The sequence below is a fragment of the Aureimonas phyllosphaerae genome (assembly GCF_047943035.1).
Taxonomy (GTDB): Bacteria; Pseudomonadota; Alphaproteobacteria; order Rhizobiales; family Rhizobiaceae; genus Aureimonas; species Aureimonas phyllosphaerae.
Window position 1 is genome coordinate 3,464,306 of record NZ_CP181348.1, and the last position, 54,475, is coordinate 3,518,780.

Genomic DNA, 54,475 nt, shown 5'->3' on the forward strand with positions numbered 1-54,475 from the left:
CCTTGTTGCCGTGACGGCCGGCCATCTTGTCGCCCGGCTGGATCTTGCGCTTGACGGCGACGAAGACCTTCACCTGCTTCATGACGCCCGGAGGCAGCTCGTCACCGCGCTGGACCTTCTCGACCTTGTCCATGAAGCGGGCTTCAAGCAGCTTCTTGGAGTCGTCATAGACCTGACGCAGCGCCTCGAGCTCGCCCTGCAGACGCTCGTCCTCGACGGCGAACATCCACCACTGCGAACGCGAGTACTCGTTCATCACCTCGGCCGACAGCTCGGCTCCCTTGCGGAAGCCCTTCGGCCCGGCGATGGCGACCTTGCCGGACAGCATCTCGACGAGACGCCCGTAGACGTTGCGGTCGAGGATGGCCTGCTCGTCGTCGCGGTCCTTGGCGAGGCGCTCGATCTCCTCGCGCTCGATCGCCATGGCACGCTCGTCCTTCTCGACGCCGTGCCGGTTGAAGACGCGCACTTCCACCACCGTGCCGTAGGTGCCCGGAGGCATGCGGTTCGACGTGTCACGAACGTCCGAGGCCTTCTCGCCGAAGATGGCGCGGAGAAGCTTCTCCTCCGGCGTCATCGGCGATTCGCCCTTCGGCGTGATCTTGCCGACCAGGATGTCGCCCGGCTGCACTTCGGCACCGATGTAGACGATGCCCGCCTCGTCGAGGTTGCGCAGCGCTTCTTCCGAGACGTTCGGGATGTCGCGCGTGATCTCCTCGGGTCCGAGCTTGGTATCGCGCGCCATGACCTCGAACTCCTCGATATGGATCGAGGTAAAGACGTCGTCGGCGACGATGCGCTCGGAGAGGAGGATCGAGTCCTCGTAGTTGTAGCCGTTCCACGGCATGAACGCGACGAGCACGTTCCGGCCGAGCGCCAGATCACCAAGATCGGTCGACGGACCGTCGGCGATGATGTCGCCCTTGCGCACCCGGTCGCCCATCTTCACCAGCGGACGCTGGTTGATGCAGGTCGACTGGTTGGAGCGCTGGAACTTCATCAGGCGGTAGATGTCGACGCCCGAGCGACCGGACTCGAGGTCCTCGGTCGCGCGGATGACGATACGTGTGGCGTCCACCTGATCGACGATGCCGGTCCGACGCGCGGCGATGGCCGCGCCCGAGTCACGGGCGACGATCGGCTCCATGCCGGTGCCGACGAACGGAGCCTCGGCGCGCACCAGCGGCACGGCCTGACGCTGCATGTTCGAGCCCATGAGCGCGCGGTTGGCGTCGTCGTTCTCGAGGAACGGAATCAGCGCCGCGGCGACGGACACGAGCTGCTTCGGCGACACGTCCATCAGGTCGACGTTCTCGCGCGGCGTCATGATGACGTCGCCCGAGTGACGGCAGATGACGAGATCCTCGGCGAAGCTGCCGTCCTCGGTGAGCACCGCGTTCGCCTGCGCGACGTGGTGCTTCGCCTCTTCCATGGCGGAAAGATAGACGACGTCCTGCGTCACCTTGCCGTCGACGATGCGGCGGTAGGGGCTCTCAATGAAACCGTACTTGTTGACGCGCGCGAACGTCGCCAGCGAGTTGATCAGACCGATGTTCGGGCCTTCCGGCGTCTCGATCGGGCAGATACGGCCGTAGTGCGTCGGGTGCACGTCGCGCACCTCGAAGCCGGCGCGCTCGCGGGTCAGACCACCGGGGCCGAGCGCCGAGAGACGACGCTTGTGCGTGATCTCGGAGAGCGGATTCGTTTGGTCCATGAACTGCGAGAGCTGCGACGAGCCGAAGAACTCGCGCACGGCGGCAGCCGCCGGCTTCGCGTTGATCAGGTCCTGCGGCATGACCGTGTCGATCTCGACCGAGGACATGCGCTCCTTGATCGCGCGCTCCATGCGAAGGAGGCCGACGCGGTACTGGTTCTCCATGAGCTCGCCGACCGAGCGCACCCGGCGGTTGCCGAGGTTGTCGATGTCGTCGATCTCGCCCTTGCCGTCGCGCAGGTCGACCAGCGTCTTCACGACCGCGAGGATGTCCTCCTTGCGCAGCACGCGCACGGTGTCCTCGGCATTGACGTCGAGACGCATGTTCATCTTCACGCGGCCGACGGCCGAGAGGTCATAGCGCTCCGCGTCGAAGAACAGCGACTGGAACATCGCCTCCGCGGTTTCCATGGTCGGGGGCTCGCCCGGACGCATGACGCGGTAGATGTCGAACAGGGCGTCCTGACGGTTCTCGTTCTTGTCGGCCGCCAGGGTGTTGCGGATGTACGCACCCACCGTCACGTGGTCGATGTCGAGGACCTGGATCTCCTCATGGCCCGCGTCGAGCAGGACCTTGAGCGTCTTCTCGTCGATCTCGTCGCCGGCCTCGAGATAGATCTCGCCCGTCTGGTAGTTGACAATGTCCTCGGCGAGGTAGTTCCCGTACAGATCCTCCTCGGTGGCGCGAAGGGCGACGACGCCCTTTTCCTTGATCTGGCGCGCTTGGCGGGCGGTGATCTTCTTGCCAGCCTCGACCAAGACCTCGCCGCTGTCGGCGTCGATCAGGTCCGTCAGCGCCTTCTGGCCGCGCACGCGCTCGACCGAGAACGGCACGCGCCAGCCGTTCTTGTCCTTCTGGAACTGGATGACGTTGTAGAACGTCGACAGGATCTCCTCGCCGTCCATGCCGAGCGCCATGAGAAGGCTCGAGACGGGGATCTTGCGGCGACGGTCGATGCGGGCGAACACGATGTCCTTGGCGTCGAACTCGATGTCGAGCCAGGAACCGCGATACGGGATCACGCGCGCGGCAAACAGGAGCTTGCCCGACGAGTGCGACTTGCCCTTGTCGTGGTCGAAGAACACGCCGGGCGAGCGGTGCATTTGCGACACGATCACGCGTTCGGTGCCGTTCACGATGAACGTACCGTTGGACGTCATGAGCGGCATGTCGCCCATGTAGACGTCCTGCTCCTTGATGTCCTTGATCGACTTCGAACCCGTGTCCTCGTCGACATCGAACACGATGAGGCGCAGCGTCACCTTGAGCGGCGCGGCGAAGGTCAGGTCGCGCTGTCGGCACTCGTCGACGTCGAACTTCGGCTGCTCGAACTCGTACTTGACGAATTCCAGCATCGAGTTGCCGGCGAAGTCGGAAATCGGGAACACAGAGCGGAAGACGGACTGCAGGCCTTCGTCGGGGCGCCCGCCTTCCGGCTCGTCGACCATCAGGAACTGATCGTAGGAAGCCTTCTGAACCTCGATGAGGTTCGGCATTTCGGCGACTTCGGGAATCGACCCGAAGAATTTGCGCACCCGCCTGCGACCGCTAAACGTCGTCGTCTGAGACATCGTCGCTCCTTGCTCTCGTCATCGCCCCTGACCGAAGGGCTCGAATTTCGTGCCCTCCCGTCGGAGAGCCGATCGCCCGTCCCTCGCAGGACAGGCCGGGCCGTCAGCGCCGCCGTAGCGGCCCGCCCGCGTCATCCGAACCCACCTCGTCGAAGGGTTCGGAGCACGTGGACGTTGGATCGATCGGGGCCGTCATGGCCTTCGGTTCGATCCGAGCACGGAAGGCGGAACGGCAAACATGCCGTCCCGCCCGCCAGTTTCAGACGCAAGACGCCAGATGGCGGTCTTACTTGACGTCGACCTTCGCGCCAGCCTTCTCGAGCTGGTCCTTGATCTTGGCGGCCTCGTCCTTCGACGCGCCTTCCTTGACCGGCTTCGGAGCGCCGTCGACGAGGTCCTTGGCTTCCTTGAGGCCGAGGCCCGTGATCGCACGGACTTCCTTGATGACGTTGATCTTGTTCGCGCCGGCGTCGGCGAGGATCACGTCGAACTCGGTCTTCTCCTCGACCTCGGCGGCGGGGGCGCCAGCGCCGCCAGCGGCAGCAACGGCGACCGGAGCGGCGGCGGAGACGCCCCACTTCTCTTCGAGCATCTTCGAGAGCTCAGCGGCCTCGAGGACGGTCAGGGCCGACAGGTCTTCAACGATCTTGGCGAGATCAGCCATGGTAGTCTTCCTTTACGGTTCGAATGTTCTGAATTAGCTGAGGAACGAGCCTCACGCCGCTTCGTCCTTCTTGGCATACGCCGCGAAAACGCGCGCGAGCTGAGCCGCGGGCGCTGCAACGACGCCTGCGATGCGGGTCGCCGGGGTCTGGATCATACCCAGCAGCTTGCCACGCAGTTCGTCGAGCGACGGAAGGGCGGCCAAAGCCTTGACCCCTTCCGCATCGAGAGCGGTGGTGCCCATCGCACCGCCGAGGATCACGAGCTTGTCGTTACCCTTGGCGAAGTCGTTGGCCACCTTCGGCGCCGCGATCGGATCCGTGGAATAGGCGATCAGGGTCTGACCCTGAAACAATCCCTGGATCTTCTCGGCGTCCGTGCCTTGAAGAGCGATTTGGGCGAGGCGGTTCTTCGCGACTTTGACGGTGCCACCCTGCGCGCGCATCTTCGACCGGAGGTCGTTCATCTGCGCGACGGTGAGACCGGCGTAACGAGCCACCACGATCGCGCCCGAGCCCTTGAAGGTCTCGTTCAGCTCCGTGACGAACTCGCGCTTTTCCGCTCTGTCCACTGCCACTCTCCAGTTGGAGCGCACCCTTGCGGCTGCACTCCGGTTGCCGTTAGCCGTCCGACGGATCGGACGACGCTCGAGGATCCTGTCCCCTTGGCTTCTGGGATCCGCAATGGAACCGGCAGTCGCAGCAAGGCATTCAGAGGTTCGAACCGAAGGTATCGGCAGGGCCGACGAATTCGGATCTTTCCCCGTCTCATGCGGGCTTGGCGATTAAGATGGAACGGTCCGAGAACCGCCCCGTCGCCCGCAATCTCGGACAGGAAGGCAAGGGTTAGGAAGCCCCCGCCCCTTTCCGCGCGACCGAAGCCGCGAGGAAACTTTCAAAGGAAGCTGCCGAGATAGGTCGGCCGCTTCCGAAATTCAAACTACTCGGCCGCGCGAACGGTGGCCGGGTCGATCTTGATGCCCGGCCCCATGGTCGAGGACACCGCGACGCGCTGGACGTAATTGCCCTTGGCGCCCGTGGGCTTCGCCTTCTGCACGGCATCCGCAAAAGCGCGGATGTTCTCGAGCAGCGCATCGGCGCCGAAGCTCGCCTTGCCGATACCGGCATGGACGATGCCGGCCTTCTCGACGCGGAACTCGACGGCGCCGCCCTTCGAAGCCTTGACGGCCGCAGCGACGTCCGGCGTCACCGTGCCGACGCGCGGGTTCGGCATCAGGCCACGGGGGCCGAGCACCTTACCCAGGCGACCGACGAGACCCATCATGTCCGGGGTCGCGATGGCGCGGTCGAAGTCGATCTGGCCGCCCTGGACCTTCTCGACGAGATCCTCGGCGCCCACGATGTCGGCACCGGCAGCCTTGGCCTCTTCGGCCTTGTCGCCACGCGCGAACACCGCGACGCGGACCGTGCGGCCCGTGCCGTTCGGCAGGTTGACGACGCCGCGGACCATCTGGTCCGCGTGACGCGGATCGACACCGAGGTTCATCGCGACCTCGATCGTCTCGTCGAACTTCGCCGACGCACGATCCTTCAGGAGCGACACGGCCTCGGAGAGGTCGTAGAGCTTCTCGCGATCGATGCCCTCACGAGCCTTCGTGATGCGCTTGCCAATCTTCGCCATGGTTTTCAGCCCACCACTTCCAGGCCCATGGAACGGGCGGAGCCCATCACCATCGCCATCGCCGCATCGACGTCGTTCGCGTTCAGGTCCTTCATCTTCTTCTCGGCGATCTCGCGCACCTGCGCGGTCGTCACCGAACCGGCCTTGACCTTGCCCGGCTCCTTCGAGCCGCTGGTCAGGCCCGCCGCCTTCTTGAGGAAGAAGCTCACGGGAGCCGTCTTCATCTGGAAGGTGAACGACTTGTCGACGTAGTAGGTGATCACGACCGGAACGGGCGATCCCTTTTCCATCTCCTGGGTCTGCGCGTTGAACGCCTTGCAGAACTCCATGATGTTGATGCCGCGCTGACCCAGCGCAGGACCGATCGGCGGCGACGGGGTCGCCGAGCCGGCCTTGACCTGCAGCTTGAGCTGGCCCGCTACTTTCTTAGCCATTAGCTTCTGCCTTCATGTTGGACCGGCGAACCGGCCGTTCGGCCGCCGGAGCGACCACGCAGGAGTGCGGTACGGTTTTTGGTGGAGCCGGCTTCAGCCCCACCCGCCTTCCGCACGGGGTTCGGGTGGCATCGCCACCCACAGCGGTCAGACCTTTTCGACCTGACCGAATTCGAGATCGACCGGTGTCGCACGGCCGAAGATGGAGACCTCCACCTTCAGGCGGGCGCGCTCCTGATCGACTTCCTGAACCACGCCGTTGAACGAGGCGAACGGTCCGTCGGACACACGAACCTGCTCGCCCACATCGAACAGGACGGTCGCCTTCGGACGCTCCACGCCCTCCTGAACCTGATTCAGGATGCGATTCGCCTCCGATTCGGAGATCGGGACCGGGCGGTTGTCCGGCCCGAGGAAACCCGTCACCTTCGGCGTGTTCTTGATCAGCGAGAAGACCTGATCGGTCAGCTCAGCCTTCACCAGCACGTAGCCCGGAAAGAACTTGCGCTCCGAATCGACCTTCCGGCCGCGCCGAACCTCAACCACCTTCTCGGTCGGCACGAGGATCTTTTCGAACTTTTCGGTCAGCCCCTTCTGGCGGGCCTGCTCTTCGATCGACTCAGCGACTTTCTTCTCGAAGTTCGAATAGGCGTGGACGATGTACCAGCGAGCGGTCATGAAATTCCTGCTTCTGTCCAGCGATCAGCGGCCGGTGCCCATGATGTAGCCGATCGCATAGGCGATCAGCTGATCCGACACGAAGAGGAACGTGGCGGCGAAGGCGACCATGATGAAGACCATGACCGTCGAGATGAGCGTCTCGCGCCGGGTCGGCCAGGTCACCTTCGCGACCTCGGACCGAACCTGCTGGATGAACGTGAATGGGTTAGTCTTGGTGGCCATGTACCGCTCACGACTGCGGGCGCGCAAAAGCTGGATGGCCAGCCCCACGCGCCACGTGTCTGTTAAGCTCTACATAACCGGAGCCCCCGTGATTCACAAGGGCCGGGGGTGGACAATTTGCGCATGAGATCCATGGCAGGGGCAGTAGGGCTCGAACCTACGACCTGCGGTTTTGGAGACCGCCGCTCTACCAACTGAGCTATACCCCTGTGTGCCGAAGCGGATTTTCGAATAATGCGGCCGCGCCGTTTTGGCAAGCCTTATCCCCGCCCCGCGGCCGCATCCTGTTCGGCAATCTTCGCCTTGCGTGTTTTCGGCTTCAACCAACGCAGCCAGTCCGAAACGCACCGCTGGGGGCGCGTGGTGCGAAGGAGGTCGTCGATGGCGGCATTCGCCCCGTCGAGGCGCTCCGCCACGACCTCCACGCCGACAAGCGCCACGTCCGCAGGCGAAATGCCCGGGAAGCGCTGCGCGATCGCGCCGAACAGGTCATCGCTCGCAACGCCTGCGGTCTCGATGCGCCCCGCGCGGACGAGAAGGCGCTGCACGATCTGCTCGAAGGTCCAATCGTGGTCGGTGAAGAGCTTCCAGCGCTTCGAGCGTCGCGCGGTGAAGCCGGCAAGGACGATTCGGCTACCCGCGCATCGCTCGGCCAGGAAAAGCGCGAGGGCGAAGCCGCTGGTCGCCACCTGATCGAAAGGATAGAACCCGTCCATGCTGGCGGCCGTGTCGAGTTGGCCGACGGCGATGCCCGCGCCGAATTCGGCCGGTGCGCTGAACCGCTCGTGCCGACCGGCGCGCAGGTTGCAGATGCCCCGGAACCGCTCGGAGCGGACCAGCCTCAGGACGTCCTCGACCTCGCGTCGATAGACGATGTTGGCGCCCGCCCGGCTGGAGCGCGCGACCAGAAGGCATTCGCCGTCGAACGGCGCGTCGAGCACCTTGTAGACCTTGTTGAAGAAGACGAAGAGCACGCTCGCGCCGTAGCGTGCGCGCAAGGACGCGATGTCGACGGCGTCGCTGTTGGCGACGAGGACGATCGTCGCGTAAGCTCCGAAGAAGGCCGCCCAGCGCTCGTTCGCGCCGGGTTCGTCCGCGAGCGGGAGGACGCCCGTCAACTCGTCATTCCTTCGGCGCGCGCTGCGTCACGTGCAGCACACGGTCGCGCATGGCGAACCACTCGTCCGCGTAGTCGTCGTTGCGATACTCGTCGAAATACGGACCGCCATCCGTGAAGTGCACGTTCTTCGCGGCCGGGTCGTGGTCGTATTCGTTGACCAGCCAGTTCCAGGCGGTCGGCAGTTCCCCGATCTGACCGTCGTTGTCGAGCCACTTGAACTGATGAAGCTCCAGCCCGGTCGCCGTGTTGACGAACTCCGGCGAAAGAGCGCGACACTTGGCATTGTTGAAGAGCATGACGCTCGACCAGTTCTTCTTCTCGTACTTGGTCTGCACCTGGCCGAGGAACTTGGTCTCGACCTTGGGCTGGTAGTCATGCTTGATGCACATCACCGACGCGTTCTCGTCGCGCAGCGCCCAGAGTTCGGCGATGTCGGCGCGCATCAGCATGTCGCAGTCCATGAAGAGGCTCCATCCCTCGTAGTGCGAGAGATACGGAACCAAGAACCGCGAAAACGAGAATTCGGTGGACTGCAGCGCGTTGCGCTCGCGCGTGAAGGTGCCTTCGAGGTGCGGCAGCACGATCGGGCAGAACATCACCGGCATCGAGGCGTGCTCGATGATGCTCTGCGCGAGGACGTGATAGGCCACGACCTCCTTGGAATCGAACCCGACGAAGACACGCGCGATTTCGGCAGCCATGGACACTTCCTCTTCCGTTCGTCGACGCTTCTAGAACCGCGCCCGGTCGGCGACAAGCAAGAACGCCTCCAATGTCGCGGGCGCCCGCCAAACGAAAACGGGCCCCGAAGGGCCCGCTCGCATTTCATCGTTGGTGTCGAACTTACTCGACGATCGATGCGACGATACCGGCGCCGACGGTGCGGCCGCCCTCGCGGATGGCGAAGCGCAGCTTCTCTTCCATCGCGATCGGAACGATCAGCTTGACGTCCATCGTCACGTTGTCGCCCGGCATCACCATCTCGGTGCCCTCCGGCAGCGTCACCACGCCCGTCACGTCCGTCGTGCGGAAGTAGAACTGCGGGCGGTAGTTCGTGAAGAACGGCGTATGGCGGCCGCCCTCCTCCTTCGTCAGGATGTACGCCTCTGCCATGAAGCGCGTGTGCGGCTTCACCGAACCCGGCTTGCACAGGACCTGCCCGCGCTCGACGCCCTCACGGTCCACGCCGCGGATCAGCGCGCCGATGTTGTCGCCCGCCTGGCCCTGGTCCAGCAGCTTGCGGAACATCTCGACGCCCGTCACCGTCGTCTTCTTGTTGTCGCGGATGCCGACGATCTCGACTTCCTCGCCAACCTTCACGATGCCGCGCTCGACGCGACCCGTCACCACCGTGCCGCGGCCCGAGATCGAGAACACGTCCTCGATCGGCATCAGGAACGGCATGTTGATCGGACGCTCGGGCGTCGGGATGTAGGCGTCGACCTGCTTCATCAGCTCGCGAACCGCGTCCTCACCGATCTCCTTGTTGGAGTCCTCGAGAGCGGCCAGCGCCGAGCCCTTGACGATCGGAACGTCGTCGCCCGGGAAGTCGTAGGACGACAGAAGCTCACGCACCTCGAGCTCGACGAGCTCCAGAAGCTCGGCGTCGTCGACCTGGTCCACCTTGTTCAGGAACACCACCAGCGCCGGAACGCCGACCTGGCGCGCCAGGAGGATGTGCTCGCGCGTCTGCGGCATCGGGCCGTCGGCCGCCGAGCAGACCAGGATCGCGCCGTCCATCTGCGCCGCGCCCGTGATCATGTTCTTCACGTAGTCGGCGTGCCCCGGGCAGTCGACGTGCGCGTAGTGACGGTTCTCCGTCTCGTACTCGACGTGCGCCGTCGAGATCGTGATGCCGCGCGCCTTCTCCTCCGGCGCCGCGTCGATCTGGTCGTACGCGCGGAACTCGCCGAAGTACTTCGTGATCGCCGCCGTCAGCGACGTCTTCCCGTGATCAACGTGACCAATCGTCCCGATGTTCACATGCGGCTTGTTACGCTCGAATTTGCTCTTCGCCATGATCTCTACCTTGGGCCTAGCACGACAGGGCCGCGACATAGCGAGTGGGAAAGCGAAACACAAGCGTCCCCCGGCAGATGGCTCATGAAGGCGTGATCGCGACTCAGTGTTTCGACGGGTGGCGACGGGCACTTTCGAGACGACCGCGCGTTTCGGCAGGGAACGCGAAGGAGATTTGCATGTCGAACATCCCACTCGAAAACGCCGATCCGTCCCGCCCGGACCCCGAGGCGGAGGAGATGGCTGCCAAGCACAACATCAGCGTCGAGGACGCCAAACGCCATCTGCGGGAACAGAAACACGATGGCGCCGCCGCCGATGGCGCAGCAGAAACCGAGAAGCGCGAAAGCTCGCAATAGATGTCGGACGTCACGGGAGAGGTTCGGTCGGGTCAGGTGATCGAACCCCATGATGAGGCCAGCGTCGGAAAGACGCTGGACGAGTTGAACGACGCGGCGGAGGGAAAACCGTCCCTCAATCTGCGAAGCATCGTCAGGGCTTTCGATACCCGAAGCTACGGGCCCTTTCTGCTTCTGCCGGCGCTGCTGGAAATTTCGCCGATCGGGGGCATACCGGGCGTGCCGACCGTCATCGCCATCATCATTGCGCTCTTCGCGATGCAGATTCTGGCGGGACGTCAGACGATGTGGCTGCCGGGCTTCCTCGCCAGGCAGACGTTGTCGTCGCGAAAATTGCGGATTGCCACCGACAAGCTCCGGCCGATCGCGCTCTTCCTGGACCGATGGTTCCACGGTCGTCTGGCATGGCTGACAGAGGGTGTTTTCCTTAAGGGAGCCGCACTGGCCTGTCTGGCACTGACGCTCACGGTTCCACCGCTGGAACTCGTGCCCTTCGCCAGCACGGCACCGATGGCCGCCATTGCAGCCTTCGGGTTGGCGATGATGGTTCGCGACGGCGCCCTGATGATTCTCGCCTACGCGCTGACGATTCTGACCGCGGTCATCGGACTGACGATCTGGCTCGGATGATCGACGACAATGATCGATGGGTTGGAGCGGGTAGAGGGAATCGAACCCTCGTATTCAGCTTGGAAGGCTGCTGCTCTACCATTGAGCTATACCCGCGCCGGATGGGTGAATGGTGGAGGGAGTTGGATTTGAACCAACGTAGGCTAAGCCAACGGATTTACAGTCCGTCCCCTTTAACCACTCGGGCATCCCTCCAGGTCACCCTGCGCCCCTCGCGGGCCGCCGAAAGCAGCGGGCGGTGCCCGTTCGCTTCGAGCGGCGTTATGGCGACAGGCCGGGCCCGTGTCAACATGCCGACGACAGCGATATGAAGGGAGTTCGAATGCTCGCCTTTGCTCGCCTGCCGAACTCCGATAAAGCGCCATCATGACCAATCATCCCAAGAGCCACACTCCGAAGGACTCGCACTACGCCCGGTTGCGGCGGGCGCATCGCGATCAGGCCGCCGGCGGACCGGCCGCTCCGTCCGCCCGGCCGCCCAAGCCACAGCATGCGGGCCGGCCTGCCCCGGCCGACCGCGTTCGGCTCTACGGCATCCACACGGTGCAGGCGGCGCTCGCGAACCCGCGCCGTCGCTTCATGCAGATTTACGTGACGCGCAACGCGCTGAACCGTCTCGAGCTCGACGAGAATGCGGCGCCCTGCCCGATCGAAATCGTCGAGCCCCGCTTCCTCGATCAGGAACTCGGGTCGGACGCCGTTCATCAAGGCGTGCTCCTCGAAACGGCGCCGCTGAACCCGGCGCGGCTCGGCGAACTCGGCGAGACCGATCTGGTGCTCGTGCTCGACCAGGTGACCGATCCGCACAATGTCGGTGCGATTCTCCGTTCAGCTGTCGCCTTCGGAGCGGGTGCCGTGGTGACGACCTCGCGCCATTCTCCTCAGGAGTCCGGCGTTCTCGCCAAGTCCGCTTCGGGGGCGCTGGAGCTCATCGCCTATGTGCAGGTGACCAACCTTGCCGACGCCCTCGGCGAATTGAAGGATCGCGGCTACCGGACGATCGGGCTCGATTCGGCTGGCGCCGACGAACTCGAACCCGCATTGGACGGCGGCAAGCTCGCGCTTGTGCTGGGCTCCGAGGGCAAGGGGCTGCGCCAGAAAACCCGCGAGACCGTGGACGTCCTCGCTCGCCTTGAAGTGCCCGGTGCAATCCGTTCCCTCAACGTGTCGAACGCGGCCGCCGTATCGCTCTACGCGGCGCGACGGCATCTGAAGGGCTGATCCTTCAACCCGCCTTCGCCTCCGCCTCGGCCCGGCGGAGAAGCGCGGCCGCATAGACCTCGGCCAGAGATCGCATCGGGGCGACCTCCGTCCGTTCGGTCCGGACGGTGCCGCGGCCGCGCATGCGCTTCAGGAGCAGGAGTTCGAAGCGCAACTCGCGCGCCAGCCGAGCGACGGTCTCCACCTGACGATCGATCCGCGCCTCGTCCAAGACATGCTCCTCTTTGCCGTCCATCGTCCCGACATCATCACGGAACGCCGCGACCGCGACCGATCGCCGAGAAAACGCTGGCCTTGCCAGCATTTGCTGTCGTAGGCCAGAAGGTGTCGCAGATTTGCCTTGATTGGCACGGTCCGCGACCCGATCCAGGGAGGGATGATGGGAGTTCTTTTGGCTTTCAGCCGAGGCGTCGACAGGCTCAGCGCGGGCTTCGCGGTGATCGCGGACTATCTCGTCCTGATCGCGGTGCTGATCAGCGCCGGCAACGCCCTCATCCGCTACACGCTGAACATGAGTTCCAATGGTCTTCTCGAGATCCAGTGGTACATGTTCGCCGGCATGGTACTCCTCGGCGCGTCCTATACGCTGAGGCTCAACGAGCACGTTCGCGTCGACCTCGTCTATTCGGCGCTGAGCACCAAGGGCCGGCTCTTCGTCGACATCTTCGGGTTCATTGTCCTCTTCCTGCCCGTCATCGGCTACCTCTTCGCCCTGACGTTCCCGTTCTTCTGGCGCTCCTTCACGAGCGGCGAAGTCTCGATGAATGCCGGGGGGCTGATCCTGTGGCCCGCCAAGGCGACGCTGCCGCTCGGGTTCGCGCTGCTCTTCCTTCAGGGCCTGTCCGAACTCATCAAGCGGTTCGCCGCTCTGGCCGGGCTCATCACGATCGAAACGAAGTACGAGAAGCCGCTGCAGTAAGCGGCCGCGCGGGGGAAACACGCGAATGTTTGAATACGGGCCGATGCCGCCGCTGATGTTCGGCGGCATGATCGTCTTCCTGCTCATGGGCTTTCCGGTCGCCTTCTCGCTGGCGGCAGTCGGCCTCCTCTTCGGCGCGCTCGGTGTCTACTTCGAGCATTTCAGCCCGGCGCTCCTCAACGCGCTGCCGCTGCGCTTCTATGGCGTGATTTCCAACGATCTCCTGCTGGCGATCCCGTTCTTCACCTTCATGGGTGCGATCCTAGAGCGCTGCGGCCTTGCCGAGGATCTCCTCGAAGGGTCCGGCCAGCTTTTCGGCCCGACGCCGGGCGGCCTCGCCTACGCGGTCATCCTCGTCGGCGCCGTGCTGGGTGCCATCACGGGCACGGTCGCAGCCTCCGTGATCGCCATGGGCGTCGTGTCCCTGCCAGTGATGATGCGCTACGGGTACGACATGCGGCTCGCAACCGGCGTCATCGCGGCCTCCGGCACGATCACGCAGGTCATCCCCCCCTCGCTCGTCCTCATTATTCTGGCCGATCAGCTCGGTCGATCGGTCGGCGACATGTATGCCGGCGCCATCGGCCCGTCGCTGCTGCAGATCCTCCTCTTCCTCGGCTTCATCTTCGTCATGTCGAAGCTGCAGCCGCACAAGATGCCGCCGCTGCCGCCGGAAGCGCGCACCAAGAGCGGCCGCGAACTCTGGTGGCAGGTCGCCAAGGGCATGGTGCCCTCGCTCGCCCTGATCTTCCTCGTGCTCGGGACCATGTTCATGGGCCTCGCGACGCCGACGGAAGCCGGCGCGATGGGCTCGGTCGGCGCGATCCTGCTGGCCGCCCTCCACCGTCGCCTCAGCTGGACGCTGACGCGTCAGGCGATGGCGACGACGATGCGCCTCACCGCCATGGTGGTGTTCATCCTCATCGGCTCGACCGTCTTCAGCCTCGTATTCCAGGGCATGGATGGCGGCCACTGGATCCAGTACCTCCTCTCCCACATCCCGGGCGGCGTCGTCGGCTTCCTGCTCTTCGTCAACATCTTCATCTTTTTCGTCGCGTTCTTCCTCGACTTCTTCGAGATCGCCTTCATCATCGTGCCGCTGCTGGCGCCCGCCGCGCATGCGCTGGGCATCGATCTCGTATGGTTCGGCGTGCTTCTGTGCGTGAACATGCAGACGGCCTTCATGCACCCGCCGTTCGGTTTCGCGCTGTTCTACCTACGCGGCATCGCACCGGCGAACGTGAAGAGCTCCGACATCTACCTCGGCGCGATTCCCTGGCTCGGCCTGCAGCTGATCCTTGTCGCGATCCTGATCGTGTGGCCGCAGTCGGTGACCTACTTCCTCAAGGAGGAGCGGGTGATCGATCCCTCGACCATCCAGCTCAACGTGCCGATGCCGGGCTCCGTGGCGCCGACGCCCGGCGGCGTGGCACCGCCCTCCTTCGGTGCTCCTCCAGCGCCATCGTTCGGCTCTCCGCCGCCGCCGAGCTTCGGCGCACCGGCCGCTCCGTCCTTCGGCACGCAACCTGCCAACCCCGCCTCGGCACCCGCTGCGCCCAGCTTCGGGTCACCGGCACCGCCGAGCTTTGGATCTCCGGCACCGCAGCAGTAGGTGCAGCTCAAAAGAAAGGCCGGCGGATCGCTCCGCCGGCCTTGTTCGTTCAGGACGCCGTCACGCCTACTTTCCGGCGGCCTGCTGCGTGTAGACGTAGGTGTCGTAGGAGTATTCCGCGACGCGGAACCACTCGTAGCTCTCTGCGCGGAACTTCGCCCAGGGGTCGTAGATCGCCTTCCACTTCGGATTGCTTTCCGACAGCGAAGCGTACAGCTTCATCGCGGAATCGTAGGACGCATCAAGGATGTCGCGCGGCAGCGGCCGCAGCTGGACGCCCTTGCCGACCAGCGAGCGGATGGCCTGCATGTTCTTGGCGTCGTAGAGCGCCATCATGTTCACGTTCACGGCCTTCGCCGCGGTGTCGAGCGCCGCCTTGTAGGCGGCCGGAAGCTCTTCGTACTTCGCCTTGTTGAAGAGGAAGTGGAGCGTCAGGCCGCCTTCCCAGAAGGCCGGGTAATAGTAGTACGGCGCGACCTGATAGAAGCCGAGCTTCTCGTCGTCGTAGGGACCGATCCACTCGGTGGCGTCGATCGTGCCGCGCTCCAGCGCCGGATAGATGTCGCCGCCGGCCAGTTGCTGGGGCACGACGCCGAGCGGCTCCAGCACGCGCCCGGCAAGACCGGCGATGCGCATCTTGAGGCCTTGGAGATCGGCGACCGAATTGATCTCCTTGCGGAACCAGCCGCCCATCTGGACGCCGGTGTTTCCGCCCGGCAGACCCTTCACGTTGTAGCCGGCCAAAAACTCGTCATAGGCTTCGTTGCCGCCGCCGTGGTAGAGCCACGCGTTCTGCTGGCGCGCATTCAGGCCGAAGGGAATGGTCGCGCCGATCGCAAACGTCGGGTCCTTGCCGACGTAGTAGTAAGCCGCGGTGTGCGCCGCCTCGACCGTGCCATCCTGTACGGCGTCGAGTGCCTGAAGACCCGGGACGAGTTCGCCCGCGGGAAACACGTCGATCTGGAACTTGCCGCCGGTGATCTCGGAGATCGCGGACGACAGCGTCTTGGCGCCGCCGAAGATCGTGTCGAGCGTGTTCGGAAAGCTCGACGTCAGGCGCCAGCGGATGCTCGGCATCTCCTGCGCGATGGCGGGCGCGGCGAGCACCGTGCTGGCGGCGGCACCACCGGTTACGGCTCCCGACTTTAGAATGAATTTTCTGCGATCCACGCGTTGTCCTCCCAATCGCTGCGAAGCGAAACGCCGACATAGGAGACCACGCCGCGACCCTGCGCAATAAGGCGGGAGGGCAAACAAAAAGGCCGGCTTCGAGAAAGCCGGCCTTTCGTCATCACATCAATTTGACCGTCACTTCCCGGCGGCCTGCTGGCTGTAGTTGTACGTGTCGTTGGTGTACTCGGCCACGCGGAACCACTCGTAGATCTGGGTGCGGAACTGGCTCCACGGATCGTACATCGCCTTCCACTTCGGGTTCGACGCCGAGAGCTTGGCATACAAATCCTGCGAGGACGCGAGCGCCGCGTCGAGCACGTCGCGCGGCAGCGGACGAAGCTGGACGCCCTTGCCCACCAGCGAGCGGATCGCGCGCATGTTCTTCACGTCGTAGTCGGCGAGCATGCGCGTGTTGCAGACGGCCGCCGCGTTCTCCAGCGCCGCCTTGTAGCTGTCGGGCAGCTCGTCGTACTTCGCCTGGTTGAACATGTAGTGGACCGTCGGGCCAGCCTCCCAGAAGGCCGGATAGTAGTAGTACGGCGCGACCTGGTAGAAGCCGAGCTTCTCGTCGTCGTAGGGACCGACGAACTCGGTCGCGTCCAGCGTGCCCCGCTCGAGCGCCGGATAGACGTCGCCGCCCGCAAGCTGCTGCGCCACGACGCCGAGCGGCGCGAGCACCTGCCCCGCAATGCCTGCGATGCGCATCTTGAGCCCCTGCAGGTCGTTCAGCGAGTTGATCTCCTTGCGGAACCAGCCGCCCATCTGGGTACCGGTGTTGCCGCCGGGATAGGCGCGCACGCCGTAGGAGGTCAGGAACTCGTTGATCGCCTCGTTGCCACCGCCGTTATAGAGCCAGGCGTTCTGCTGGCGCGCGTTCAGGCCGAAGGGGATCGAGCTGCCGATCGCGAAGGTCGGGTCCTTGCCGACATAATAGTAGAGGACCGTGTGCGCCGCCTCGACCGTGCCGTCCTGCGTCGCGTCGAGCGCCTGCAGGCCCGGCACCAGTTCGCCGGCGGGGAAGACGTCGATCGTGAACTTGCCGTCCGTCAGCTTGGAGACGATCTCCGAGAAGAGGCGCGAGGAACCGAACAGTGTATCGAGGGTGTTCGGAAAGCTCGACGTCATGCGCCAGCGCAGCGTCGGCGCCTCCTGCGCGATCGCGGGTGCCGCAAGCCCGATTCCGGCCACGGCACCGCCGGCGACGACCCCGGCCTGACGAATGAATTGACGACGATCCATCGGGTTCCTCCCACACTGCGGACCCGAACCGTATGCCCGTAAAACGCGTGCCGTGAAAGGACTTGCGGGCGTATTTGTCACGCCTTCGCGAACGGTCCGCGTCCTCGAGAAATTTGCGGATGCCATCGTGGTACCGCTGTGCTAGATCGACCGCAGGGCCGGCTTAGCTCAGCGGTAGAGCAGCGGTTTTGTAAACCGAAGGTCGGGGGTTCAATCCCCTCAGCCGGCACCAGATTTTCGTCCAGACCGGCCTTCAGCGAAGAAGGGTATCGACGCTCACACCGAAGTAGCTCGCAAGCGATCGCAGTGACTTCGGCGGCGGCTGGCGGCGGCCGCCTTCGACGGCAGTGATGAGCGCGACGGGAAGTCCCGTGCCGCGTGCCACATCCTCGATCGTCTTGCCGTCCGTCACCCTGAGGCGGGCGATGTTCTCGGCCAAGGGCATGTGGCTTTGGTCCCCATTGGTTCGTGCAGGCGTTCTAGACGCGCTGGCTAGGCTTTGCCAGTCCGGCGCCCGGCGTCTTGCGAAGCCTCGACGGGAACTAGCGCGAGGGTCCGCGCAGGCTTTCGGTGATTTCCTTCAGGAGGCCGTCGTAGCGGTCGCGCAGCGCTTCCGGATAGCGGACGGACACGGAATGCGTCAGCCGGCCGCGGAAGATGTACCGCTCGTAGAAGATGCGGCCATCCTCTAGGAAGCCCGAAACCACCGCCCAGTTCGAGCCCGTGCGCTGGTAGGTCACGTCATCGAGGGACCTCCGCCAGCGAACGAGATCGCGGGGCGTGGACCATTCAGGGTCCTCGATCGCATAGACGACGAGTTCGGCCCCAGCGTCGGAGCGCCAGATCTGCCCCTCGGGCGTCGAGGGTTCGATGTTGGGAAACGCGCGGGCGGGGAAGGTCGCGGACGTGCCGAAGTTCGGGTTCGTATAGGTGTAGGCAGCCGCGATGCCTGGAATCAGCAAAGCCGAACCCAAAGCAAGCGCTGCGACATATCTGCGGACAACGCGCGCGTAACGTTCGAGCCGATCGATCATGGCAAGTTTTTCCCAGCGTCCCGCGTCTCCAACGAGCATGTGCGCAAGGTGGTTCACCGCCGGTTGGATCGCCGGCTGGATAGCGTTGTCGCAGTCTGCGCGGTTTCTCAGAGAACCAGTTGTCGCTCGACCGCGCGGAGCGTGGCATCGATCCGGAAAGACCTTCGCCATCTCGTCTCCCGTGATGATCACGCCTTCGATACGGCGTCCTGATCCTCGTCCTCGGGCGGATCCTTCGCCTCGTTCTCGACGCTGACGGACAGCCGCTGGTAGACGCCGAGTCCGACCATCAGAAGGATGCCGGATACCAGCAGGAGCGTCGGATAGAGCATCAGCGGCATCGACTGCTTGCCGGCCTGGAACACGGTGACGACCCCTTCCAGAAGAACGGCGATCACGATGGTCGAGATGAACTTGGTCAGGCTGCGCCGTGCCTCGCCAGCGCTGCGCATCTCGCGGCCGCGGATGGCCTCTTCCTCGAGAAGGTACTTGCCGACATCGAAGACCGCGATGGCGATGACTGTGTAGCCGACGGCTTCCAACAGCGAGGAGCCGACGTCGAGATCGGCCGCGTTGTAGCTCGTCCAGACGCCGGCGACGGCATAGACGATGAGGCCGCAGGCCAGGATCATCAAAATGAGGCTGGCCAGACCGAAGGCAGCCCTCGTGAACAAATCGAACGCACGCATGCAACATGATCCCGCACGACACTCCGCCGGGAAACTGCCCCGAACGATCGGTCCGGCAAGGGCTGGCGGCCCGCGAGATCGGGTCGCCAGCGAGGAGCGCTATTCCTTCACGGCGCCCGTCATCGACGAGACGTAGTAGTCGACGAAGAAGGAGTAGAGGATCACGACGGGCAGCGAGCCGATCAGTGCGCCGGCCATCAGCGAGCCCCACTCGTAGACGTCGCCGCGCACGAGTTCGGTCAGGACCCCCACTGGCACGGTCTTGTTCTCCGACGACTGGATGAACGTCAGCGCGTAGATGAACTCGTTCCAGGCAAGCGTGAAGGCGAAGATGCCAGCGGAGATCAATCCCGGCACCGCCAGCGGCAGCACCACCTTGGTCAGGATCTGCCAGCGTGTCGCCCCGTCCACCAGCGCGCTTTCCTCGAGCTCGAAGGGGATCGAGCGGAAGTAGCCCATCAGCAGCCACGTGCAGAAGGGAATGAGGAAGGTCGGATAGGTGAGGATCAGCGCCAGCCGCGAGTCGAACATGCCGAGCTGGAACACGATGAAGGCGAGCGGAATGAAGAGAATCGACGGCGGGATGAGGTAGGCGAGGAACACCATGAGTCCCGTCACCCGCGCTCCCGTGAAGCGCACGCGCTCGATCGCATAGGCCGCGAAGACCGAGGCGGCCAGCGCGATGATCGTCGAGCAGACGGCGACGATCACCGTGTTCCAGAGCCAGCCGGGATAGGAGGTTTCGAACAGGAGGTACTTGATGTGGTCGAGCGTCGGCCCGACCACCCAGAACGGGCTGTACACCGAGTAGTTCGTGAGCTGGTCGTTGGGCTTCACCGCCGTGATGGCCATCCAGTAGAACGGGAAGAGCAGCACGAAGATGAAGACAGCGAGCGGCAGGTAGATCACCAGGATCTTGCGCGCCAGTGTGTCGTGATGGGACATGCCGACCACGTCATCGGTGAGGTGGCCTGCGGTTTCGGTCGTGTTGGCGGTCATCGCAGGTCTCCTCAATCGTTTCCGCCCTGCTGCCACTTGCGACGCTGCAGGCCGAAGAAGCTGAACAGGATCGCCGCCAGCAGGAACGGCACCATGGCGACGGCGATCGCCGCCCCCTCGCCCAACGCGCCGCCGGGGATGCCGCGCTGGAACGACAGGGTCGCCATCAGATGCGTGGCGTTCACCGGCCCGCCCTTGGTCAGGACGTAGATCAGCTGGAAGTCGGTGAAGGTGAACAGCACCGAGAAGGTCATGACGACGGCGATGATCGGGGTCAGCAGCGGCAGCGTGATGCGCCGGAACCGCTGCCAGGACGTCGCGCCGTCGAGCGCTGCCGCCTCGTGCAGCGAGACGGGAATGGTCTGGAGGCCGGCCAGCAGAGAGATCGCGACGAACGGGATGCCGCGCCAGACATTGGCGGCGATGACCGACAGGCGCGCATTCGTGGCGTCACCGAGGAAGTTGATCGGCGCGTCGATCACGCCCCACTGCATCAGCACCCAGGAGATGATCGAGAACTGCGAGTCGAAGATCCACCAGAACGCCAGCGCCGAGAGCACCGTCGGCACCACCCAGGGCAGAAGGATGATGGCGCGGAAGAACGTCTTGAAGGGCAGGCTCTCGTTCAGGATGATCGCGAGCCACAGGCCGAGCGCGAACTTCAGGATCGAGGCGACCGCGGTGTAGACGATCGTGTTGAACACCGAGAGCCAGAAGACCTTGTCCTCCATCAGGTACTGGTAGTTTTCCAGTCCGATGAAGATGCCGGGTCGCCCGATCCGCGTGTCGGTGAAACCCAGCCAGACGCCGAGGCCGAGCGGATAGGTGAGGAAGCACAGAAGGAAGACGGCCGCCGGCAGCATGAACAGGAGGCCGAGCCCGTTCCGGCTCTGCGACAGCCGCTCGAAGAAGGACGGTTTGGGTGGCTGGTCGCCCGCCGTGATGCTGGACATGGCAAGTCCCGATCGCGCGTGAGGGATGGAACCGCGCCCGCCCCCGAGGGCAGGCGCGGCATCGGCGATGACGGGGCTAGACCCGGTAGTAGCGGTTGGCGCGACGCTCGGCGTTCTTGATCGCGTCCTCCGGCGAGGACTGTCCGGTCACGGCCTCGGCATACATGTCGACGAGAACGTAGTCCGCCATCACGCCGGCGGACGCCGCGCCGAGCGGTCCCGCGTAGCCGTTCGGCCGCAAGCTGGCCGATGCCTTCGCATAGGCTGCGTGGATCGGCTTTGCCGTCCAGACCGGATTGCTCTCATAGGCCTTGAGCGGCTGGCAGCAGTAGGCGCTGGCGCCCTGAATCCAGGCGCTCATGTTGTCCGGCTGGTACAGGAACTGGAGATAGGCCTTGGCCGCCTCGGGGAACTTCGTGTGCTTGAAGATCGAGATCGTGGACGCCTGGTGGAGTTCCACGGACTGGCCGACCGGGCCGATCGGCAGGTTCACCGAGCGCATGTCGTCGGCGATCTCCTTCAGCGCCGGGTCCTTCAGCGCGGCGTAGTAAACCGACACGCCATTGGCGGTCAGCGACACCTGGCCGGCGAGGAATGCGCGGTTGTTGTTGACGTCCTGCCAGCTCTCGGTGCCCGGGATGAAGGTCTTGTAGAGTTCCATCGCATACTTGACGGACTCCAGCGTCTCCGGGCTGTTGATGGTGACGGTGCCGTTCTCGTCCACCATGCGGCCACCGTGGCTCCACAGGAGCCAGTGGGCATAGTTGTTGCCGTCGCCGACGGCCTTGCCGTGCGGGAAGCCGGCCGGAGTGCCCTTCGCCTTCATCGCCTTGCACAGCTCGAGGAAGCCGGCCGTGTCCTTCGGAAACTCCTGGAAGCCGGCAGCCTTCATGTGGCTGTCGCGATAGACGACCGCGTTGCCGATCGCGCAGAGCGGCAGGGCGATGAAGCTGTCGCCGCGGCGCGCATAGCTTTCGAGGCCGGGATACCAGCCGCCGCCCGCCGCGCCGATCGAGGTGCCGAGGTCGGTCACGTCGACGAGCTTGTCCGGGTACTGCTGCGGATCGTCGAACCAGCTCATCACCATGTCCGGCCCGGAGCCGACATTGGCCGCAACGGCCGCCTTCGGACGCACGTCCTCCCAGCTTTCCTTATCGACGCGCACCTGCACGCCCGTCGCGTCGGTGAACTTCTTGGTGTTGGCGAGGAACGCCTCTTCCTCGGCCGGCACGAAGGGCACCCAGCGCAGGAGGCGCAGGCTCGCGCCGGCTTCCGGCGTGAAGGTCGGCGCGGCCGTCTGTGCGAAGGCCTGCCCCATGCCGAGCCGACCGCCAAGGGCTGCACCGGCCACGATACCGGCCGTGCCGGCGAGGATCTGTCTACGGTTGATCACGATGTTCCTCCTCAAGGATCGGGGCGTTCTTTTGAGGTTTTCGCGCCGGTCGTGCCCCTTGCCGCCGGCGCCGATACGCTCGGACGCTAGAGACGCTGGCCCGTGGCCGCGTCGAACAGGTGCACAGCTTCCGGATCGATCGAGACGTTCAGCGTCTCGCCCGGCTTCAGCGTCACACGCTCGCGGAACACGCAGGTGACCGCCGTCTTGCCCAGTTCGCCCATCACCTGGCTCTCGAAGCCGGTCGGCTCGATCACGACGACCCTGATCGGAATGGAGCCGCCGAGGCTGATGGCTTCCGGACGCGCGCCATAGACGAGATCGCGCCCCCTCGCCGCCGCGTGCCGGCTGCTCACCGGCAGCACCACGCCGTCCGAGGTGATGAAGCGCGTCGGATCGTTCGCGTCGAGGCGGCCATGCAGCATGTTCATGGCCGGCGAGCCGATGAAGCCGGCGACGAAGAGGTTGTTCGGCCGGTCGTAGAGTTCGAGGGGCGCGCCGACCTGCTCGACGATGCCGTCGTGCATAACGACGATCTTGTCGGCCATGGTCATGGCCTCGATCTGGTCGTGCGTGACGTAGACCGTGGTCGTCGTCAGGCGCTGGTGGAGGTTCTTGATCTCGGTGCGCATCGAGACGCGCAGCTTGGCGTCGAGGTTCGACAGCGGCTCGTCGAACAGGAACACCTGAGGATCGCGCACGATGGCGCGCCCCATCGCGACGCGCTGGCGCTGGCCGCCGGAAAGCTGGCGGGGGTAGCGGTCGAGAAGATGCGACAGGCCGAGAATGTCGGCCGCCGGCTTGACGCGACGCTCGATCTCCTCGCGCGAAGCCTTCTTCAAGGCTAGCGAGAAGGCCATGTTGTCGGCCACCGTCATGTGCGGGTAGAGCGCGTAGTTCTGGAACACCATCGCGATGTCCCGGTCCTTCGGCGGCACGTCGTTGACGACGCGGCTGCCGATGCGGATCTGGCCGCTCGTCACATGCTCCAGTCCTGCCAGCATGCGCAGCAGCGTGGACTTGCCACAGCCCGACGGGCCAACGAGGATGACGAACTCGCCATCCTCGATCTGAATGTCGACCCCTTTGATCACGGGGTGCGAGCCGAACGACTTGCGAACGTCGACGATATCGACTGACGCCATCACTATCCTCCCGAAGGCCAGGACGCGCGAGCCCGGCTTATGCTGCCAGTTGCCTCGCCTCCGCGGCCGTGTCTGTCTCCTGGGGGCGGCGCCCCCGCGTTTGGTCGGCGACCCTTTGGGGCCGCGCTGACTGGTTAGCCTCGCCCGACGAAGGGCATCTTGGTGGCCATGATGGTCATGGTCAGAACGTTGGCCTCCAGCGGCAACGCGGCCATGTGAACGACCGCCGCCCCCACATGGGCCGGGTCCATCGTCGGCTCGGAAGCCGTGCGACCGTCGGCCTGCAAGACGCCGGCCGACATTGCGGCGGTCATGTCGCTGGCCGCGTTGCCGATGTCGATCTGGCCGCAGGCGATGTCGAACGGGCGGCCGTCCAGCGCGGTCGACTTGGTGAGACCGGCGATCGCGTGCTTCGTCGCGGTGTAGGGTGCCGAGTTCGGCCGCGGCGTCGTCGCCGAGATCGAGCCGTTGTTGATGATCCGCCCGCCATGCGGTTGCTGCGACTTCATCAGGCGGAACGCCTGCTGGGTGCAGAGAAAGGCGCCCGTAAGGTTGGCCGAGACGACCGTGCTCCACTGCTCGAACGAGAGGTCTTCGAGCGGGATCGGCGGCGCGACCGAGCCCGCGTTGTTGACGAGAAGGTCGAGACGCCCAAACCGTTCGGCAATCCCCTCGAACAGCCCGGCGACGGACGCGGGATCGCCGATATCGGCCACCATCGCCACCGCGCCATGGTCGATCTCGCCCGCCGCCGCTTCCAGAACATTCTGGCGGCGACCGCAGATCACGACCGTCCATCCGGCCGCCGCCAGCGCCTTCGAGATGGCCTTGCCGACACCGGTGCCGCCACCCGTCACCAGCGCTATGCGGCTTGCCGTCCCGGAGTTTGCCGTCTCGTCCGCCATGCCGTCCAATCCTTCCGTTGCCGTCGTCGTCATTCGTCAGGCCGGGGCCCGAACGGAGCCGCCGAGTTCATCCTCGATATGCGCGCGCACGATTTCCTCGAAGGAATCCTCGACGGTGAAGCCGAGATCCCGCGCACGCTTCGCCTCGATATCCGGCGCCCAGCCGTCGACGATGCGGATAATCGTCTCATCCGGCACCCGCTTCACCAGCGACAGAGCCGCGTCTCCAGCGACGATGCGTAGTGCGTCCAGTTCGTCGCCGACCGTCGCGGAGAGACCGGGCATGTTGAGGTTGCGCCGGGGCCCGATTACGCTCGTGTCCATCGTCGCGGCATGAAGGAAGAAGCCGACCGCCGCGCGGGGGCTCGCGAAGTAGTGGCGCACCGTGTCAGCAACCGGCAGCACGGCTTCCTTGCCCGACATCGGCTCGCGCAGGATGTTGGAGAAGAAGCCGGAGGCGGCCTTGTTGGGGGCGCCGGGGCGCACGCAGATCGTGGGCAGGCGGAGCCCCACACCGTCGAAGAAGCCGCGACGGGTGTAGTCGGCGAGGAGCAGCTCGCCGATCGCCTTCTGCGTACCGTAGCTTGTCAGCGGCGTCAGTGCGAAATCCTCCGGCACTCGCGCGTCGAAGGGTGCGCCGAACACCGCGATCGACGAGGCGAACACCACGCGCGGCTTGTAGCCGGAGCGCCCGTGCTCGTGCCGGATCGCGTCGAACAGGTCGCGCGTCCCGTCGAGGTTGATGCGATAGCCCTTCTCGAAGTCGGCTTCCGCCTCCCCCGAAACGATCGCGGCAAGATGGAAGACGACGTCCGGCCGCTCGGCGATCAGAGGCTCGGTGGCTCCCGACGCGGAAACGTCGATCGCCTTGCAGACGATGTCGGCGATCTTGCCGCCGGGCGCCTTCGGCTCGACGACGTCCACCATCACCAATTGCTCGACAGGCTGGCCGCCGAGCCCGCCGTCGGCCGCGATCCGCTCAGCGAGCTTGCGCCCGATCATTCCGGCCGCGCCGACGATCAGAACCTTCATGCGTATTCCTCCCCCTTTACGCCGGAGGCCGCCTCCCCGCGGCCAGCCGGCGCCTATTCCGTCATGCGGCGTAAGTCTCGTCGCCGCGCGAGAGCGACATGCCCATCACACGCAGCGTCGTTTCGTAGATCCTTCGGATGTGCACTTCGAAGGCGCTCATCGTCGCGTCGCGATCCCGCCCCTCCAACGCCCGCACGATGTTCGTGTGGTCGGTATGGCTGCGCGCAATCGCACCTCGCTCCGAGACCGCGCGATGCCGCTGCTGCATCATGTATCCGAACAGGTCGCCGACGAACTCCGCCAGCACCGGGTTGGCGCAGCGGCGATAGATCGCCAGATGGAACTCGCGGTCCAGCACGAGGAACCGCACAGGGTCCTCGAGAGCGGTCTCCTGCATTTTCAGGGACTGGTTGAGGAGGCGGAGCGTTTCCTCGTCCATCCGCCCGGCAGCGTCGCCGACCACCACGAGTTCGTTCAGGAGCCGAGCCTGATGAACGTCGTCGAGACCGTAGCTGTTGATCAGCCGCGGTTCACGCGATCGGTGGAACTCGGGTCCGACGTCATCCGAGCGAACACGCGTGCGGGCGCCATGCAGAACGGCCAGCAGACCCTTGGCCGCCAGGATTTGCACACCGCCGCGAACCGACTCGCGGCTCACCTGCAACGCGGCCGCGAGATCGCGCTCGCTCGGCAGATCGTCGCCCACCTTGAAGATGCCGGACGCGATCAGCATCGCGATCTTTTCCGCCACAACGTCCCGCACGTTCCGGCGCACGATGGCCTCGCGCAGCTCGGGCGTGTTCTCCAGGACGAATTCCGACAGCGACATGCGATCCACCTCTGGCCACTGGCACGACCAGCGGACCAGTTGAGCCTTTCAGGCGTCGTTTTGTCTGTCAATTGGTCGCATGTGCTGCGCTGCGGTGGCGCTCGGCCTCAATAGAGAGGAAGCGGCGAAACCCTTGCGATCGCTCAGGTAAGCCGTCATTGGAGGGGCAAAGAATTCGGCATCGGCCCGAGCCGGTGCCCAGACGATCGGGAAAGGGCGACCATGAGCGCCGCAACGGACATCACGACAGGCGCCCGCCAAGGCGATTCGCCAGCACCCAAGGGCTTCGCCGCGCGGCGGACCTTCGCCATCATCTCGCACCCGGACGCCGGCAAGACCACGCTGACCGAAAAGCTCTTGCTCGCCGGTGGCGCCATCAACATGGCCGGCGCCGTCAAGGCGCGCGGTGAGAACCGGCGCGCCCGGTCGGACTGGATGGAAATCGAGCAGTCGCGCGGCATCTCGGTCACGTCCTCGGTGATGACGTTCGAGCGCGAGGGTATCACCTTCAATCTGCTCGATACGCCCGGCCACAGCGACTTTTCCGAAGACACCTACCGAACGCTCACTGCGGTCGACAGCGCCATCATGGTCGTCGACGTCGCCAAGGGCATCGAGAGCCAGACGCGCAAGCTCTTCGAGATCTGCCGGCTGCGCGACATCCCGATCATCACCTTCGCTAACAAGGTGGACCGCGAGGGCCGCAACGCGTTCGAGGTCATGGACGAGGTCGAGGAGGCGCTGCAGCTCAGCGTCTCGCCGCAGGTATGGCCGGTCGGCATGGGTTCCGACTTCCACGGCTGCTACGACCTCTTCACCAATGAATACCTTTATTCGTCGCTGCGGGCTGGCGGACCGTGCGACAGCGTCAAGCAGATGACCGGCATCAACGATCCGGCACTCGACGCGATGGTGCCGGAACACGTCCTGACCCGCTTTCGCGAAGAGGCGGAACTCGCGCGCGAGGGCTACGCGCCCTTCGACGCCGACGCCTATCGCCAGGGACACCTGACGCCCGTCGTCTTCGGCAGCGCGCTGCGGGACTTCTCGGTCGACCAGCTCCTGCGCATCGTCGCGCGCTTCGCACCGCCGCCGCGCTCGCAGCCCTCGGACAAGGGTCCGGTCGATCCACGCACGAACGCGGTTTCGGCCTTCGTCTTCAAGGTTCAGGCCAACATGGACCCGAACCACCGCGACCGCGTCGCCTTCGTCCGCTTCTGCTCCGGCCACTTCAAGCGCGGCATGAAGCTGAACCACGTGCGTTCGGGAAAGCCCCTCGCGGTCAACAACCCGATCTACTTCTTCGCACAGGAACGCGACCTCGCCGAGGAAGCCTTCGCAGGCGACGTGATCGGCATTCCGAACCACGGGACGTTGCGCGTCGGCGACACGCTGACCGAAGGCGAGACCTTCCGCTTCACCGGCCTGCCCTCCTTCGCGCCGGAGGTGATGCGCCGCGTCCGGCTCGAAGATACGATGCGCATGAAGCAGTTGCGCCGGGCTCTTGAGGATCTGGCTGAAGAAGGTCTTGTGCAGGTCTTCAAGCCGGTCATCGGCTCGAACTGGATCGTCGGCGTCGTCGGCCCTCTCCAGCTCGACGTCCTCGCCTCGCGCATCAAGCAGGAATACAAGACCGACATCGGCTTCGAGCCCGTGCCGTTTTCCACGGCGCGCTGGATCTCGTCGCCCGACGAGAAGAAGCTGAAGACCTTCATCGACGAGAACAAGATGTCGGTGGCCGAGGACCGGGACGGTCGTCCCGTCTTCCTGCCGAAGGGTGACTGGGAGCTGCGCTACGCTCGGGAGCGCAATCCCGACCTGCGCTTCGACGAGACGCGCGAACTCGTCGCCACCTGACGGATCGGCGACGATCCGTTCACGACACGCGACCGCCAACGGTGGTTGCAGCGCACAATCGAAAGCGGCACATAGGGATCAACTTTTCAGGAGGTCCCGATGACTGACGTCGCCGTCCTTGTCGGCTCGCTGCGCCGCGAATCCATCAACCGCAAGCTGGCGCTGGCCCTCGGCAAGCTCGCCGCGCCGCGCCTGAACTTTCGCATCGTCGAACTCGGCGACGTGCCGATGTACAACGACGATCTGTTCCCGAACGTCCCGGAGGCCGTTCTGCGCATGAAGCGGGAGATCGAGACGGCGGACGCGGTTCTGTTCGTCACGCCCGAGTACAACCGGTCCTTCCCCGCCGTCCTCAAGAACGCCATCGACTGGGGCACGCGCCCTTACGGCCAGAACGCCTTCAGCGCCAAGCCCGGCGGTCTCGTCGGGACTTCGCCCGGTGGTACGGGAGCGGCGGCCGGGCAGAACCACCTGAAGAGCGTCCTTAACGTGGTGGACGTCGTCTTGATGGGTCAGCCGGAGGTCTACCTCGTCTGGAAGGCCGAGGACTTCGCCGAGGACGGCACGATCCGCAACGACCACACCCGCGAGTTCCTTCAGCGCTACGTCGATCGCTTCGTGAAGTGGATCGAGCGCACCTCGGAGCCGAAGACCTCGGCCCAGGCCGACGCCAACGGGACGAACTGACCCGTTGAGGCTTCCGCCTCACACGAGGTCGGAGGCCTCGATTCTTCGGATGCCGCGCTTGTCGAACTCGGCAAACGCGCGCTCCAGCGAACCACCGAGGTCGATCGCACGGCAGGCGTCCACGATGACGAAGACCGGCCAGCCCGCTTCCGCCGCATCGAAGGCAGTCCAGGCAACGCAGAAATCGGTGGCTAGTCCGCACACGAACACCCGTTCGGCGCCACGCTCCCGCAAATAGCCGGCAAGACCCGTCACCGTGGTGCGGTCCGCTTCGCGGAGCCCCGAGTAGCTGTCGATTCCCAGCTGATGCCCCTTGCGCACGATGGCCTGGGCGTTCGGCACGTCGAGTTCGGGATGAAATTCGGCCCCGCGCGTCCCCTGCACGCAATGATCGGGCCAGAGGACTTGCGTTCCGTAAGCGACCTCGATCGTCGTGAACGCATCGCGTCCGTGCGTACTGGCGAACGAGATATGCCCGGCGGGATGCCAGTCCTGCGTCAGCGCGACGATCGCAAAGCGCGGGGCCAGCGCGTTGACCAGCGGGACCACCGCGTCGCCGTCCGTCACGGCGAGCGCTCCGCCGGGACAGAAGTCGTTCTGCACGTCGACGACCACCAGCGCGTCTCGCCGTCCCACTGCCTCCGGCATACGATCTTCTCCGTCCAGCGCGATCCCTGGAACAGGCTTACGGGTGCGCGTCGCGTCTGCCAAGGAACACCAGTGTCGTCGCCTCGTTGTCCGCAGCGTTCAAGGAGGCGAACCGATGGACTTTCACCTCGTGATCCCGATCCTGATGGCCTCCAGCGTTGCGGCGTCGGCGGCATCTCTGGATGCCATGCGCTGGGAAAGCCGCGTGCTGCTGATCGTGTCCAGCGAGGCCGGCGCGGCGGAGGCCGAACGGCAGGAGGCGTTCCTGCGCGGGCGCGACCGGGACCTCTCCGAACGGCAGATGACCGTGATCGCGGTTCGCGGCGATGAGGTTCGCACGCTGGCGGGCAGGTCGCCGACGGGTTTGTCCGCAGCTGTACTCCGCCGAGACGCCGGCGTCGGCGACGTCCCCTTCGTCGCCGTCCTGATCGGCCTTGACGGCGGCGTCAAATGGACGTCCCGCACGCCCGCATCGCTCAACGAGATCAATGCCGTCGTCGATGCCATGCCGATGCGGCGTGCCGGGCTCGATCGCTGATGGAGCGCGTCAGCGCGTCTCCTTTTCGTGCAGCTTTTGCAGTTTCTCGAACTGCTTCTCGATCTCCTTGCCGACAGGCTCGGGCTTGAGGTCGACACCCTCCGCGAGCTTGTGGGCGATGTGCTCCAGCACCGTGATGCGGGCGTAGCGCTTGTCGTTGGCGGGGACGACGAGCCAGGGCGCGTTGGCGGTCGATGTGCGCTCCAGCATCTCGTTGGCCGCATTCTCGTATTCCGACCAGCGTTCCCGATTGCGAAAGTCCTCGTAGGACAGTTTCCAGCGCTTCAGCGGATCTTCCATCCGGTCCTTGAACCGCTGAAGCTGTTCATCCGGCGTGATGTAGAGAAAGACCTTGGTGATGCGGGTTCCCGCATCCGTCAACAGCTTCTCGAACCCGTTGATCTCGTCAAAGGCCCGCCCCCATTCGGCCGGCTTGGCGAAGCCCTCGACACGCTCGACGAGAACGCGACCATACCACGAGCGGTCGAAGACGCAGATTTCCCCCTTGCCCGGCAGGCGCTGCCAGAAGCGGGCGAGGTAATGGTGGCGCAAATCCTCTGGCGAGGGTGCCGCGATCGGCCAGACCTTGAAGCCCCGGGGGTCCATGACGGCTGCCATCCGGCGGATCGTCCCGCCCTTGCCCGCGGCATCCCAGCCTTCGAAGACGCAGACGGCCGCATCGCCAGTATGAAGATAAGCCTGGTGGATTTCCATGAAGCGGACCTGCACCGCCTTCAGGCGATCCTCGTACTCGTCCTTCTCGATCGTCTTCGACATGTCCAGGCGCCCGAGCGGACGGTGCGAGTCAGCTGCGTCGGTCGTGTGATGGGTCATTCGTCGCTCCCCTGTCGCCCGGCCTCGCGGCACCGGGCGCACGATCGTTGGCGACACATTGAACCAGCTTCCGGCGGCGAGGATCGGAGTCCCCCATCGCGCGTTTCCCACGCGATCCGGCTTCCGCCGCCATGAGTGATGCGTAATATGCTCCAGTCCGTCGACCTCGACACCCGCATTTCGGCCGCTGAGACGATCTCGCCGCTACATCCCGTGGGTGCGACCGCGGTTCGGCTGATCGATCGCAAGGCCCGCGCGCCTCAGTCCCCTCTCGTCTTCGTGGCCCAGACCGCGCGTCGCGCCAGCGACATCGCATCGATCCTCCGAGCGCTCGAGCCCGGCGCCAAGATCGCCTACTTCCCGCCCTGGGACTGCCTGCCCTATGACGGCCTGTCCCCGGCCCGCGCCGTGATGGGACAGCGCATGGGCGTCCTGCGCTGGCTGACCAACCGCGGGAACCTGCCGGAAATCGTCGTCACCACCGCGGAAGCCTTGATGAGGCGCGTGCCGCCCCGCTCCATCTGGAAGACGCTGCACCGAGAGTTTCGGGCCGGCGACGTGTTCGACGTCAAGGCGATGCGTCCGTTCCTCCAGAGCCTCGGTTACCTGTTCGACGACCGCGTCGACGAACCAGGCGAAGCGGCGATCCGCGGCCGGGTCGTGGACTTCTTCCCCGCTGGCGGAGAGCTTCCCTGCCGCATCGAACACGAGGAAGGCCGGATCGTTTCCATCCGGTCCTATGATCCGGTCACCCAGCGGACTATCGACGAGATCGAGTGCCTGATCGTCGATCCCGCCAGCGAGATCATCGGGGACGAGACCGCGCCCGAGCCGGTGACCGACGCTCGGCTGGCGAAGGGTCGCCGGAAGCTCGAGACGGTCTTCGACTATCTCGGCGCAACCGAGCTTCTTCTCGAAGAAGGGTCGGATCGCCGCGCGGAGGCCTTTCTCGAGGCTGCGGAGGCGGCCTCCGCGGAAGCTCGTGATTCGGCCGGTTCGGGGTCACGCTCCACGTTACCAACGTCGGAGAAGATTCTTCTCACGCCGGCCGAATGGCGCGAGCAGGTGTCCGGCAGTCTGGCGGCCGTGATCGACGACCCGGCCGAAGACGATGTCGAAGCGGTCGCGCGCCTTCCGAACTTCGCTGCGGAAAGCGCGCCCTGGGCGGCCCTGCGCGCGTTCGTCGGCAAGGGCAAGTCGCCATTGCGCGTCGTGATCGCCGCCGGCTCGCGGCCCCTTCTCAACGACTGGCATCGACGCGCCCGGCGGAACCTCGGCGGCGAATGGGAGCGTGCGACCGGATGGTCGACCGTCGAAGCCTCTCCGCCGGGGAGCAACTGGTCGATGCTGCTTCCGCTCAGCGAAGGCTTCGTGCTGCGCGACCGCGGCGTGGTCGTCGTCACCCCTCAGGATCTCGGTGGACGCAACGCCGCGAACGCGCATAGCCAGGGTCACGCCGCGCTGCTTGGCCATCTCGACGATTACGAGATCGGCGACGCCGTGGTGCATATCGACCACGGTGTCGGCATCCTGCGCGGACTGGAGACGATCGAGCGCGACGGCCGCACCATGGACGCACTGCGGCTTTCCTATGCTGACGACGCCTCGCTCCTGGTTCCGATGGAGGAAATCGGTGCGCTCTGGCGCTACGGCGCCGATCCCGGAGACCTGAAGCTCGACCGCCTGAAGGGCGAGGGTTGGACCAACCGGCGCAACGACCTCCTGCGGCGCGTGCAGGACACCGCGCGGGGAATGGTCGATCTGATGAGCGCCCGCCGCAGGTCGAAGGCGCGTGCCCTAAAACCCGAGCGGCGAGCTTTCGAGCGCTTCTGCGCCGGCTTCCCGCATGCCCTTTCGCCGGATCAGTCGTCCGCAGTGGACGCGGTTCTGGCGGATCTCGCATCCGGCCGTCCGATGGACCGGCTGGTGTGCGGCGACGTCGGGTTCGGCAAGACCGAAGTCGGCCTTCGCGCAGCCGCCGTAGCCGTCTCCGCGGGCCGGCAGGTGGCGATCGTGGCGCCGACGACGGTTCTCGCACAGCAGCATACGCGTTCGGCCGCCCGGCGTTTCCGCGCCCTCGGGATCGAGGTTGCTCATCTCTCCCGCCTGTCCGCCCCCGATGAGGTTCGGCGCGTCAAGGAGGGCCTGAAGAGCGGCGAGATCCGCATCGTCGTCGGCACCCATGCGCTCTGTGCAGCCGACGTCGCCTTCAGGGATCTCGCGCTCGTCGTGATCGACGAGGAGCAGCGCTTCGGCGCACGCCACAAGGCGCGCCTGAGGGAACTTGCGCCGGGCGGTCACGTCCTGACCATGACGGCGACGCCCATTCCGCGGACCCTGCAGGCCAGCTTCGTCGGACTGAACGAGATCAGTGTCATCGCGACACCGCCGATCCTGCGACGGCCCATCCGCACGATCCTGAAAGACTTCGACGACGATCTGGTGCGCGGCGCCCTGCTGCGGGAAAAGCGGCGGCAGGGACAGAGCTTCGTCGTCTGTCCGCGCGTCGAGGACATCGCGCCGATGGCGGAGCGCCTGAAGTCGCTCGTGCCGGAACTCGAGGTCGCGGTCGTCCACGGCAAGCTGCCGGTGGAGACGATCGACGAGGTGATGCTGCGCTTCGGCGAAGGCGGCGGCGACGTTCTTCTGGCCACCAACATCATCGAAAGCGGCCTCGATGTGCCTGCCGCCAATACCATGATCGTCTGGCGCCCGGACCGCTTCGGTCTTGCCCAGCTGCATCAGCTGCGCGGCCGGGTGGGCCGCGGATCGCGTCGCGGTACGGCCTTCCTCCTGACCGACCCGAAATCCGATCTCGGCGAGACAACCCTGTCGCGCCTGCGTACGCTGGAATCTCTCTCGGGCCTCGGCGCCGGCTTCACGATCTCGACCCGCGACCTTGACCTTCGGGGTGCGGGCGAACTTCTCGGCGAAGAACAGGCGGGACATCTCCAGCTCGTCGGCCTCAGCCTCTATCGCCACCTCATCGAACGCGCGCTTGCGGTGGCTGAGGGCAAGCCTGTCGACGACGACTGGACACCCGATATCGTGCTCGGCGCGAGCGGATCCGTTCCGGCCGACTACGTGCCGGATCCCGCGGCGCGCATCAATCTCTACAGCCGCATCGACCGGCTGCGCGAGCGGGCCTCGCTGGAGCTTCTCGTGGAAGAGATCGACGACCGCTTCGGCCCGATCCCGCCGGAAACCAAGATCCTCCTGAAGACCGCCGAACTCCGCCTCCGGTGCCGCGAGCTGGGCGTCAGCAAGCTGGCGTCTGGCCCGAAAGGGACAGCGGCGACCTTCCGGACCAAGGACGATGCCGCACGCCACACGGCGGTGAAGCTTCCGGCGGGATGGAAGTGGGGCGACATGAAGCTTGTCTCCCCGAAGGGAGGAGACACCGTTGCCGAGCGTTTCGTTGCGGCCAGGATTCTGCTGGAGACGATCGACGCCCCCGCTTCATGAAGGCAAAAAAAGGGGCGGCACAGAGGCCGCCCAGTTTGGCTGGAGTATCAGGTCCATGAAAAACCCGATGCCCTTTAATTGGTTACGGAGGCCGATGGTTGCGACGAAGCTTACGGAAATTTAAGCCTCTCGCTGCCGTTCGGATTTCACCTCGCGTCGCAACCAAGCTTCTCCCGCCACGTTACAACGGCGCCGCACGCTCGCATCCTGCGTGACCGCCGCGGCACCTTGTTTGTAGAAGTAAGGAGAACGAGATGTTCCGCGATAAGCCTTCGGCCTACGATCGGATCAGCGACGCGATCGGCGACATCGGCGAGCGGCTTTCGGACGTCGAGGCGCGGATCGTCGAGAGGCTTCACCCCCGCCCGTCCAAGGCCGAGAAGCTGCGCCGCGCCGTCGAGCGCGAGGTCAACCGTCTCTACGCTTCCGCCGAGCCGTCCTATGCCCGCTACCTCCCGAGCTTCCTGACGGGTTGGTCCCTTCCCTCCACCGAAGACGCACGCTCCGGGATCCACAGCGCCCGCCGTTCGCTATCCGACGGCGCCCATGATCTTGCCGATCATGCTTCGGGTCTCAGCCGCTACCTGCCGTCCAGATCCTCGCTGTCGCCGTCCTGGGGTCATCAGGCGAGCTTCCGTACGGGCCGCGGATACCAGCGCAGCAAGGACTATCTGCGCGAGAATCCGAACGTTTCGACCGCGCTGATCGCGGGCGGCGCGATCCTTGCCGTGGCCGGCGCGATCTACGTGACGAAGAAGATCGCGGACCACGCCGAAGAGCCCGACTTCGATACCGTTCGCAAGGACGGCGACATCGAGATCCGCGATTACGACGCACTGGTGGTCGCTGAGACGATCAAGACCGGTTACCATGAGAAAGCCCGTCGTCGCGGCTTCGAGAGCCTCTACGACTACATCGCCTCGAACAACCGTTCGGGCAAGAAGATCGCGATGACCGTGCCGGTGCTCCAGCAGCTCTCCGAGGGCGAGGGCCGCACCAAGGGCTGGGCCATCCGTTTCATCATGCCGAAGAAGTACACCAAGTCGAGCCTTCCGACGCCGAACAACAACGACGTGGCGATCCATGAGGTGCCGGCTAAGCGTGTCGTCGCGATCCGGTTCAGCGGCAACTTCACCGCCACCACGGCGTCGAAGAAGCTGATGACCCTCTACAACTACATCTCGGACGAGAACCTGAAGCAGAAGGGCGACCCGATCTACGCCTTCTACGACGCGCCGTGGACGCCGGGCTTCCTGAAGCGCAACGAGATCATGATCGAAGTCGAGCGCTGAGACTTATCAGCTTTGCCTGAGACACGGGCGTCCGCTTCGGCGGGCGCCCTATTCGTTTAGGCGTATCAGAGGCGGATCACGTAGGTCTTGCGGGTCGTCTCCAGCACGCGCCACGTTCCCTTGAAGCCCGGCCGGATGACCACCGCGTCGTCGGGCCGAAGGTCGCGCGCGTCCCCTCCCTCTTCGGTCAGGACCGAATGGCCCTCCAGGATCTGGCAGAACTCCCACTCGTCGTAGGACACGCGCCACTCGCCCGGCGTCGACTCCCAGATTCCCGCATAGAGTCCGCCTTCCTGTTCCTCGAGATTCCAGGTCCGATGGACGGGGTCCCCCGCGACGATCTTTTCCGATGAGGGTCGCGAGATCTCGGGTTCATGGCCGTCGATTGCAACGCGGATGGCATGGCTCACCGGCAACTCCTGTGGCTGATAGCAGCTAGTCTACGCTTCGCAGCCAGGTCGCGTCCATGCGGTATTCCGTTACCAAATTTACGGTATCCTATAACCACAAATCTATCACATTGTTTTTGTTAGATATTTTGATTTTCAGACCGGCCGTTCGGCGACTCTCAGCGCTTGCATCGCTTTCAACCCATGTGTATGGAGACCGTCAAGGAGCGCGGCCCGGTCTGCGCTTTTTCCGCCGCGGGCAGGTTTCGTTCCGCCCCGCGCCATGAACGACCCAAGGATACCCCGATGAAGACCTTCTCGCAGAAGTCCGAGACGGTGGAGAAGAAGTGGATCGTCATCGACGCCGAAGGGCTCGTTGTCGGTCGCCTCGCCTCCCTCGTTGCGCTTCGCCTCCGCGGCAAGCACAAGCCCTCCTTCACCCCGCATGTCGATGATGGCGACAACGTCATCATCGTGAACGCCGACAAGGTCGTGTTCACGGGCAAGAAGTACCAGGACAAGACCTACTACTGGCACACCGGCTATGCCGGCGGCATCAAGGAGCGCAAGGCGCGCGAGATCCTCGAGGGTCGCTTCCCCGAGCGCGTGCTCGAGAAGGCCGTCGAGCGCATGCTGCCGCGCGGTCCGCTCGGCCGTCGCCAGCTCAAGAACCTGCGCGTCTATGCCGGTGCCGAGCACCCGCACACCGCCCAGTCGCCCGAGGCGTTCGACGTCAAGGCGCTGAACTCCAAGAACGCGAGGGCTGCATAATGGCCGACCTGAATTCGCTGCAGGATCTGGGCTCCGCGAACGTCGCCGAGACCTCGTCCGCCCCGGTGCGCGTCCAGAAGCTCGACGCTCACGGCCGCGCCTACGCGACCGGCAAGCGCAAGGACGCGGTCGCCCGCGTCTGGGTCAAGCCGGGCTCCGGCAAGATCACGGTCAACGACAAGAACTACGTCGACTACTTCGCCCGTCCGGTTCTCCAGATGGTGCTGCAGCAGCCGATCGTCGCCGCTTCTCGCGACGGCCAGTTCGACATCGTCGTGACGGTCGCCGGTGGCGGTCTGTCCGGTCAGGCCGGTGCGGTTCGCCACGGCATCTCGCGCGCCCTCACCTACTATGAGCCGGGCCTGCGCTCGGTCCTCAAGAAGGGCGGCTTCCTGACCCGCGACTCGCGCACCGTCGAGCGCAAGAAGTACGGCCGAGCCAAGGCCCGTCGTTCGTTCCAGTTCTCGAAGCGCTAATCGCTTCCACTGCTGGATCGCCGATCGAAGGGCCCTGGGAAACCGGGGCCCTTTTTCGTTCTTCAAGCCGTCGCGCTTCTCCCCTATCTGTGGCGCCGACGACGGAGACTGTTTCATGGCCGGACAAACGATCGACCACGCCTTCACTGCGACGCAAGCCATCGGCGCGGCGAGCGATCCGACCTATGCCGGTGCCTTGTCCTTCATGCGCCGGCGGCTTACGAAGGATGTCGCGGGGTCGGACGTAACGGTATGGGGCATCCCGTTCGACGCCTCGGTGTCCAACCGTCCCGGCACGCGCTTTGGCCCGCAGGCGCTTCGACGCGCCTCCGCGATCTTCGACAACGATCCGCAATATCCGTTTCACGCCGACCTCTTCGAGGCGCTCGGTGTCGTCGACTACGGCGATTGCCTCCTGGATTACCGACTGCCCGAGCGCGCCCATCTCGCCATGCGGACGGAGGCCGAGGCGCTTCTGGCCAAGACGGGCTTCCTCCTGACGCTGGGCGGCGACCATTCGATCACGTTCCCCCTGCTGCAGGCGCATGCCGCCAAGCATGGACCGCTCAGCCTCGTCCACTTCGACGCGCACCAGGACACGTGGCCGCTCGCGACCGACACGCACGGTCGCCCCCGCGTCGACCACGGTTCCTTCGTCTCGGCCGCCCTGCGCGAGAGCCTGATCGACCCCGAAAGCTCGATCCAGATCGGCATCCGCACCCACGCGCCGGAAACCGGGGGCATCGAGATCCTGCACGGCTACGAGGTCGAGGACCTCTCCTCGTCCGCCATCGCCGAGCGTATCGCCGCGCGTGTCGGCGGCCGCCGCTGCTACCTCACCTTCGACATCGACTGCCTCGACGTCGCCTTTGCGCCGGGCACCGGCACGCCGGTCGCGGGTGGCCCGAGCAGCGCCAAGATGCTGGCCGTCCTGCGTCAGCTCGGAAAGCTCGACATCGTCGGCGCCGATCTCGTTGAGGTCTCGCCGCCCTACGACCACGCCGACATAACGGCCGTGGCCGGCGCGACGATCGCGATGTACGTCCTCGGCCTTCTCGCCGAAAAGAAGACGCGCTGATCCCGGCGCCCGCAGTTTCACCTCCCAGGACGGAGCGCAGCATGAAGCCCCGCATTTTCATCGACGGCGAGCACGGCACGACGGGCCTTCAGATCCGCTCGCGCATGGAGGGGCGCAACGACGTCGAACTCCTGTCGATTCCGGAAGCGGAGCGGCGCAACGAGGCGATGCGCGAAGATCTCCTGAACTCGGCCGATATCGCGATCCTCTGCCTTCCCGACGACGCGGCGCGGCAGGCCGTCGCGCTCCTTAGCGGCAACAATCGGGCCCGCGTCATCGACACGTCGACCGCGCACCGCACGGCCGAGGGTTGGGCCTATGGCTTCGCCGAGCTTTCGCGCGACCAGCCGGAGGCGATCCGCACGGCGCGTCTGGTCGCCAATCCCGGCTGCTATCCGACCGGCGCGATCGCACTCGTGCGTCCCTTGCGCGATGCGGGCCTCCTGCCCGACGGCGAGACCCTCACCGTGAACGCGGTGTCGGGCTACACGGGTGGCGGCAAGCAGATGATCGCGCAGATGGAGGATCCCTCGCGCGAGGATGCGATCACCGCGCCGCACTTCCTCTACGGGCTCGACCTTAACCACAAGCATCTGCCGGAAATGCGGGTCTACGGACGGCTTCCGCGCGATCCGCTGTTCTCACCCTCCGTCGGCAAGTTTCCGCAGGGGATGATCGTTCAGGTGCCGCTGCTGCTCGACGGCACGGTCACGGCCGAGCGGCTGCACGAGGCTTTGGCGGCGCACTATGCCGGCAGCGAGGTCGTGACCGTATCCTCGCTGGCGGAAAGCGCTGCGTTGAAGCGCATCGACGCGACGGAACTCGCGGGCACCGATCGCATGGTGCTTCATGTGTTCGGCTCGAAAGACGGCGAGCGCGCCAACCTCGTCGCGGTTCTCGACAACCTTGGCAAGGGCGCTTCGGGCGCCGCGGTCCAGAACATGGACCTGATGCTGTCGGCATGACGACGATCAGGCCGCAGCCGGCACCGGGTAGCGGCCGAAGAGACCGCGGACGTGGAAGACCGCGCCCGCGAGCACCACGAGAGCACCGGCCTGATGCATCAAGGCCGCATCGATCGGCACGTGCATCAGAAGGGTCGTGATGCCGATCATCGCCTGGGCCAAAACCGCCACCGCCAGCCATGTCGCGCCCCGCGCGTGGTGCGACCCCGGCGCGATCCGGCGCGCCGCGATCGCATGGAGGATCGCGACCGTCAGCAGCGCGTAGGCTCCGAGGCGATGGACGAACTGGACCGTCATCGGGTTCTCGAAGAAATTGCGCCAAGTTGGTGTCATCGTGAGAAGATTGGACGGAATCACCTGCCCATCCATCAGCGGCCACGTGTTGTAGCTGAGGCCGGCGTTGAGCCCTGCGACGAGGCCGCCGAGATAGATCTGGAACAGCACCATTGCGACCAGGAGGAAGCCGACGAGATAGGAGTGGTCCGTCGGCGCCCGCTCCGTGGGCCGGTTGACGAGGCCGCGCGCGATCCAGAGCGTCGCCGTCAGGATAATGCAGGCCATGGTCAGGTGGACGGCCAGCCGGTACTGGCTGACGTCGGTGCGCTCGACGAGGCCCGAGGCCACCATCCACCAGCCGATGCCGCCCTGGAGGCCGCCGAGTGCCAGAAGACCGACGAGGCGCGGCTTCAACCAGGGCTCGATCCGCCCGGTGACCCAGAAGAACAGGAGCGGCAGCGCGAAGGCGACGCCGACGGACCGCGCCAAGAACCGGTGAGACCATTCCCACCAGTAGATCACCTTGAACTCCGACAGCGCCATGCCGCGGTTGATCTGCTGGTACTGCGGGATCTGACGGTAGAGGTCGAACTCCTCCTGCCATTCCGTGTCCGACAGCGGCGGCACCACACCGTGGATCGGCTTCCATTCGGTGATGGAAAGCCCCGATTCCGTCAGCCGCGTCGCCCCGCCGACCACGACCAGCGCCATGACCATGGCGGCGATGACATAGAGCCAGATGCGGATCAGGCGCCGATTGTCGGCGATGCGGGGCGGAACGAAGGTTGCGTCGGTCAGGGTCGTCATGGAACTCGCTGACGGCCTCCGGCGCCACGGCGCGGAACCGTCCCTTCTGGAATGACGGCTCGGCGACGCGCACCGATCCGAGCGTCGGCGCCGAGCTTCTTGCGACGTGATGTGTTACGAAGCGAGCGCAATGGCAAGGATCATATTGTCCTACCCGCTTGCCGCTGCCGCCGGAACTTGCGAGGACACCGGCGAACCATCCCGAGCGAGACCCGCATGCCCGTCCGTCTGAAGAAGCTCATCGGCGTCGTCATTCTACTGGCGCTCGTCGTGATCTACGCCGTCGTCGCCACCGCGTTTGCCTCGCTGCGCCTCGCCGATGCACCGGGCTGGGTGCATCTCCTGTACTTCCTGATCACCGGCCTGTTCTGGATCGTCCCCGCGATGTTCGTCATCAGTTGGATGCAGCGGGAGCCGAAGGCTTAAGCTCATCGTCGCTCAGAGGGCGAACTGCCGCCCGTTGGCAAGGATCATGTCGGACAATCCGGCTTCGCGCAGGCGCCTGATCCCGGCCGTGACGATCGCTTCGTCCTCACCGTCGACCGTGACCACCAAGGCCGCATCCGGCGTCAGCAGGGACTTCACAGTCTCCGGCGCGACGCCGCCGCAGACGACGAGCAGCACCTCGAAGTTTCGCTCGATGAAGTCGAGAACGTTGCGTCGTTCCATCGCGAGGAATGCCGCCTCCCCGATCACCGCCTGACCGCGACCGAAGACCTCGGCCTGCGTGGGGACGTCCCGGCGGGCGATCTCGGCGAACGTCGCCTCCCCGGCTATCATGTCGGAAACGCCGAGCGAGCCGTCCTCTACACCCATCGCCCGGGCCGCGAGCTGTCGTTCGCTGAGGTCGAGAAGCGCTGCCTGCGATCCGCGGAGCGAGAGCCGGCGCACGATCTCGACGGCAACCGGCCGCTCGTCTTCCGCGACCGGAACGATCACCACGCGGCTGACTTCGCTGGCGAGAATCCCGGCGATCAATTCGTCGGCCGGCGTGATGTCGATCCCCAGCGCTTGCGGGTGCGGGATCGCAGCGCTCCCGGCGGAGGCCGTAGCACCCCGCCGTGTGCGGGCCGGCGCGTTCTGCGGGAAAGCCGCCGGAGCGAAGACGCCGCGAGGGGACGCGAAGATGGCAAGAAGCGAGGCGGCGATGAAGCCGAATGCTGCCGACCCGGCGACGATGGGCCAGATGTTCGGTCGAAGCTCCCGGACTGTCACGTCCATCGAAACAGCCGGCTTTTGCTGAGGTACCGCAGGCTGGTTCACCACGGGCGGGACGACAGGCTCCGGTGTCGGCGCGGCGGAAGTGGCGGCGACCGCGGCGGCGCGCGCCGACAATAAGGCGTCGAGCGTCTGCCGGGCGGCCGCGACCTCGGCTTCGACCTCGGCACGCGCGGCAGTCGCCTGTTGGTCTGCTTTCGAGGCTGCCGCGTCTTGCGCAATCGCCTGCTCGGTGTTCGCCAGATCTCGGCGAAGCCCGCCGATTCTCCGCTGGATCGCCGTCGCCAGTCGATCACGCGCCTCGTCGAGTTCGGAATTCAGATCGTCGAGGCGAAGGCGCAACGTCGCCATGCGCGGATGCCCGTCGAGAAGCGTGCGCGAGAGCTCCGTGATCTGGGTGGCGACCGTGTCGCGCCGCACGCGGGCGTTGCGCCAGGACCGCCACTCCTCGCTTTCACGAAGGCTGGCAGGCGCGTCGCTCGGGGTCGCCGAGGGCAACGAGCGTGCGAAGCGCACCAGCCCTTCCAGTTCCCGGCGAAGACTTGGCGCGTTGCGGTTGGCTGCATCCTGCGACGAACGGCTCGACGTCTTCGCCTGATCAGACGGCCGCGGAGGCGGCAGTGCAGCCTGACGGTCTTCGGCACTGGCCAGTGTCTCGCGCGCCGACGCGATGGACGCGTCCAAGGCTTCGATCGCAGAATTCCGCTGCGACGTCTCCGGCGGCGGGGCCGCCTCTCCAGCAGGCGTCGAGACATCGGCAACGACGGGGTCGAGGTCGGCGATCAACTGCTCCGCCAGCGCCTCGGCGTGCGCTCGTGCGACCTCCGCTTCCCGGTCCCGCGCCCAGACCTCGACCGACCCGTCCGGCCGACGTTCAGCACCCGTTTCAGCACGCCCGCCCTCGGTCTGATCCAGCAGTTCGAGCCACGCGGACAGGACCGTCGATCGAGATGGCTCCGGTCGACGCGGCGCTTCGGAGATGACGCGCTGCAGCGTGGCATCGTCCCAATGCGCCGACACTTCCGGGGGGGCGGACAGGCGCACCGTGGCCTGCTGGACCGGCGGCACGAGCGATCCGGCCGCGAACGCCGCAAAGCCCAGCGCAGCGGTCGAAGCCAGGATACGGTTGCGGTTCGACCAAAGGGCGTGGCCGATGCCTCCCTCCTCATCGTTCCGCTCGTCCGCACTGGCCATTCGGCTTCCCCTTCGGTCCAGAACGACTCCTCTTGGTCGGCCTTCCGCTACGTCCACAGGATAAGGTCACCGCCTCTCCAAGCAATGCAGCATCGTTTTTACGGTTAATTAACCACGTTGCTCATAGGTTTGAGCCTGAAACGAGGCGTCGGCCTCCCTGCCCGCCACGCTCCCGGAGACCACCATGCGAGTCGCACGCGCAGCCCTCGTGGCGCTATCGGCCAGCCTTCTGGGCGGCTGCGTGACGACCCCTCCACCGCCGGAAGCCTTTCATGCCGCTTTGAATCAGGAATATCGCCTGGACGCGGGCGATCGCCTGCGCGTCACCGTTTTCGAGCAGGACAGCCTCAGCGCGATCTATGCCGTCGACAAGGCCGGCTACCTGTCGCTTCCGCTGATCGGCTCCGTGCCGGCGCGCGGCAAGACACCCGACGAGGTGCGCAGCGCCATCACGGCGGCACTGCGCAATGGCTTCCTGCGCGATCCCGACGTCTCGGTGCAGGTCGAGCAGTATCGTCCGTTCTTCGTCATGGGCGAGGTCGCGACGGGTGGGCAGTATTCCTACGTTCCAGGCATGACGGTTCAGAACGCGGTGGCGATCGCCGGCGGCTTCTCGCCGCGGGCCGAAAAGCGCACCGTCGACATCACGCGTCAGGTCAACGGCCAGGTGATCACGGGTCGCGTCGTCCTGTCCGACCCCGTGCTGCCAGGCGATACGGTGACGATCCGAGAGCGTCTGTTCTAGTCAGCCGGCCAAGAATTCGCCAACTCCTTCGAATGATGTCTATTGTTGTGAGCCTTCATTAGCCTATCGATGAGAGTGTGCCAGTCGAGCACGATCCAGGATCGCGCCATACGACGGGGACTCTCGATCATGGCTTTGAAGCGGAGCGAACAGGCTCTTTTCGCGCGCGAAGCGATTCGAACGTTTCAACCCGATCACCCGCCGCGCCTCGTCGAGGCAAGCGTTCTTAATCCGCATGCTCGACGCATCGCCGAGCAGTTCAACAAGAACGTCCTGTCGCCGCGACTCCTCTCCGGCCTGTTCGGCCTTGGCGAGTTCGCGGTGCTGCTGATCATCGCGATCACAATATTTTCCGCCTACGGCCGTCTTGCAGACGCCCCCCTCGCACTGCCTCTCTCCGGGCTGGCGATCGCGACGCTCGCGCTTCTCCACGGCTACGAACCCTCGCAGCTTCGATCGCAGCGACGCCAGCCGGTGCGCGTCGCGCTCGCGATGGTGGCCGGGATCGCCGCGACGGTTCCCTGCGCAGCCTGGACCGGCAGCCTCGACGCGCCGCTCGGCGCCTGCCTCCTGACCTACGCCGCAGTTTCGATCGGCGCGCTGACGCTCGGACGGCGCATTCTGGCCCGCCGCATCCGGCACTGGAGCCGCACGGGTCGGCTGGAGCGCCGCGTGGTACTCGTCGGCGGCGGCGGCGCGGCCGAGCAGTTCATCCGGCAGCTCGACGCCGTCCCTGACAGCGATATCCGCATCTGCGGCATCTTCGACGACCGCGACGGCGACCGTTCGCCACCGCTCGTCGCGGGCTATCCGAAGCTCGGCACGATCGCCGAGCTCACCGAGTTCGCGCGCATCGCCAAGATCGACATGCTGGTCGTCACCCTGCCGCTGTCGGCCGAGAAGCGCATCCTGACGATCCTCAAGTCGCTCTGGGTCCTGCCGCTCGACATCCGGATCTCGGCGCTGTCGCAGAACCTGCGCTTCCGCTCGCGCTCCTATTCCTACATGGGCGACGTGCCGATGCTGGACGTGATGGATCGTCCGATCGCCGACTGGAACCAGGTCGCCAAGCGCGGCTTCGATCTCGTCTTCGGCATTGCCGCTCTGATCGCGGTCGCGCCGATCATGGTCGTCACAGCCATCGCCATCAAGCTCGACACGCCCGGCCCCGTCTTCTTCCGGCAGAAGCGGCACGGCTTCAACAACGAGGAAATCCTCGTCTGGAAGTTCCGCTCGCTGCGGCACGACATGGCCGATCCGACCGCGCGCAAGCTGGTGACCAAGGGAGACCTGCGTGTCACCCGCGTCGGCCGCTTCATCCGCCGCTCGTCGATCGACGAACTGCCGCAGCTCTTCAACGTCCTGATCGGCAATCTGTCGCTGGTCGGCCCGCGCCCGCATGCCGTGCATGCCCAATCCAGCACGCAGGTCACCTTCACCGAGATCGTCGACGGCTACTTTGGTCGCCACAAGGTGAAGCCCGGCATTACCGGCTACGCGCAGCTGAAGGGATGGCGGGGCGAGATCGACGACGACGTGAAGCTGCAGAAGCGCTTCGAACACGATCTCTTCTACATCGAGAACTGGTCGCTGCTCCTCGACCTCTACATCTTGTTCGCCACGCCCTACAGCCTTCTCAACCCCAAGGGCGCGTACTGACGGCGGCCAAAAAAGCGCAGGCTCCTGCCAAATCACGCGTTCTTCCGCCTCCTCGTCCGTGCGATACGAAGCGATCGTCGACGAGGAGGATTTCAGCGATGAGCGTACAGGGATTTGGCGTCCACACGGCCATGTGGTCGATGGAGTGGGACCACGCGGCGGCGGAGTTCGCGATCCCGGAAGCGGTGAAGTACGGGATCGACTTCCTCGAGATCACCATTCCCGACCCGCGCGTCATCGATGCCGCGCACACGCGCGCGCTTCTCGAGCGGCACGAGGTCGACTGCGTCTGCTCGCTGGGCATGCCGCTCGACCGCCTGCCGACCAACAATCCCGAGGGCGCCTGGGAGTACCTGAAGATCGCGCTCGACCAGTCGAAGGCGATCGGCGCCAAGGCGCTGAGCGGCGTCGTCTATGGCGGCATCGGCCAGCGCACGGGCTTCCCGCCGACGCCGGACGAAATCGACGCGACCGCGCGCATCGTCGAGAAGGCGGCGAACTACGCCGATGATCTTGGCATGCTCTACGGCCTCGAGGCCGTGAACCGCTACGAGAACCACATCCTCAACACCGCGCGGCAGGCGGTGGACATGGTGGAGCGGGTGGGCGCGCCCAACCTCTTCGTCCACCTCGACACGTATCACATGAACATCGAGGAGAAGGGCATCGCGAACGGCATCCTGACCGCACGCGAGCACCTGAAGTACATCCACCTGTCGGCGAGCGACCGCGGCACGCCGGGTGCCGACACCGTGGCCTGGGACGAGGTCTTCGGCGCCCTCGCGGCTATCGGCTTCAAGGGCGGCATGGCGATGGAAAGCTTCATCACCGTTCCGCCGGCGCTCGCCGCCGCGCTGTCGGTGTGGCGGCCCGTGGCGCCCGCACGCGAGATCGTGCTGGGCGAAGGCCTGCCGTTCCTGCGCAACAAGGCGCGCCAGTACGGCCTGATCTCGTAAAACCGAAGCAAGGCGGAGGCCCGAAGCTTCCGCCTTGCAGGATCAGATCGCCGCGACGACGATGATCTCGACGCGGTATTCCGGTGCGGCCAGAGCCGACTCGCCCGTCGCGCGCGCCGGCGGATTGGCGGGATCGACCCACGCGTCCCACACGGCGTTCATGGCCGCGAAGTCTTTCATGTCGGCGAGCCAGATGGTCGCTTGCAGGATCTTCGACTTGTCCGAACCGGCCTCGGCCAGCAGGCGGTCGATCTCGGCGAGCACGGTCTCGGTCTGCTTGGAGACGTCCTCGCCGGGATTGCCGACCTGACCGGCAAGGTAGACGGTGTTGCCGTGGACCACGGCGGCGCTCATGCGACGGCCGGGCTCGATGCGACGAATGCTCATGAAACTCTCCGAATCGTTCGGTTCTGCGAGAGCTTCATACGGCGTGGCAGTCGGCTTGGACAGCGGCCGGGGTCAGCGACCCGCGTGGACCCGCGCCATCGCCTGACGGTCGCGGGGCGACCATCCGGCGGGCTGGGCGTCGCGCTTGTAGAGCTGGTTCAGATCGTCGACGAGCCCCTGCTCGATCGCCTCGTTACGCGTGATCAGACCGGCCTCGTAGGCCTCGATGATATCGGTCGTGCTCATGTGTCCCACCCTTCCTTTGTCCAGTTCGCGGAATCCGCGGATCAGGGTTCGGTTCCGAGTCTCTTAAGATTTTGAGGCGGCAAAGCGGCGCACCCCGTCGTCGCATGGGAACTTCCTTGCGCCTCGCCCCTTGAGAACGCCCGCTTCGGCGACAGAATCCAAAGGGCGCGCAGCCGATCCCCGGCGCGAAGCGCGAGGGGAATGTAACGGTCATGCGTCTGAAGTCTTTTGCGCTCGCCCTGACGGCGGCGGTGTTGCTGTCGCAGACGGCGCTTGCCGCGCCGGTCGTCGTGTCCTCGAAGATCGACACCGAAGGCGGCGTCCTCGGCAACATGATCCTTCTGGTGCTTCAGAACGCCGGCATCGAGACGACGGGCCGCATCCAGCTCGGCGGAACACCGGTCGTGCGCAACGCGATCACGGCCGGCGAGATCGACATCTATCCGGAATACACCGGCAACGCGGCCTTCTTCTTCAACAAGGCCGACGACGCGCTCTGGAAGGACGCGGCGAAGGCATACGAGGAAGCCAAGACGCTCGACTACGACGCCAACAAGATCGTCTGGCTGACGCCCTCGCCCGCCAACAACACCTGGGGCATGGCGGCACGCAAGGACGTGGCGGACGAGAACAAGCTCGTCACCCTGTCGGACTTCGGCAAATGGGTTGCGGGCGGCGGCGCGGCCAAGCTTGCGGCCTCGGCCGAGTTCGTCAATTCGGCGTCGGCGCTGCCCTCGTTCCAGACCGCCTACGGCTTCCAGCTGAAGCCGGACCAGCTGCTGACCCTCTCCGGCGGTGACACGGCGGCGACGATCGCCGCGGCCGCGCAAGGGACCAACGGCGTCAATGTTGCGATGGTCTACGGCACCGACGGCGGCATCGCGCCGTCCGGCCTCGTCGTTCTGGAGGATGACAAGAGCGTCCAGCCGGTCTACCAGCCGGCGCCGATCGTGCGCGAGGACGTGCTGAAGGCCAATCCGCAGATCGCCGACCTCCTGAAGCTTGTGTTCGAGGGTCTCGACCTCGTGACGCTGCAGGAACTGAACGGACGCGTCCAGGTCGGTGGCGAACCGGCGAAGGCAGTGGCCGAAGCCTATCTCCGCTCGAAGAACCTGATGAAGTAACGCCGCAAAGGCGTTGCGTCGTAAAAGAAAGGGCCCGACAGCGACGCTGCCGAGCCCTTTTCGTCATTGGCGGATCGCCGCCTTTTCGGCCTGCGCTTCGCAGACCTCGACGTGCTTGAGCAGCGCCTCGGTCGAGAGCACGGCCGCAATGCTGCGGATGTTGCGTCCCTGCATCTGCGGCAGCTGCTGCACCCGCTGGAGGCGGACCAGGAGTTCGGCTCGGTTCATCGCTATCTCCTTTTTCGCGATGGCGGAGTTCGGCCGGCGGCGTGGTGCCGCCGGTCGATCAGTGCGTGGCGGCTGTCGCCAGCTGCGGCAGCTCGATGTCGACTTCGAGGGTCGAGATCTGCTCGCCCCGGTCCATCTTCACCTTCACCTTGTCGCGGTTGACCGGCATGTGCTTGGCGATCACCGCAAGGATCTCCTCGCGCAGTACGGCGACGAGGTCGTTCTGGCCGATCTCGGCGCGCTCGTGCGCCAGAAGGACCTGCAACCGCTCACGCGCGGCGGGCGCCGTCGTGGACGATCGCTTCTGGAAGAAACCGAACAGGCTCATGCGGCCCTCCGGTTGAAGAACTTGCCGAAGAGACCCTTCTTGTCGGAGGGCACGTTCATCGGGATGGTCTGACCCATCAGACGCTTGGCGGCGTCCATGTAGGCGCGGGCCGGGGCGCTCGCCGCGTCCGACAGCGTGACCGGGGTGCCGAGGTTCGAGGCGCGCAGGACTTCCGGGCTCTCCGGCACGATGCCGAGAAGCGGGATCGACAGGATCTCGAGGACGTCGTCGACCTTCAGCATGTCGCCGCGCTCGGCGCGGGCCGTGTCGTAGCGGGTGAGAAGCAGATGCTTGTCGATGCGGCCGCCGCTCTCGGCGCGCAGCGTCTTGGAGTCGAGCAGGCCGATGATGCGATCGGAGTCGCGCACCGACGAGACTTCCGGGTTGGTGACCACCACCGCGACGTTCGCATGGCGCATGGCCAGCGTCGCGCCGCGCTCGATGCCGGCCGGGCTGTCGCAGATCACCCAGTCGAACATCGACCGGAGCTGATCCATCACCCGATCGACGCCGTCCTGCGTGAGGTTGTCCTTGTCGCGGGTCTGCGAGGCGGGCAGCAGGCAGAGCGTGTCGACGCGCTTGTCGCGGATCAGCGCCTGATTGAGGTTCGCGTCGCCCTGGACCACGTTGATCAGGTCGTAGACCACGCGGCGCTCGGCGCCCATGACGAGGTCGAGATTGCGCAGGCCGACGTCAAAATCGACGACCACCACCTTCTGGCCGTTCTGTGCCAGCGCGGCGCCGAGCGCGGCTGTCGAGGTCGTCTTTCCGACGCCTCCCTTGCCCGATGTCACCACCATCACTTCAGCCATTGGGGCCCGTCCTCTTCATGGTTGTCTTTCCGGTCGTCCCGCCGTCGCCGTCATGGCGATCAGTTCGCGAGGGCGACCGTCCTCAGCACGGTATCGTCGAGCCAGACGTGAACCGCCTGGCCGCGCATCTTGGGGTCGATGTCCTCGGCGGTCTTGTAGAGACCGTCGATCGCGATGAGTTCCGCTTCCAGCTTGCGGCAGAAGATGCGCGCATTGGCGTTTCCAGCCGAACCCGCCAGCGCCCGGCCGCGCAGAGCGCCGTAGACGTGGATCGAGCCGCCGGCGATCACTTCGGCGCCCGAGGAGACGGAGCCGAGCACGGTGACGTCGCCTTCGGGGAAGATGATCGACTGGCCGGAGCGGACCGGCTCGTCGATCAGGAGCGAGGGCGTCGTCGCGACATGCGTCGCGCGCACCGGTTCGGGCGTCTTCGGCGCTTCGGCGCCTGCAGCCGCCGACTTCGCCTCCTTGGCTGCGGGGCCACCTTCCGGCGTCTCCGGTGCCTCGATGTCGGCGGCGTTCCGGCCGCCCTTCATCTCCGGCGGCATGCCGGGCGAAAGAATGGAGGGCAACGCGCCCTCGATGCCCATCACCCGCACGTTGCGCTTGGTGAGCTCGGCCAGAAGGTCGGTGAGCTGCTCGCGCGTGATCGGCAGACCCGCCACGTCCAGCACGATCGGCCTGCCGAGGAAGAAGCCGGTCGAGCGGCGTGCGAGGTCGTCCAGCTGGGTCAGCCATTCGCCGAAGGGAAGCTCGGGCGACAGCACCAGGGCCAGGAAGGACCGGCCGCGAAGGCGGACCGCTTTGCGTGTGGGTAAGGCTTCGGTCATCTTCATTAACGTTTCGTTGCCAGCCGATCTAAGCGCCTCAGGCTTAACCGAGGGTTAACTCCTGCAGCACGCGCCAGCCTTGCGTCGGCGCGCAAACGAAAACGGCCGCCCCGAGGGCGGCCGTCGCGGCAGGCTACAAGGGAGGCGCGATCAGAGCGCGCCACCCTCCACCATGAAGTTGTTGGCCGTGCACATCGCCGCATCGTCTGAGGCGAGGAACAGCACCATGCGGGCAACATAGACCGGCTCCACGGGCACCGGCAGGCACTGGCGCTCGAGCTGGGCATTGAGGCTTTCCTCGGTGACCCAGAGCTGCTTCTGCCGCTCGGTCATGATCCAGCCCGGCACAACCGTGTTGACGCGAATCCCGTGCGGGCCCAGGTCGCGCGCGAAGGAGCGCGTCATGCCGTGAACGCCCGACTTGGCCGTCGTATAGACCGGCATGCCGCCGCTCGCCTGCATCCAGGAGTTCGAGCCGAAATTGATGATCGAGCCGCCCTTGGCCGCGATCATGTCCGGCGCGACGGTCTGCGTCGCGAAGAAGGCGTGGCGCAGGTTGGCCGCGATCCGCTCGTCATAATAGTCCGGCGTCACCGTCTCCCAGCCGTGCCGGTCGTCGCGCGCGGCGTTGTTGACGAGGATGTTGGCGGCGCCGACCCGCTCCTTCAGCCGCCCGAAGGCCGCCTTCAGCGCCTCAATGTCGCGCAGGTCGCACGACTCGAAAGCGACGTCGGATCCGAGTTCGGCCGCTAGCGCCGAACCCCGCTCCGCATCGATGTCGACGAAGCCGACCCGCGTGCCCTGTTCGGCGAAGGCGCGCACCATGTCGGCACCGATGCCGGACGCGCCGCCGGTGATGAAGGCCGTGCGCCCCTTGAGGCTCGGATAGATGGCGAAGGTCATGGTCTCTCTCCCGGCGAAACGCTCGTGTCGCAGGGGCTTTGCGCCGGGCGCGGGATCGGGGTCAAGCCGCTCGCCGGAAATACGCAGACAAGTTTGCGTTCAGGCGAACACGCCGCGATCGCGGTTGAGGCGCCAGACCGAGAAGTTCAAACCGAACGCGACGCAGACCCAGGCGAGATATGGCAGGAGAAGCCATGCGGCCGTTCGGCTGTAGGGCGCGAAGGCGAACGCGGTGGCCGCGACCGCCAGGGCAAGAAGCCCGATATCGGCGAGGGCCAACAGCGGCTTGCGCAATCCGAAGAAGAGCCACGACCACAGGAAGTTCAGGATCATCTGGATGCCGAACAGCGTGAAGGCGCCCGCCGGCCATCCGGCAGCCCGCCAGACCAGCCAGCCGGAGACGGCGATCAGCAGATAGAGGATCGACCAGACGATCGGGAACGCGAGGTTCGGCGGCGTCCAACCGGGTTTGCGCAGGCCGACGTACCAGGGACCCGGCTTGAACAGGATGCCGCTCGTGGCGACCAGTCCGGACAGCGCCACGAAACCGAGGAGAACGAGACCGTCTTCGAGCGTCATGCGGATCATGCCCTTTGCCATTCGGCGGAAGGTAGCGCCGTTCCCCAGGTCTTTCCATTCGCCGCAACCGCGGCTAACCAGTCAGCGACGTCGACCACCGCACCGGACGCCCCTTGGCCAAGCTCGCATTCATTGTCACCGAGGACTGGTTCTTCGCATCGCACTTCCTGCCGATGGCCCGGGCGGCGGTCGCGATGGGGCTCGATGTCGTGGTGATCGCACGAGTCCGTGCCCATGCCGCTGCGATCGAGGCGACGGGCGCGCGGGTGCGATCGCTCGAGGCCGAGCGACGCAGCCTCAACCCGCTGGCGGCGGGCGCGACGGTGCTGCGTCTCGCCCGCATCCTGCGCGAGGAGAAGCCGGACATCGCGCACTGCATCTCGCTGAAGCCCATTCTCGTCGGCGGTGCCGCCTGTCGTCTGGCCGGCATTCGCCGCCGCGTGTTCGCGCTGACCGGTCTCGGCTTTCTCGGCGCCAAGACCGACCGCACCGGCCGCAGCGCGCGCTGGGCGCTCCGCCGGATCATCCGCGGCGGCCTTGCCTCGGACCGCACCCGGTTCGTGTTCGAGAACGAGGACGACCCTCGCCTCCTCGGGCTCGACGCGGCGGCCGACGACGTGACGATCCTCGGAGGCGCGGGGATCGATCCCGAAGCCTATCTCGCAACCGCGCTGCCACCGGGCGACGCGCTCCGCCTCGCCGTGGTGTCGCGCATGCTGTGGTCGAAGGGCGTCGACATTGCGGTGGAGGCCGTCGAGCGCGCCCGCAGAGCGGGGGCGGATGTCACGCTCTCGCTCTACGGCGCACCGGATCCCTCGAACCCGAAGGCCATCCCGCTGGCAACGCTGCAGGAGTGGTCGAACCGTCCGGGCATCATCTGGCATGGGCCGACGACGTCGCCTGCCGCGGTCTGGCGCGAGCATCACGTCGCCTGCCTGCCGTCGCGCGGTGGCGAGGGCCTGCCGCGCACGCTTCTGGAATCCGCCGCCTGTGGGCGGGCGGCGCTGACCACCGACGTTCCCGGCTGCCGCAGCTTCGTGCGCGACGGCATCGACGGCTTCGTCGTGCCGGTCGATGACGCGGGCGCGCTGGCGACCGCCATCGGCAAGCTCGCGGCGGATCGCACCCTTGCCGAGAGGATGGGCGCGTCGGCCGCGGTGCGCGTACGCAACGGGTTCACCGAGGCGGACGTGCGTGCGCAGATGCAGGCCCTCTACCGAGATCTCCTCCGTTGAAGATACGCCGTTTCCATCACGCTGCGCCCACCGAATGCGCCAAACGTGATGCCTCACCCCAGCAAGGCGCTTGATTTGCCCGCGCGAACGGGTAGCCCTGCAATTCACGTCTTTCCCCACCGCGACGGGCCGCTCGCCAATCCAGCGATGCGACGCCGGGAGCGCGAACCGCAGGATCCCCCATGAACCAGGCCATCTCCTTCATCGACCTCGCCACCCAGCGTGACCGTATTCGCGACCGGATCGAGGCCCGCTTCTCGCGCATCATGGACCAGGGCTCCTTCATCATGGGCCCGGACGTCATGGAGTTGGAGGCGCAGCTTTCCGACTTCGGCGGCATGGCGCACACCATCTCCTGCGCCTCCGGCACCGACGCGCTCCTGATGCCGCTGATGGCCTGGAACATCGGTCCCGGCGATGCGGTCTTCGTGCCAAGCTTCACCTTCGCGGCGACCGCCGAAGTGGTCGGCCTCGCCGGCGCTGCACCCGTCTTCGTCGAGGTGCTGCCGGACACGTTCAACATGGACCCGGCGCACCTGCGCCGCACGATCGAAGAGACCCTAGCCAAGGGCGACCTCACGCCGCGCGCCATCATCGCCGTCGATCTCTTCGGCCAGATCGCCGACTACCCGGCCATTCGCGCCGTGGCCGACGAGTTCGGCCTCAAGCTCATCTCGGACGCCGCCCAGGGCTTCGGCTCGACGCTGGACGGACGGATGGCGGGCGCCTGGGCCGACGTTGTCGCAACGAGCTTCTACCCGGCCAAGCCGCTCGGCTGCTACGGCGACGGCGGCGCGATCCAGACGGACGATGTGGGTCTCGCCGACGTCCTGCGATCCATCCGCGTCCACGGCAGCGGCAGCGACAAGTACGACAACGTGCGCCTCGGCCTGACCGGCCGGCTCGACACGTTCCAGGCCGCGGTGCTGATCGAGAAACTCGCGCTCTTCCCGGAAGAGATCGAAGCGCGCATGCGCATCGCCGCGCGCTACTCGGAGATGCTGGACGGCATCGTCGCGCCGCAGACCATTGCCCCGAACATCGTCTCGACCTGGGCGCAGTATACGGTCCGTGTGCCGGGCGGACGCCGCGACGCCTTCATGTCGTCGTTGAAGGAAGCCGGCGTTCCCAGCGTAATCTATTACGGAAAGCCGCTCCATCGGCAGACCGCCTACAGGCATTGGCCGGTCGGCGGAAACGGCCTGCCGGTGACGGATCAGCTCTGCACCGAGGTCGTCAGCCTGCCGATGCACGCCTATCTCGATGAGGCGACGCAGGACCGCATCGTCGAGGCGGCACGCGCGGCTCTCGTCTGAGGCACTTCGCGAACGCAGTCTGGAATTGGACTAATTATCATCTTTCGTCAGTGACTTGCGCAGCTTTTCTCACGTGATACGACCGTTGCGGTTCGAGATTGCGGGAGTCGAGGATGAGTGTCGTCACACCGGTCGAAGTGCTGGCCGTTCTCGGTCCGGTCAGCGCCGTGGTGGTCCATGAAATGGTTCGCAGCCGTGTGTCGGCGGCCGAACTCCGCGAGGCGCTCCGTCGCCTGCGGCATGGCGAAATGGACGAGTTCGAGGCCTATGCGGAGCTCGATGGCCGCACGCGCCGCGTCGTCGATCTCCTGGGCAGCGTCGAAGCCGGGGAGCCTCGTGCATGAGCAGCGATCCCGCGGGCCGTTCCGTCGAAACGGCGCAAAGTCTGGCGCGGCTGTTCGAACTCGCGATGCGCGACGGCCGGACGCCGCCGC

59 protein-coding genes and 4 tRNA genes (2 of these 63 cut by a window edge) are annotated in these 54,475 nt (G+C 65.7%); 24 read left to right on the forward strand and 39 right to left on the reverse strand.

Annotation, left to right across the window (positions count from 1 at the left end; genetic code table 11):
- The 11 genes from rpoB to tuf all read right to left on the reverse strand — a co-directional run.
- A protein-coding gene (rpoB, locus tag ACLNGM_RS16585) for a DNA-directed RNA polymerase subunit beta (protein ID WP_090966817.1) crosses the window boundary here: on the reverse strand, nt 1-3,286 show its 5' portion. 869 nt of this gene lie to the left of the window's left edge; 3,286 of the gene's 4,155 nt are visible here — the first part of the coding sequence; the start codon lies at nt 3,284-3,286; its stop codon lies beyond the left edge, outside the window.
- Between the two features lie 286 nt (nt 3,287-3,572).
- Nucleotides 3,573-3,950, reverse strand: a complete 378-nt coding sequence (gene rplL / locus ACLNGM_RS16590; protein WP_090966815.1) for a 50S ribosomal protein L7/L12 — start codon at nt 3,948-3,950, stop codon at nt 3,573-3,575.
- 51 nt (nt 3,951-4,001) lie between these two features.
- Nucleotides 4,002-4,520 (reverse strand): 50S ribosomal protein L10, encoded by a 519-nt coding sequence (rplJ, locus tag ACLNGM_RS16595; RefSeq protein WP_090966814.1) that lies wholly within the window; start codon nt 4,518-4,520, stop codon nt 4,002-4,004.
- A 368-nt stretch (nt 4,521-4,888) separates the two neighbouring features.
- Entirely contained in the window at nt 4,889-5,590 is a 702-nt protein-coding gene (gene rplA / locus ACLNGM_RS16600; protein WP_416355764.1) for a 50S ribosomal protein L1, read from the reverse strand.
- Nucleotides 5,591-5,595: 5 nt separating this feature from the next.
- The gene (gene rplK, locus ACLNGM_RS16605; protein WP_055889343.1) at nt 5,596-6,024 is read right to left on the reverse strand and encodes a 50S ribosomal protein L11; all 429 of its coding nucleotides are present in this window, start codon (nt 6,022-6,024) and stop codon (nt 5,596-5,598) included.
- Nucleotides 6,025-6,171: 147 nt separating this feature from the next.
- Nucleotides 6,172-6,702: a transcription termination/antitermination protein NusG gene (gene nusG, locus ACLNGM_RS16610; protein WP_055889342.1), complete on the reverse strand. Its 531-nt coding sequence runs from the start codon at nt 6,700-6,702 to the stop codon at nt 6,172-6,174.
- Nucleotides 6,703-6,726: 24 nt separating this feature from the next.
- Complete coding sequence (gene secE, locus ACLNGM_RS16615; RefSeq protein WP_055889340.1) at nt 6,727-6,927, reverse strand: preprotein translocase subunit SecE; 201 nt, start codon at nt 6,925-6,927, stop codon at nt 6,727-6,729.
- A gap of 133 nt (nt 6,928-7,060) precedes the next feature.
- Nucleotides 7,061-7,136: transfer RNA gene (locus tag ACLNGM_RS16620), tRNA-Trp, on the reverse strand.
- Between the two features lie 51 nt (nt 7,137-7,187).
- Nucleotides 7,188-8,045, reverse strand: coding sequence for a 3-deoxy-manno-octulosonate cytidylyltransferase (locus tag ACLNGM_RS16625; RefSeq protein ID WP_416355765.1), 858 nt, complete (start codon nt 8,043-8,045; stop codon nt 7,188-7,190).
- A 4-nt stretch (nt 8,046-8,049) separates the two neighbouring features.
- Nucleotides 8,050-8,748 carry a glycosyltransferase gene (locus tag ACLNGM_RS16630; RefSeq protein WP_416355766.1) on the reverse strand — a complete coding sequence of 233 codons (699 nt, stop codon included), beginning with the start codon at nt 8,746-8,748 and terminating at the stop codon, nt 8,050-8,052.
- A gap of 142 nt (nt 8,749-8,890) precedes the next feature.
- Complete coding sequence (gene tuf / locus ACLNGM_RS16635) at nt 8,891-10,066, reverse strand: elongation factor Tu (RefSeq protein WP_090957917.1); 1,176 nt, start codon at nt 10,064-10,066, stop codon at nt 8,891-8,893.
- Nucleotides 10,067-10,245: 179 nt separating this feature from the next.
- On the opposite strand from tuf, the gene ACLNGM_RS16640 reads away from it, so the two are divergent.
- On the forward strand, nt 10,246-10,425 hold the full coding sequence (locus ACLNGM_RS16640; protein WP_090957919.1) for a hypothetical protein: 180 nt from the start codon (nt 10,246-10,248) through the stop codon (nt 10,423-10,425).
- Nucleotides 10,426-11,055, forward strand: a complete 630-nt coding sequence (locus ACLNGM_RS16645; protein WP_416355767.1) for an exopolysaccharide biosynthesis protein — start codon at nt 10,426-10,428, stop codon at nt 11,053-11,055.
- A gap of 22 nt (nt 11,056-11,077) precedes the next feature.
- On the opposite strand, the gene ACLNGM_RS16650 is transcribed toward ACLNGM_RS16645, so the two are convergent.
- Both ACLNGM_RS16650 and ACLNGM_RS16655 read right to left on the reverse strand, forming a co-directional pair.
- Nucleotides 11,078-11,151, reverse strand: a tRNA-Gly gene (locus tag ACLNGM_RS16650).
- 14 nt (nt 11,152-11,165) lie between these two features.
- Nucleotides 11,166-11,250: transfer RNA gene (locus ACLNGM_RS16655), tRNA-Tyr, on the reverse strand.
- Between the two features lie 171 nt (nt 11,251-11,421).
- Here ACLNGM_RS16655 and rlmB point away from each other — a divergent pair.
- Entirely contained in the window at nt 11,422-12,276 is an 855-nt protein-coding gene (gene rlmB / locus ACLNGM_RS16660; RefSeq protein WP_416355768.1) for a 23S rRNA (guanosine(2251)-2'-O)-methyltransferase RlmB, read from the forward strand.
- A gap of 4 nt (nt 12,277-12,280) precedes the next feature.
- Here rlmB and ACLNGM_RS16665 read toward each other — a convergent pair whose 3' ends face one another.
- The gene (locus ACLNGM_RS16665) at nt 12,281-12,487 is read right to left on the reverse strand and encodes a hypothetical protein (protein WP_416355769.1); all 207 of its coding nucleotides are present in this window, start codon (nt 12,485-12,487) and stop codon (nt 12,281-12,283) included.
- Between the two features lie 168 nt (nt 12,488-12,655).
- Between ACLNGM_RS16665 and ACLNGM_RS16670 the strand changes: the two genes are divergently transcribed.
- Both ACLNGM_RS16670 and ACLNGM_RS16675 read left to right on the forward strand, forming a co-directional pair.
- Nucleotides 12,656-13,195, forward strand: coding sequence for a TRAP transporter small permease subunit (locus ACLNGM_RS16670; RefSeq protein ID WP_090959001.1), 540 nt, complete (start codon nt 12,656-12,658; stop codon nt 13,193-13,195).
- A 25-nt stretch (nt 13,196-13,220) separates the two neighbouring features.
- Nucleotides 13,221-14,807, forward strand: a complete 1,587-nt coding sequence (locus tag ACLNGM_RS16675) for a TRAP transporter large permease (RefSeq protein WP_416355770.1) — start codon at nt 13,221-13,223, stop codon at nt 14,805-14,807.
- Between the two features lie 66 nt (nt 14,808-14,873).
- Here the strand turns inward: ACLNGM_RS16675 and ACLNGM_RS16680 are convergent, their stop codons facing one another.
- Both ACLNGM_RS16680 and ACLNGM_RS16685 read right to left on the reverse strand, forming a co-directional pair.
- Complete coding sequence (locus ACLNGM_RS16680; RefSeq protein WP_416355771.1) at nt 14,874-15,977, reverse strand: TRAP transporter substrate-binding protein; 1,104 nt, start codon at nt 15,975-15,977, stop codon at nt 14,874-14,876.
- A gap of 138 nt (nt 15,978-16,115) precedes the next feature.
- Nucleotides 16,116-17,219 carry a TRAP transporter substrate-binding protein gene (locus tag ACLNGM_RS16685; RefSeq protein WP_416355772.1) on the reverse strand — a complete coding sequence of 368 codons (1,104 nt, stop codon included), beginning with the start codon at nt 17,217-17,219 and terminating at the stop codon, nt 16,116-16,118.
- A 157-nt stretch (nt 17,220-17,376) separates the two neighbouring features.
- Here ACLNGM_RS16685 and ACLNGM_RS16690 point away from each other — a divergent pair.
- Nucleotides 17,377-17,451, forward strand: a tRNA-Thr gene (locus tag ACLNGM_RS16690).
- Between the two features lie 21 nt (nt 17,452-17,472).
- On the opposite strand, the gene ACLNGM_RS16695 is transcribed toward ACLNGM_RS16690, so the two are convergent.
- The 10 genes from ACLNGM_RS16695 to ACLNGM_RS16740 all read right to left on the reverse strand — a co-directional run bounded on the left by ACLNGM_RS16695 (nt 17,473) and on the right by ACLNGM_RS16740 (nt 26,198).
- A complete protein-coding gene (locus tag ACLNGM_RS16695) occupies nt 17,473-17,658 on the reverse strand; it encodes a helix-turn-helix domain-containing protein (protein ID WP_416355773.1) in 186 nt (61 codons plus the stop codon).
- A 103-nt stretch (nt 17,659-17,761) separates the two neighbouring features.
- Nucleotides 17,762-18,181 (reverse strand): hypothetical protein, encoded by a 420-nt coding sequence (locus ACLNGM_RS16700; RefSeq protein WP_416355774.1) that lies wholly within the window; start codon nt 18,179-18,181, stop codon nt 17,762-17,764.
- A gap of 260 nt (nt 18,182-18,441) precedes the next feature.
- Nucleotides 18,442-18,942: a GNAT family acetyltransferase gene (locus ACLNGM_RS16705; protein WP_090957934.1), complete on the reverse strand. Its 501-nt coding sequence runs from the start codon at nt 18,940-18,942 to the stop codon at nt 18,442-18,444.
- Nucleotides 18,943-19,041: 99 nt separating this feature from the next.
- The gene (locus ACLNGM_RS16710) at nt 19,042-19,941 is read right to left on the reverse strand and encodes a carbohydrate ABC transporter permease (protein ID WP_090957936.1); all 900 of its coding nucleotides are present in this window, start codon (nt 19,939-19,941) and stop codon (nt 19,042-19,044) included.
- Nucleotides 19,942-19,952: 11 nt separating this feature from the next.
- Nucleotides 19,953-20,894 (reverse strand): carbohydrate ABC transporter permease, encoded by a 942-nt coding sequence (locus ACLNGM_RS16715; protein WP_090957938.1) that lies wholly within the window; start codon nt 20,892-20,894, stop codon nt 19,953-19,955.
- 76 nt (nt 20,895-20,970) lie between these two features.
- Nucleotides 20,971-22,290 (reverse strand): ABC transporter substrate-binding protein, encoded by a 1,320-nt coding sequence (locus tag ACLNGM_RS16720; protein ID WP_416358473.1) that lies wholly within the window; start codon nt 22,288-22,290, stop codon nt 20,971-20,973.
- Between the two features lie 83 nt (nt 22,291-22,373).
- Entirely contained in the window at nt 22,374-23,432 is a 1,059-nt protein-coding gene (locus ACLNGM_RS16725; protein ID WP_416355775.1) for an ABC transporter ATP-binding protein, read from the reverse strand.
- Nucleotides 23,433-23,566: 134 nt separating this feature from the next.
- Nucleotides 23,567-24,337 carry an SDR family oxidoreductase gene (locus tag ACLNGM_RS16730; protein WP_416355776.1) on the reverse strand — a complete coding sequence of 257 codons (771 nt, stop codon included), beginning with the start codon at nt 24,335-24,337 and terminating at the stop codon, nt 23,567-23,569.
- A gap of 36 nt (nt 24,338-24,373) precedes the next feature.
- Nucleotides 24,374-25,369, reverse strand: coding sequence for a D-erythronate dehydrogenase (denD, locus tag ACLNGM_RS16735; RefSeq protein ID WP_416355777.1), 996 nt, complete (start codon nt 25,367-25,369; stop codon nt 24,374-24,376).
- A gap of 61 nt (nt 25,370-25,430) precedes the next feature.
- Nucleotides 25,431-26,198, reverse strand: a complete 768-nt coding sequence (locus tag ACLNGM_RS16740; RefSeq protein ID WP_416355778.1) for a FadR/GntR family transcriptional regulator — start codon at nt 26,196-26,198, stop codon at nt 25,431-25,433.
- 222 nt (nt 26,199-26,420) lie between these two features.
- Here ACLNGM_RS16740 and ACLNGM_RS16745 point away from each other — a divergent pair, with 222 nt between their 5' ends.
- Nucleotides 26,421-28,055 (forward strand): peptide chain release factor 3, encoded by a 1,635-nt coding sequence (locus tag ACLNGM_RS16745; RefSeq protein ID WP_416355779.1) that lies wholly within the window; start codon nt 26,421-26,423, stop codon nt 28,053-28,055.
- 99 nt (nt 28,056-28,154) lie between these two features.
- Nucleotides 28,155-28,742 carry an NADPH-dependent FMN reductase gene (locus ACLNGM_RS16750; protein WP_416355780.1) on the forward strand — a complete coding sequence of 196 codons (588 nt, stop codon included), beginning with the start codon at nt 28,155-28,157 and terminating at the stop codon, nt 28,740-28,742.
- An 18-nt stretch (nt 28,743-28,760) separates the two neighbouring features.
- Here ACLNGM_RS16750 and pncA read toward each other — a convergent pair whose 3' ends face one another.
- On the reverse strand, nt 28,761-29,390 hold the full coding sequence (gene pncA / locus ACLNGM_RS16755) for a bifunctional nicotinamidase/pyrazinamidase (RefSeq protein WP_416355781.1): 630 nt from the start codon (nt 29,388-29,390) through the stop codon (nt 28,761-28,763).
- 115 nt (nt 29,391-29,505) lie between these two features.
- Between pncA and ACLNGM_RS16760 the strand changes: the two genes are divergently transcribed.
- Nucleotides 29,506-29,928, forward strand: coding sequence for a DUF4174 domain-containing protein (locus tag ACLNGM_RS16760; protein WP_416355782.1), 423 nt, complete (start codon nt 29,506-29,508; stop codon nt 29,926-29,928).
- A 9-nt stretch (nt 29,929-29,937) separates the two neighbouring features.
- On the opposite strand, the gene ACLNGM_RS16765 is transcribed toward ACLNGM_RS16760, so the two are convergent.
- Nucleotides 29,938-30,762 (reverse strand): polyphosphate kinase 2 family protein, encoded by an 825-nt coding sequence (locus ACLNGM_RS16765; protein ID WP_416355783.1) that lies wholly within the window; start codon nt 30,760-30,762, stop codon nt 29,938-29,940.
- A gap of 147 nt (nt 30,763-30,909) precedes the next feature.
- Between ACLNGM_RS16765 and ACLNGM_RS16770 the strand changes: the two genes are divergently transcribed.
- Together ACLNGM_RS16770 and ACLNGM_RS16775 are read left to right on the forward strand one after the other, a co-directional pair.
- The gene (locus tag ACLNGM_RS16770; protein ID WP_416355784.1) at nt 30,910-34,227 is read left to right on the forward strand and encodes a DEAD/DEAH box helicase; all 3,318 of its coding nucleotides are present in this window, start codon (nt 30,910-30,912) and stop codon (nt 34,225-34,227) included.
- 254 nt (nt 34,228-34,481) lie between these two features.
- Nucleotides 34,482-35,519: an SOUL family heme-binding protein gene (locus tag ACLNGM_RS16775; RefSeq protein ID WP_416355785.1), complete on the forward strand. Its 1,038-nt coding sequence runs from the start codon at nt 34,482-34,484 to the stop codon at nt 35,517-35,519.
- A gap of 65 nt (nt 35,520-35,584) precedes the next feature.
- Here ACLNGM_RS16775 and ACLNGM_RS16780 read toward each other — a convergent pair whose 3' ends face one another.
- Nucleotides 35,585-35,929, reverse strand: a complete 345-nt coding sequence (locus tag ACLNGM_RS16780; RefSeq protein WP_416355786.1) for a cupin domain-containing protein — start codon at nt 35,927-35,929, stop codon at nt 35,585-35,587.
- A gap of 285 nt (nt 35,930-36,214) precedes the next feature.
- Here ACLNGM_RS16780 and rplM point away from each other — a divergent pair, with 285 nt between their 5' ends.
- The 4 genes from rplM (at nt 36,215) to argC (ending at nt 39,198) form a co-directional block, all read left to right on the forward strand.
- Nucleotides 36,215-36,679 carry a 50S ribosomal protein L13 gene (rplM, locus tag ACLNGM_RS16785; RefSeq protein WP_061934558.1) on the forward strand — a complete coding sequence of 155 codons (465 nt, stop codon included), beginning with the start codon at nt 36,215-36,217 and terminating at the stop codon, nt 36,677-36,679.
- Nucleotides 36,679-37,155, forward strand: coding sequence for a 30S ribosomal protein S9 (gene rpsI / locus ACLNGM_RS16790; protein ID WP_055887538.1), 477 nt, complete (start codon nt 36,679-36,681; stop codon nt 37,153-37,155). The genes rplM and rpsI overlap by 1 nt, the downstream gene beginning before the upstream one ends.
- 115 nt (nt 37,156-37,270) lie before the next feature.
- Entirely contained in the window at nt 37,271-38,233 is a 963-nt protein-coding gene (gene speB / locus ACLNGM_RS16795) for an agmatinase (protein ID WP_416355787.1), read from the forward strand.
- Between the two features lie 41 nt (nt 38,234-38,274).
- A complete protein-coding gene (gene argC / locus ACLNGM_RS16800) occupies nt 38,275-39,198 on the forward strand; it encodes an N-acetyl-gamma-glutamyl-phosphate reductase (protein ID WP_416355788.1) in 924 nt (307 codons plus the stop codon).
- A gap of 6 nt (nt 39,199-39,204) precedes the next feature.
- Here argC and ACLNGM_RS16805 read toward each other — a convergent pair whose 3' ends face one another.
- Nucleotides 39,205-40,281: a COX15/CtaA family protein gene (locus ACLNGM_RS16805; protein ID WP_416355789.1), complete on the reverse strand. Its 1,077-nt coding sequence runs from the start codon at nt 40,279-40,281 to the stop codon at nt 39,205-39,207.
- Between the two features lie 216 nt (nt 40,282-40,497).
- Between ACLNGM_RS16805 and ACLNGM_RS16810 the strand changes: the two genes are divergently transcribed.
- The gene (locus ACLNGM_RS16810) at nt 40,498-40,707 is read left to right on the forward strand and encodes a DUF2842 domain-containing protein (RefSeq protein ID WP_090957965.1); all 210 of its coding nucleotides are present in this window, start codon (nt 40,498-40,500) and stop codon (nt 40,705-40,707) included.
- 12 nt (nt 40,708-40,719) lie between these two features.
- Here the strand turns inward: ACLNGM_RS16810 and ACLNGM_RS16815 are convergent, their stop codons facing one another.
- A complete protein-coding gene (locus ACLNGM_RS16815; protein ID WP_416355790.1) occupies nt 40,720-42,693 on the reverse strand; it encodes a hypothetical protein in 1,974 nt (657 codons plus the stop codon).
- Between the two features lie 184 nt (nt 42,694-42,877).
- On the opposite strand from ACLNGM_RS16815, the gene ACLNGM_RS16820 reads away from it, so the two are divergent.
- From ACLNGM_RS16820 to ACLNGM_RS16830, 3 genes are all read left to right on the forward strand, one after another.
- Nucleotides 42,878-43,438 (forward strand): polysaccharide biosynthesis/export family protein, encoded by a 561-nt coding sequence (locus tag ACLNGM_RS16820; protein WP_090957969.1) that lies wholly within the window; start codon nt 42,878-42,880, stop codon nt 43,436-43,438.
- 129 nt (nt 43,439-43,567) lie between these two features.
- Complete coding sequence (locus tag ACLNGM_RS16825; protein WP_416355791.1) at nt 43,568-45,097, forward strand: undecaprenyl-phosphate glucose phosphotransferase; 1,530 nt, start codon at nt 43,568-43,570, stop codon at nt 45,095-45,097.
- A gap of 98 nt (nt 45,098-45,195) precedes the next feature.
- The gene (locus ACLNGM_RS16830; protein ID WP_416355792.1) at nt 45,196-46,053 is read left to right on the forward strand and encodes a sugar phosphate isomerase/epimerase family protein; all 858 of its coding nucleotides are present in this window, start codon (nt 45,196-45,198) and stop codon (nt 46,051-46,053) included.
- 42 nt (nt 46,054-46,095) lie between these two features.
- Here the strand turns inward: ACLNGM_RS16830 and ACLNGM_RS16835 are convergent, their stop codons facing one another.
- Both ACLNGM_RS16835 and ACLNGM_RS16840 read right to left on the reverse strand, forming a co-directional pair.
- On the reverse strand, nt 46,096-46,440 hold the full coding sequence (locus ACLNGM_RS16835; protein ID WP_090957975.1) for a RidA family protein: 345 nt from the start codon (nt 46,438-46,440) through the stop codon (nt 46,096-46,098).
- A gap of 72 nt (nt 46,441-46,512) precedes the next feature.
- The gene (locus ACLNGM_RS16840) at nt 46,513-46,686 is read right to left on the reverse strand and encodes a hypothetical protein (protein ID WP_416355793.1); all 174 of its coding nucleotides are present in this window, start codon (nt 46,684-46,686) and stop codon (nt 46,513-46,515) included.
- A 212-nt stretch (nt 46,687-46,898) separates the two neighbouring features.
- Between ACLNGM_RS16840 and ACLNGM_RS16845 the strand changes: the two genes are divergently transcribed.
- Complete coding sequence (locus tag ACLNGM_RS16845) at nt 46,899-47,810, forward strand: ABC transporter substrate-binding protein (protein ID WP_416355794.1); 912 nt, start codon at nt 46,899-46,901, stop codon at nt 47,808-47,810.
- A gap of 63 nt (nt 47,811-47,873) precedes the next feature.
- On the opposite strand, the gene ACLNGM_RS16850 is transcribed toward ACLNGM_RS16845, so the two are convergent.
- From ACLNGM_RS16850 to ACLNGM_RS16875, 6 genes are all read right to left on the reverse strand, one after another.
- Nucleotides 47,874-48,038 (reverse strand): hypothetical protein, encoded by a 165-nt coding sequence (locus ACLNGM_RS16850; RefSeq protein ID WP_175526713.1) that lies wholly within the window; start codon nt 48,036-48,038, stop codon nt 47,874-47,876.
- A gap of 58 nt (nt 48,039-48,096) precedes the next feature.
- Nucleotides 48,097-48,366, reverse strand: a complete 270-nt coding sequence (gene minE / locus ACLNGM_RS16855; RefSeq protein WP_416355795.1) for a cell division topological specificity factor MinE — start codon at nt 48,364-48,366, stop codon at nt 48,097-48,099.
- Nucleotides 48,363-49,178, reverse strand: a complete 816-nt coding sequence (gene minD, locus ACLNGM_RS16860; RefSeq protein WP_055887570.1) for a septum site-determining protein MinD — start codon at nt 49,176-49,178, stop codon at nt 48,363-48,365. The genes minE and minD overlap by 4 nt, the downstream gene beginning before the upstream one ends.
- 59 nt (nt 49,179-49,237) lie before the next feature.
- Nucleotides 49,238-50,008 carry a septum site-determining protein MinC gene (gene minC / locus ACLNGM_RS16865; RefSeq protein ID WP_416358474.1) on the reverse strand — a complete coding sequence of 257 codons (771 nt, stop codon included), beginning with the start codon at nt 50,006-50,008 and terminating at the stop codon, nt 49,238-49,240.
- Between the two features lie 150 nt (nt 50,009-50,158).
- Nucleotides 50,159-50,911 carry an SDR family NAD(P)-dependent oxidoreductase gene (locus ACLNGM_RS16870; protein WP_416355796.1) on the reverse strand — a complete coding sequence of 251 codons (753 nt, stop codon included), beginning with the start codon at nt 50,909-50,911 and terminating at the stop codon, nt 50,159-50,161.
- Between the two features lie 99 nt (nt 50,912-51,010).
- Complete coding sequence (locus ACLNGM_RS16875) at nt 51,011-51,499, reverse strand: TspO/MBR family protein (RefSeq protein WP_416355797.1); 489 nt, start codon at nt 51,497-51,499, stop codon at nt 51,011-51,013.
- 104 nt (nt 51,500-51,603) lie between these two features.
- Between ACLNGM_RS16875 and ACLNGM_RS16880 the strand changes: the two genes are divergently transcribed.
- The 4 genes from ACLNGM_RS16880 to ACLNGM_RS16895 form a co-directional block, all read left to right on the forward strand.
- Entirely contained in the window at nt 51,604-52,725 is a 1,122-nt protein-coding gene (locus tag ACLNGM_RS16880; RefSeq protein ID WP_416355798.1) for a glycosyltransferase family 4 protein, read from the forward strand.
- A gap of 182 nt (nt 52,726-52,907) precedes the next feature.
- On the forward strand, nt 52,908-54,041 hold the full coding sequence (locus ACLNGM_RS16885; protein WP_416355799.1) for a DegT/DnrJ/EryC1/StrS family aminotransferase: 1,134 nt from the start codon (nt 52,908-52,910) through the stop codon (nt 54,039-54,041).
- A 113-nt stretch (nt 54,042-54,154) separates the two neighbouring features.
- On the forward strand, nt 54,155-54,385 hold the full coding sequence (locus ACLNGM_RS16890) for a hypothetical protein (protein ID WP_416355800.1): 231 nt from the start codon (nt 54,155-54,157) through the stop codon (nt 54,383-54,385).
- A protein-coding gene (locus tag ACLNGM_RS16895) for a hypothetical protein (RefSeq protein WP_090957990.1) crosses the window boundary here: on the forward strand, nt 54,382-54,475 show its start. Its footprint extends 209 nt past the window's final position; only the first 94 of its 303 coding nucleotides appear in the window; it begins with the start codon at nt 54,382-54,384; its stop codon lies beyond the right edge, outside the window. Before ACLNGM_RS16890 ends, ACLNGM_RS16895 begins: the two co-directional genes overlap by 4 nt.

Coding starts and splice junctions, on each gene's coding strand:
- rplL (WP_090966815.1), bottom strand. CDS start 3,950: ATGGCTGATCTCGCCAAGATCGTTGAAGACCTGTCGGCCCTGACCGTC.
- rplA (WP_416355764.1), bottom strand. CDS start 5,590: ATGGCGAAGATTGGCAAGCGCATCACGAAGGCTCGTGAGGGCATCGAT.
- rplK (WP_055889343.1), bottom strand. CDS start 6,024: ATGGCTAAGAAAGTAGCGGGCCAGCTCAAGCTGCAGGTCAAGGCCGGC.
- nusG (WP_055889342.1), bottom strand. CDS start 6,702: ATGACCGCTCGCTGGTACATCGTCCACGCCTATTCGAACTTCGAGAAG.
- secE (WP_055889340.1), bottom strand. CDS start 6,927: ATGGCCACCAAGACTAACCCATTCACGTTCATCCAGCAGGTTCGGTCC.
- ACLNGM_RS16630 (WP_416355766.1), bottom strand. CDS start 8,748: ATGGCTGCCGAAATCGCGCGTGTCTTCGTCGGGTTCGATTCCAAGGAG.
- tuf (WP_090957917.1), bottom strand. CDS start 10,066: ATGGCGAAGAGCAAATTCGAGCGTAACAAGCCGCATGTGAACATCGGG.
- ACLNGM_RS16640 (WP_090957919.1), top strand. CDS start 10,246: ATGTCGAACATCCCACTCGAAAACGCCGATCCGTCCCGCCCGGACCCC.
- ACLNGM_RS16645 (WP_416355767.1), top strand. CDS start 10,426: ATGTCGGACGTCACGGGAGAGGTTCGGTCGGGTCAGGTGATCGAACCC.
- rlmB (WP_416355768.1), top strand. CDS start 11,422: ATGACCAATCATCCCAAGAGCCACACTCCGAAGGACTCGCACTACGCC.
- ACLNGM_RS16670 (WP_090959001.1), top strand. CDS start 12,656: ATGGGAGTTCTTTTGGCTTTCAGCCGAGGCGTCGACAGGCTCAGCGCG.
- ACLNGM_RS16675 (WP_416355770.1), top strand. CDS start 13,221: ATGTTTGAATACGGGCCGATGCCGCCGCTGATGTTCGGCGGCATGATC.
- ACLNGM_RS16685 (WP_416355772.1), bottom strand. CDS start 17,219: ATGGATCGTCGTCAATTCATTCGTCAGGCCGGGGTCGTCGCCGGCGGT.
- ACLNGM_RS16705 (WP_090957934.1), bottom strand. CDS start 18,942: ATGCGTGCGTTCGATTTGTTCACGAGGGCTGCCTTCGGTCTGGCCAGC.
- ACLNGM_RS16710 (WP_090957936.1), bottom strand. CDS start 19,941: ATGACCGCCAACACGACCGAAACCGCAGGCCACCTCACCGATGACGTG.
- ACLNGM_RS16715 (WP_090957938.1), bottom strand. CDS start 20,894: ATGTCCAGCATCACGGCGGGCGACCAGCCACCCAAACCGTCCTTCTTC.
- ACLNGM_RS16725 (WP_416355775.1), bottom strand. CDS start 23,432: ATGGCGTCAGTCGATATCGTCGACGTTCGCAAGTCGTTCGGCTCGCAC.
- ACLNGM_RS16730 (WP_416355776.1), bottom strand. CDS start 24,337: ATGGCGGACGAGACGGCAAACTCCGGGACGGCAAGCCGCATAGCGCTG.
- denD (WP_416355777.1), bottom strand. CDS start 25,369: ATGAAGGTTCTGATCGTCGGCGCGGCCGGAATGATCGGGCGCAAGCTC.
- ACLNGM_RS16740 (WP_416355778.1), bottom strand. CDS start 26,198: ATGTCGCTGTCGGAATTCGTCCTGGAGAACACGCCCGAGCTGCGCGAG.
- ACLNGM_RS16745 (WP_416355779.1), top strand. CDS start 26,421: ATGAGCGCCGCAACGGACATCACGACAGGCGCCCGCCAAGGCGATTCG.
- ACLNGM_RS16750 (WP_416355780.1), top strand. CDS start 28,155: ATGACTGACGTCGCCGTCCTTGTCGGCTCGCTGCGCCGCGAATCCATC.
- pncA (WP_416355781.1), bottom strand. CDS start 29,390: ATGCCGGAGGCAGTGGGACGGCGAGACGCGCTGGTGGTCGTCGACGTG.
- ACLNGM_RS16760 (WP_416355782.1), top strand. CDS start 29,506: ATGGACTTTCACCTCGTGATCCCGATCCTGATGGCCTCCAGCGTTGCG.
- ACLNGM_RS16765 (WP_416355783.1), bottom strand. CDS start 30,762: ATGACCCATCACACGACCGACGCAGCTGACTCGCACCGTCCGCTCGGG.
- ACLNGM_RS16770 (WP_416355784.1), top strand. CDS start 30,910: ATGCTCCAGTCCGTCGACCTCGACACCCGCATTTCGGCCGCTGAGACG.
- ACLNGM_RS16775 (WP_416355785.1), top strand. CDS start 34,482: ATGTTCCGCGATAAGCCTTCGGCCTACGATCGGATCAGCGACGCGATC.
- rplM (WP_061934558.1), top strand. CDS start 36,215: ATGAAGACCTTCTCGCAGAAGTCCGAGACGGTGGAGAAGAAGTGGATC.
- rpsI (WP_055887538.1), top strand. CDS start 36,679: ATGGCCGACCTGAATTCGCTGCAGGATCTGGGCTCCGCGAACGTCGCC.
- speB (WP_416355787.1), top strand. CDS start 37,271: ATGGCCGGACAAACGATCGACCACGCCTTCACTGCGACGCAAGCCATC.
- argC (WP_416355788.1), top strand. CDS start 38,275: ATGAAGCCCCGCATTTTCATCGACGGCGAGCACGGCACGACGGGCCTT.
- ACLNGM_RS16805 (WP_416355789.1), bottom strand. CDS start 40,281: ATGACGACCCTGACCGACGCAACCTTCGTTCCGCCCCGCATCGCCGAC.
- ACLNGM_RS16810 (WP_090957965.1), top strand. CDS start 40,498: ATGCCCGTCCGTCTGAAGAAGCTCATCGGCGTCGTCATTCTACTGGCG.
- ACLNGM_RS16815 (WP_416355790.1), bottom strand. CDS start 42,693: ATGGCCAGTGCGGACGAGCGGAACGATGAGGAGGGAGGCATCGGCCAC.
- ACLNGM_RS16820 (WP_090957969.1), top strand. CDS start 42,878: ATGCGAGTCGCACGCGCAGCCCTCGTGGCGCTATCGGCCAGCCTTCTG.
- ACLNGM_RS16825 (WP_416355791.1), top strand. CDS start 43,568: ATGGCTTTGAAGCGGAGCGAACAGGCTCTTTTCGCGCGCGAAGCGATT.
- ACLNGM_RS16830 (WP_416355792.1), top strand. CDS start 45,196: ATGAGCGTACAGGGATTTGGCGTCCACACGGCCATGTGGTCGATGGAG.
- ACLNGM_RS16835 (WP_090957975.1), bottom strand. CDS start 46,440: ATGAGCATTCGTCGCATCGAGCCCGGCCGTCGCATGAGCGCCGCCGTG.
- ACLNGM_RS16840 (WP_416355793.1), bottom strand. CDS start 46,686: ATGAGCACGACCGATATCATCGAGGCCTACGAGGCCGGTCTGATCACG.
- ACLNGM_RS16845 (WP_416355794.1), top strand. CDS start 46,899: ATGCGTCTGAAGTCTTTTGCGCTCGCCCTGACGGCGGCGGTGTTGCTG.
- ACLNGM_RS16850 (WP_175526713.1), bottom strand. CDS start 48,038: ATGAACCGAGCCGAACTCCTGGTCCGCCTCCAGCGGGTGCAGCAGCTG.
- minE (WP_416355795.1), bottom strand. CDS start 48,366: ATGAGCCTGTTCGGTTTCTTCCAGAAGCGATCGTCCACGACGGCGCCC.
- minD (WP_055887570.1), bottom strand. CDS start 49,178: ATGGCTGAAGTGATGGTGGTGACATCGGGCAAGGGAGGCGTCGGAAAG.
- minC (WP_416358474.1), bottom strand. CDS start 50,008: ATGACCGAAGCCTTACCCACACGCAAAGCGGTCCGCCTTCGCGGCCGG.
- ACLNGM_RS16870 (WP_416355796.1), bottom strand. CDS start 50,911: ATGACCTTCGCCATCTATCCGAGCCTCAAGGGGCGCACGGCCTTCATC.
- ACLNGM_RS16875 (WP_416355797.1), bottom strand. CDS start 51,499: ATGATCCGCATGACGCTCGAAGACGGTCTCGTTCTCCTCGGTTTCGTG.
- ACLNGM_RS16885 (WP_416355799.1), top strand. CDS start 52,908: ATGAACCAGGCCATCTCCTTCATCGACCTCGCCACCCAGCGTGACCGT.
- ACLNGM_RS16890 (WP_416355800.1), top strand. CDS start 54,155: ATGAGTGTCGTCACACCGGTCGAAGTGCTGGCCGTTCTCGGTCCGGTC.